The sequence below is a fragment of the Streptomyces sp. NPDC047002 genome (assembly GCF_040704505.1).
In the GTDB taxonomy this organism is placed as follows: domain Bacteria; phylum Actinomycetota; class Actinomycetes; order Streptomycetales; family Streptomycetaceae; genus Streptomyces.
In genome coordinates this window covers 1-56,367 of sequence record NZ_JBEYWC010000026.1, presented here as the reverse complement: position 1 = coordinate 56,367, position 56,367 = coordinate 1, and the positions used below count along the sequence as shown (strand labels likewise).

Genomic DNA, 56,367 nt, shown 5'->3' with positions numbered 1-56,367 from the left:
GCTGAACCTGCGCGGGCTGTTCACGACGGACGCCGCAGGGCGGTACTGGTTCCGCAGCGTCGTGCCGCGCCACTACCCCGTACCGCAGGACGGGCCGGTCGCCGGGCTGCTGCGCGCCACGGGCCGCCATCCGTACCGCCCCGCGCACATCCATTTCATCGGCGGGGCAGCGGGCCACCGGCCCGTGACGACGCACCTGTTCGTCGAGGGCAGCCCGTACCTCGAATCGGACGCCGTGTTCGGGGTGAAGCGCGAGCTGGTCACGCCGGTGCGCGAGGTGGACGACGCGGAGCGGGCGGCCGGCTTCGGCGTCGCGGCGCCGTTCCCGCTGATCGAGTTCGACCTGGTGCTCGCGCCCGAGGGGGCCTCGGAGCGAAGCTGAGCCGCGGCTGACCGGCCCCGCGGCCTCCCGCCGGGGGCCGGTCAGCGGGTGCGGGGGCGTGGCCACCTCCCTTGTGAGAGCGCTCTCAGGAACGCAGAATGGTCGCCATGCCGCACTCGTCCACCCCCGGCTCCCCGCTCGGACCCGCCGCCGCGCCCGCACCCGACGGCGCCTTCGTGCGCCCCTACCGGCCGGGGGACCGCGACGCGCTGTACGACGTCTGCGTGCGGACGGGGCACGAGGGCGGGGACTCGCGGCACCTGTACGCGGACCCGGAGCTGCTGCCCTCGATCTTCGCCGCGCCCTACGCGGAACTCGAACCCGGCCTCGCCTTCGTCCTGGACGACGGGACGGGCCGTGCCGTCGGCTATGTGCTGGGCGCTGCCGACACCGTGGCCTTCGCGCGGGACTTCAGGGAGCGCTGGCTCCCCCGGGTCGCGCACCGCTACCCGCGCCCGGCAGCCGCGCCCGCCACGCCCGCAGACGAGATGGCGGAGCTGCTGCACACACCCGAGCGGATGGTGCTGCCCGAGCTGGCCGGCCACCCCGCGCACCTGCACATCGACATCCTCCCCGGGTGGCAGCGCAGGGGGCACGGGCGGGCGCTGCTGCACGCGCTCCTCGGCGCGCTGCGCGCCCGGGGCGTGGCACGCGTCCACCTGGCGATGGTCACGGCCAACACGGCGGCGCGCGCCTTCTACGACCGGCTCGGCTTCACCGTCCTCGCGGTGCCCGACCCCGGCCCGCTGACCTATCTGGGCCGCTCCACCCGGGTGGCGGAGCCCGCGGCGGCGGCCGGGCCTTGCGGGACAGCCGGTGCGGGCGGAGCCGAGGACGCGCAGGCGCCGCCGCGGACCGCCGTCCCGGGCGAGCTGCTCGGGCTGTCCGGCTGGCAGTGGCTCAACCAGCCCCCGGACTCGGCCCCTTCGGGCGGCGGGCTGACCGTCACGACGGACCGCGACACCGACTTCTGGGTGCGCACGCACTACGGCTTCGTCCGGGACACCGGGCACGCCCTGCTGCGGCCCGTGCCGGGCGCCTTCCGGCTGCGCGTCACCTTCGCCGGCGGCTACCGCGACCAGTACGACCAGGCGGGGCTGCTGCTGCGGGCCGGTGCGGCGGAGTGGATCAAGGCCGGGGTCGAGTTCGTGGACGGCCGCCGGCAGATCAGCGCCGTCGTCACCCGGGGCGTCTCCGACTGGAGCGTGGCGCCGCTGGAAGGCCCGGTGGCCGGGCCGGTGGCCGTGGAACTGGCGCGGGACGGCGACACCGTGGCCGTGCGGTACGGCACCGGCGGCGCGGAGCCGGGGACGCTGCTGCGGCTCGCGTACTTCCCGCCGGACGCGGCGGCCGAGGCCGGTCCGATGTGCGCGTCGCCCGACGGCGCGGGGTTCACCACGCGCTTCTCCGGCCTGCGGCTCACCGAGGGGCCCGAGGCGGCCGGGGGCTGAGAGCGCCCCGCCCCGCCTCGGGGCCCCCATCGCCCCGCACGCCCAGGGCTCCCGGCCGCCGCGCTCAGTTCCGGCTCACGCGGACCACCGCGCTGCGCGTCGTGCCGCTCACCGTCACCGACACCCGGACGGTGCCCGGCCGGTGGGCCGCCGTCAGGGTGCCCGTGGCCGGGTCGAGGCGGGCCGGTCCCGTGACCTGCCAGTCCGCACTGACGGGGAACGCCACCGGCACGTCCCTGCCGTCCTGGGTGAGGACGGCGCGCACCGTGGCCGTGCCGCCCGCGGGGACGGCGGCGGGCGCCGAGAGGGTGAGGGCGTCGGTGTGCGGGCGGGTCTGCACGGAGATCCAGTCGGGGCCGCCGCGCCAGGGCGCCCGCCGCGCCGCGGCCTGTGCCGCGTGCGACACGGTGTCGACGCCGACCAGCGACCAGCCGGTGAATCCGCCCCGGTCGGCGGGGGCCGCGGGGGCCTTGCCGGTGTTCCCGTTGATCAGGTAGGGGACGCCGTCGACATGGGAGGCGTCGAAGACACCGACGTGCCCGCCGATGAACACCGCGCCCTTGCCCGTGCGCTGCTGGAAGTCCGCGAGCCACCGTTCGAGCAGGGCCGCCTCCTTGCGGTCGCTCAACTGGCTGCCCTGCTGCGGGGTGGGGTCGCGCGGCGGCACGTGCTCGATCACCGCGACGGACCGTACGCGGTCGTCGCCCGCGGCGGCGCCCAGCTGGGCGCGGAGCTGCTCGACCTGGTCGAGGCCGCCGCCGCGCAGGGTCAGGCTTGAGGTGTCGAGGGTGAGGAAGCGGGTGCCCCGGTGGTCGAAGACCCGGTGGGCCGGACCGAACTCGGCCGTGAAGTCGGCGAGGGAACCGCCCATCACCTCGTGGTTGCCCGGTACGTAGAACCAGGGGACGGCGCCGCCGAGCTCCTGGTCGAGCACCTGGTGGGCGAAGGCGAGGTCGGCGGGCGACCCCTCGTCCACGAAGTCGCCGTCGACCACCACGAAGTCCGGCCGCGCCGCCCTGATCTGGTGCAGGGTGCGCCTGGCCTGCGCGACGATCACGCTGTCCGGCGCCGCGGCGACGAACTGCGCGTCGGACAGCACGGCGAACCGCCAGGTCCTGCCGCTCGTGTCGGCGGCCGTGCTGATCAGCGGGTCGGGCGCGGCGGCCGCCGCGGGGAGGTCGACGGCGGGTGGCACCTGGGCCGCGAGGTCGTCGATCTCGATCCGGCCGGTGTACGCCTTGGTGGCGTCCGTCTCCGCGAGGTAGAAGCGGTACACGCTCACCGGTGTCGCCACGCCGGGCGGCACCGTGAAGGCCACCTGTCTCCAGCCGGTCCACGTGACGAAGGGCCCGCGCAGCAGCTGGTCCGTGCCCGTCGCGTCCTTGAGGTGCAGGGTGGGCCAGGCGCCGTGCCCGTCGCCCTTGATCCACAGGGTGAAGGACTGCGGCTGCCCCGGCACCGGGACGGGCGCGGGCGGCGCCGCGTAGGCGGCGCGGGTGGCCGTGGAGCGGGTGAAGTCGTAGCTGAGGGCGAGGGCGGTCCCGGTGCGGCCGTCGGGCGCGGCGGCGACCGACCCCGCGGCCCGCGCCCGGCTGAACGTCCAGGAGGCGGCGTCGTCGAAGGAGGCGACCTGCCGCTGTTCGAGCCCGACGGTGACGGCGAGCACGGTCCGCACGCCCGCGGCGGTTGCGGTGATGCGTCCCGCGCCCCCGCCGGAGCGTGCGCGCACGGTGAAGGAGCCCGTGCCGTCGTCGGCGACGGAGAACAGCGCGTGGTCGTAGTCGAGGCGGACGTCGCGCGGCTCGACGGGCGCACTGTCGCCGTGCGCGTCGAGGCCGACGAGTCCGAACGCGCCGGTGGCCGCGGCGTCGGCGAGGCCGATCCGGGGCGTGGTGGGGCGCAGGGTGGCGAGCCGGTCGAGGACGTGGAGAGTGGTCTCGCCGTGCGCTGCGCCGCGTGCGGCCCGTACGCGCACGGTGCCGCCTGAGCGCGCGGTGAACAGGCCGTGCCGGTCGACGCCGCCGACCGCGGGCCGCGAGGTGTGCCAGGCGGGTGTGCCGGCGGCGGGGCCGTACGTCTCGTCGTAGCCGGCGGCGGTCAGTCGGCGGGTGAGGCCGGGGAAGACCCGGTCGGGGTGGCCGCCGGCGACGGGGTCGGCGGTGGGCGCGTCCTCGGCGGGCGTGCGGGTGGCGACCCGGAAGCCCCTGAGCCGTCCGCTGCCGTCGGGGGCGGTCAGCGCGAGGCCGTTGGCGACGGCGCGCTCGCTGCCGTCCGACGGGGTGTTGTCGACGTGCAGGGCGTCGCTGCCGGGGTCGCGGGAGACGAGGGTGGTGGAGCCGCCGCCGTCGAGGTTGAGGGCGCTGTACGAGCCGGCCTTCTTCATCATGGCGCCGAGTTCGGTGAGGGTGACGCCCGCGCTGTCGGCCTGGCGCCCGTCGACGGTGAGGACCTGCATGCGGCTGCCGTCGCGGGAGAAGCCGACCGCGGTGCGCGGGGCCGCCGTGTTGTTGCCCTCGCCGTCGTGGTTCTGCGGGACGCCGTCGACGACGAGGGGTTCGCGGCCCGAGACCGCGGTGCGGGGCACGGAACCCCCCGCGGTGCGGGGCCGGTAGGTGAGGGAGACGGGGTCGCCGGGGCGCAGCGCGGCGAGCGCGGTGGCACCCGCCTCGCGGCCGACGAGTTCTGTGGTGCCCTCGGGGATGGGCCCGCTGCCCGGCGTGCCGCTGACGGAGACGACCCGGCCGCCGCGCACGGCCGCCTCGGCGAGCGGTCCCGTGGAGGCGTCGACGGTGAGCGCGCGGTCCGCGCTGCCCCAGGCGGGCGTGTAGACGCCGATGGAGTCGGCGGGCACGTCGGCGGCGTTGTAGGCGGCGAGCGGCCGCTTCCCCGCGGGGAGGGTGAGGGTGCCGTCGAAGTACAGCCGGCGGATGCGTCCCGCGCCGTCCGCGCCGAAGGCGAGGGCCGGTGAGGAGCCCGCGCTCGCGGACTGCACGACGGAGCCGCCGCTGACGCCCTCGCCCTCGGGGGCGCCGGTCTCGTCGATGTCGAAGAAGTCCGCGTTGATCGCGGCGACGGTGCGGCGGCCAGGACCCGCGTCGTGCCTGGCCGCCATGTCCGACACGGTGTCACGTCCCGTGACGGTGCCGGAGGAGAGGTAGTCGGCGCGTGCGCCGGTGCCGTCGAGGTCGACGTCGAGGGCGGAGACCCGCAGCCACTTGTCGGCTTCGAGCCGGTCGTACGAGGTGAGTTCGACGCCGGGCGCGACCGGGTGGGACTCGGAGCCGGTGAGGATGCCTGCCCCTGCGGCGCCGGGTCCCGCGCGGCCGGGGGCGAGCGCGCTCGCGGGCGGCGGCGCGACGGGTCTGAGCGCCTCGGCGGTGCTGCGGGGGCGCGGATCGTCCCCGGTGCCGGCGAGCGCGGGTGCGGCCGTGCCCGCGGCGAGCGCGGCCACGGCGGCGAAGACGACGGCACACCGGCCTGCGGTTCGTGGTCCCACGCGTCCTCCTGCGAGTGGCGCCCCGCCTCCGGTCGGGCGGGGTCGCACGCCAGCATTGCCGTGCACACGCCAATGAACCAGACATCAGGGGGAACATCGGGAAGAACAGGCCGTGACGCGTTCCGACCGTACCGGCCGACGCCCGGCGGGCAGGTGACGACGCGTCACCGCGCGGGGCCTCCGCCCGTCGTCAGCGGGCGGCCGGGTGCGGCAGGTCGTCGCGGTGCAGCAGGAGCACGGCCATGTCGTCGCCGCCGTGGACGTCGTCGGCCTTGTCGAGCAGCCGGGCGGCGAGCGCGTCGATGTCCTCAGGGTCCTCGACACCTTCGGGCCCCTCGGCGACGGTGTCGGCGAGCAGGCGCATCCGGGTGCCCAGGTCGGTGCCCGGCACCTCCACCAGGCCGTCCGTGCACAGCAGCAGCGTCTCGCCGGGGCCGAGCAGCGCCCGGGTCACCGGGTAGTCGATCGCTCCCGAGCCCGCGAACTCGGCGGAGAGGCCGAGCGGCAGCCCGCCTGCCGACGGGATCCACTGGCAGGTCCCGTCGCGCCGCCGCACGAGGACGTCGAGGTGTCCTGCACGGACGATGCGCAGCAGGCCCGTGGCGAGGTCGGCCTGCACATAGGTGCAGGTGGCGAACCTGTCGGTGTCGAGTTCGCGCAGGAACACGGACGTCCTCGCCAGCGCGGTGGCCGGCGGATGTCCCTCCGCCACGTACGCGGAGAGCACCATGCGCACCTGGCCCATCACGACGGCCGCGTCGGTGTCGTGGCCCTGTACGTCGCCGATGGCGAGGCCCACGCCGCCGTCGGCCAGCGGGATCACGTCGTACCAGTCGCCGCCGACGCTCCTGCCGAGCCGCGCCGAGCGGTAGCGCACGGCGACGGCGGCGCCGGGCACGGCGGGGACGACCCGCGGCAGCATCGCCTGCTGGAGGTTCTCCGCGAGGTCGTGCTCCTGGCCGTGCAGGAGGGCGCCCTGGAGGCTCTGCGCGATACCGCTCGCCAGGGTGAGCAGGAGGTTGCGCTCGCCCTCGTGGAAGGAGTGCGGCTCGGGGAAGAGGACCCCCAGCACACCGAGGAGCCGGCCCTCGGCGATCAGCGGCAGATAGGCGCCCGCGCCCAGCGGGAACGGCTCGATCTGCGGCCACATCGTCGGATAGCCGGTGCGGTACTCCTTCGGGGAGCGGACGAACAGGGACCTGCGGGCCGCGACGACCCGCGCCATGGGCAGCGGCTCGTCGAGCCGCGGACGCTCCAGGATCGGCAGGTCCACACCGATCTCGGGATGGGCGAGCACGTGCAGCCTGCCCCCCTCGACCACGCCGAGGATCATGCCGAGTGCGCCGAGGCCGCCCAGCACCTCGGGGTCGTTGAGCGCGGCGGTGACGTCGTCGAGGGACACGGCCTGCGCCATCAGGAAGCTGAGCCGCTCGACGAGCCCGCTGCGGCCCGCGCTCTCGCCCGCGGCGGTGCCCGCGCTGTCCGCCTCGCGCACCACGCCGACGAGCCGGTCGGGGCGGCCCCTGCTGTCGTAGCGTATCTGCGCCTGCGCGTGCAGGGTCCGCAGGACGCCGTCGTGCCCGCGGGCGCGGTAGTACGCGCCGAAGCCGTCGACGCCCTGCCGGAGCACCAGCCGGGCCCTGGCGCGCAGCCGCGCGGCCTCCTCGGGCGGGATCATGCCGGTCGCCGTGGTCGCCCTGCCGTCGTACGCGTCGGGGCTGAGGCCGAGGACGGCGAGCGCCGCGGGGTCGAGGTCGAGCCGTCCGGCGCGCAGGTCCCAGTCGAAACTGCCCATGCGGCCCGGCACGTGCGCCTGGGTCGGACGGGCGGTCGCGCTGTGCGCCCCGGGCGGGAGACCGCCGGGCGCTCCCCCATCGGCCATGCAGCCACCATCTCACCATCCGGGCCCGCGCACTTCCCGGCGCCCGCCCCCGCGGGGCGCGTCCTGGCGCCGCGCCGCACCCGCTGCGCGCCGGAGGGCGGTCCCGGCGGTCAGGGCCCGGTGATGCGGTCCACGTCGCCGAGGGCGAGCGCCGGCGCGGAGAGCCGTTCCGGGCCCCGGCGCAGGCCGGCGGCGACGAAGTCGAGGTGACGCTCCCACGCGGCGGGCGCGATGTCGCCCGCCGTCTCGATGACGCCGCGCAGCGCCCAGACGACGGTGGCCACGTCGGAGACGGTGACCCGCGGGTCCACCGCCCCCGCCGCGCCGGCGCGCTCCAGGACGGCGGCGGTGAGGCCGCGCAGGTGGCCGACCTGCTCGGGGGCCGCGAGCTCGCCCCAGGCGAGGGGCAGGTAGCCGCGTGCCGCGGCGATGCGGTGGCCGACCGTGCGCAGCAGCCGGTCGAGGCCCTCTGCGGGCGGCAGCCGCAGCGCCTCCTCGGCGAGGGCGACGAGTTCCGCGTAGAAGCCTGCGACCAGCTCCGCGAGGAGAGCCTCCTTCGTGGGGAAACGGCGGTACAGCGTCGCGGGCGCGACGCCGGCGCGGCGCGCGATGTCCTCCATCGGCACGGCGCGCCCCCGCTCCGCGAAGGCGGCGGCCGCCGCCTCGACGATCCGCGCGCGGTTGTCGGCCGCGTCGCGCCGCAGTCCCTTGCCCATCGCCCCTGCCCCTCGTCCGGTGAGCCAGGACCCTACTCGCGCCCGCCCTCGGGGAAGTCGGCCGACCTGCTCACCTCGGCCCAGGCGCGGGTCTCTGCGGCACGTTCTGCGTCCGCGCGCTCGGCGAGCGCGACCGCGCCGGCGCCGAGCAGCAGCCGGGTGGGCGGCTGCGGATGGCGTACGACGTCGAGGATGACGCGCGCCGCGCGCCTCGGGTCGCCGGGCTCGGCGCCCCCGGTCCGCTCCCGCAGGCGGTGCATGGCGCCGACGCTCTCCTCGTAGTCGCCGCCGACGGCGTCCCGCCGCATGGAGGAGCCCTGCCAGTCGGTGCGGAAGGCGCCGGGCTCCACGATGAGGACCCGCACGCCGAACGGGGCGACCTCGTTCTTCAGCACCTCGGAGAAGCCCTCGACGGCGAACTTGGCGCTCTGGTACGCGCTCAGGCCCGGCGAGCCGCCGACCCGGCCGCCGACCGAGGAGAACTGCACGAAGATGCCGGAGCGCCGGGCCCTGAGCACCGGCAGGGCGGCGCGCGTCACATGGAACACGCCGAACAGGTTGGCCTCGAACTGGGCGCGGAAGTCCGCCTCGTCGATCTCCTCGACGGGCGCCGAGTTCGCGTAGCCGGCGTTGTTGACGACGACGTCGAGGCGGCCGAAGGCGTCGACCGCGGTCTTGACCGCGGCGCGCGCGGCCGCCGCGTCGGTCACATCGAGGGCGACCGCGCGGACGCGGTCGCCGTAGGTGCGCGCCAGGCCGTCGAGGTCCTCGGGGCGGCGCGCCGTGGCGACGACGCGGTCGCCCGCCTCCAGCGCAGCGACGGCCAGCTCCCGGCCGAAGCCACGCGAGCTGCCGGTGATGAGCCACGTCTGTGTCATGTCCGTACTTTCTCTCCGCGGTGTGCGCGGCGCCTGGCTGTCCGGCGCCGCGCCGGTCCGCCCCCGGGGCCGGTCTCCCGGCCGCCGCGGGGCCACTGCCGAGTTAAATGAAAGTAAGGCTCTCACTTATTCCCGCGCGGCTCGCCCTCCCCCTGCACCGGGTCGATCCTGGCGGTCCTGACGTGCTCGTAGGCCAGGGTCGTCTGGACGTCGGCGACCTCGCGGCGCTCGGTCAGCCGGTCGATGACGAAGGCGTAGACGCCGTTCACGTCGGGCACCGCGACGTGCAGCAGGAAGTCGTGGCTGCCCGAGGTCACGAAGAGGCCGATGACCTCGGGCAACCGCGCCGCCCAGTTGCGGAAGCCCTCGATGGCAGGCCGGGCGGGCGGCCGGATGCGCACCGAGATGAGCGCCTGCACGGGGCGGCCGACGGCGTCCAGGTCCACGGCCGCGTGGTACCCGGTGATCGCGCCGCGCTCGCGCAGCAGCCTGACGCGCTCGAGCGAGGTGGACGGCGAGACGCCCGTCTTGGCGGCGAGATCGCGGTTGGTCTGCCGGGCGTCCTCCTGCAATGCGCGCAGCAGCGCACGGTCGACCGCATCAAATTTCATCGGATCTCCCTCTCGGCGTACGAGATGCGGCACCTGGCACAGGGCCGGAACGTGCGCTCAGCGTAGACCCGCACCTGGGCCCGCCAGGGGGCCCGCCCGCCGCTCAAGGCCCGGGGGACGAACACGTACAGAACGCCCGAACGATCCGCGGGTTCCACGGGGGTGCACCCATTCGATACACATTCGGCAACCATCTGCGGTGCATCCGTTACCCGCAGTGAGTTGCGGCGTTGAAGGTGCGTGAGGCCGCACATCGTGCGGCTGTGCAACAAACGTTCAAGGAGATTCTCGATGTCGCGTATCACGAAGGCCACCGCCGTTCTGGCCGGCGCCGGTGCCGTTCTGGCCGCCGGTGCCGGTATGGCCTCCGCCGACGCCGGCGCGGGTGCTGCCGCGGTCGGTTCGCCGGGTGTCCTGTCCGGCAACATCCTCCAGGTCCCGGTGCACGTCCCGGTCAACCTCTGCGGCAACACCATCGACGTGGTGGGCCTGCTGAACCCGACCTTCGGCAACACCTGCGCCAACGTCGACGGCCACCAGGACCACGGCCACGACGACGGTGGCTACGGCGGCGGCTACGGCGGCTGACACCCCGCGCGGGTCGTCACCGGCCCGCACCCCGGGTGGGCGTCCGGCGGGCGCCCACCCGTTTTCCCCCTCGTGGACGATGCCTCCCGCGCAGTGCGCGGGAGGCATCGTCTGTGTCGCGGCTCGTCAGGCGTAGCGATAGGTCCCCGCGTGGCTGAGCATCGCCGACGGCTTGACGTTCCACGGCGGCATCGGCTCGTCCAGGCTGATCACCCGTCCCGCCTGCTCGTCGCTCGCAGGCAGCTTCCGCGCCGGCAGGTACCCGGACTTGGGGTGGCGCGCCTGCCAGCGGTCCCAGACCAGGTCCACGAAGGCGTGGTGCAGCCAGAACACCGGGTCGTTCGGCGAGGCGGCGCCCAGCATCTCGCCGCCCACCCAGCGGTGGACCCGGTTGTGGTTGCGCCACGGCTGGTCGACAGTCGGCTTCACCCAGCCCTCGACGCCGTTGCGGAACCCCGTGGCCGAGGTCGAGTTCCACGGCGCCACGTCGTAGACGCTCTCGCTCATGGCGCGCTCCAGCTCCTGCTTCGAGGGCAGGGCGATGGGGTCGCGCCCGGGGCGGCCGAGGTTGCGGGTGAGGAAGGGGTCGTCGGTGACGTTGCCGCGGATGGTCCAGTCGCCCGCCGAGTAGGCGAAGGGCCCCGTCATCACCTGCTGGTCGCGCTCCCGGCCCGTGCCGCCGAGGAAGTCGTCACGCCACAGGGCGGCCGCCGGGGTGTTGTCGACCGTCCAGTCCCAGTAGGGCACCGACACCTTCGGGTCGATGGACTGGAGCGCCTGCTCGAACTCCAGCAGGAACCTGCGGTGCCAGGGGAAGAAGGTCGGGGCCATGTGGCCTGAGCGCAGCCCCGTCTCGCCGTCCGGCGTGTAGAACTCGACATGGGTACGGACGAAGCCGTCGTAGTCGCCGCGCCGCTTCAGTTCGAGCACGGCGGAGACGAAGGCCCGCTTCTCCGCGGCCGTGAGGTCGCGCTGGTTCTTCCTCGTGTACATGCGGTGGCTGTCCTCCCGGAGGGTCAGGCGTGGTGGAGCATCGGGTCGTCGAGCGCGAGCTGCGCCCCGCGCAGGTCGTCGACGGCGGCGCGCGCCGCCGCCGTGAGCGTGGGGAACGACTCGTAGTGGTTGACGGCGGTCATATAGCTGCCGTCGGCCCGCCGCATCACCGGCAGCGGCCTGCCGTCGATCAGCACGTCGTGCGTCGGCGTGGCCAGGTACGCGCCCGAGGGCAGCGCCGCAGCCTCGACCGGCGCCTCCTTGGGCGCGTGCCGCACCTGGATGTGCCGGCCCCGGTACGTCTCCTCCGTGACCCGGCCGGGCGACGCCTGCGCCGCGGGGCCGGGGGCCGGTGCGGCGTACGCGCCGGGGTCCGGGGTGCGTCCGGCCCGCGCCAGGGGGGCGAGGGCGGCGGCCGTGCCGCCCGCCATGCCGAGGCCGAACACGGTGCGCAGCAGGGTGCGCCGGGTCCGTCCGCCGTGCTGTGCCGCGTCCTCCATGCAGTCCTCCGCTCGTCGGTGTACGGGACACCGATACGGCGTCCCGCATCCCCAACGAGAGCGCGGGGCAACGGTTGCTGCGGCAGTGGTGTGACGGTCCGCATGGCGGTGCAGGGTGCGGGGCGCCCGACGCGCCGTCAGGCGGTGCGGCGCGGCCGCAGGGTCGAGGCCCGTACGACCAGTTCGGGCTCCAGCACGATCCTGCGGTGTCGGTGGGCTCCCGCGCGCTCGCCCGTCTCCTCGATCAGCAGGCCGGCGGCGAGCTCCCCCATCCGGCGTGCGGGCTGGCGCACCGAGGTGAGCGGCACGGCGGCAGCGGCGGCGAACTCCATGTCGTCGTAGCCGACGAGCGCCACGTCCTGCGGGACGCGCACGCCCGCCTCGTACAGCGCCTGGAGCACGCCGAGTGCGAGGAGGTCGTTCGCGCAGAACACGGCGGTGGGCAGCGGCAGGGCGCCGAGGAGGCGTGCGCCCGCGTCGCGGCCTGAGGCGACGTCGAGGCGCGCGGTGCCTATGCGGCGCAGCGCCGACGGCGGCAGGCCGCCCTCGGCGAGCGCGGCGAGGGCGCCCTCGTACCGCTCCTGGCACTGCGTCAGGTGCAGGGGGCCGCTGACGTAGGCGAGGGAGCGGTGGCCGCCGAGGAGCAGGTGGCGCACGGCGAGAGCGCCGCCTGCCAGGTCGTCGACGGAGACCGAGCAGCCCTCCCCGCTCGGCACCACGCGGTCGACGCACACGTACGGGATGCCGTGGTGGCGCAGGATGCCGAGGGCGGTGCCGGTGCGGTCGGCGGGGGTGACGAGGACGCCGCGCACCCGCTGCTCCGAGAAGATCGTCAGATAGGCGCCCTCCTCCTCGGCGCTCTCCGCGCTGTCGGACACCATGACGCCGAGCCCTGCGGCCCGCGCGGAGCGCTCGGCCCCCGCGGCGACGGCGACGAAGAAGGGGTTGGCCATGTCGAGGACGAGCAGTCCGAGCATGCGGCTGCTGCCCGCGCGCAGCTGGCGCGCCGACTCGCTGCGGACGTAGCCGAGGCGGTCGATGGCGGCGAGGACCCGGCGGCGGATGCCGTCCGTGACGGAGTCGGGGCGGTTGATGACGTTGGACACGGTGCCGACCGACACGCCGGCCGCGTCCGCGACGTCCTTGATCCCCGCCGGCCGGGCCCGGTCCATCAGGCGCCGACCTCCACCAGGTCCAGTCCCGTGAGGTCGGCGAGCGCGCGCAGGTCGGGCAGGAGGCTGCCGGTGGCGAGGGCCCAGTGGTGGCCGACGCCGCTCGCGCTCCACGCGTCGGTCCACTCCCCCGGGTCGCGGCCGAAGTCGACCCGCGACGTGGTGTTGCCGATCCGCAGCAGCGGCCCGCCGACGACCTCGCCCTCGGCCGCGATCAGCCGGTACCGGCCGTCACGGCGCTGGCCGAGCCCGACGAGGGTGACGGGTCCGTGCCGCACGTCGAACTCGACGGACACGCCCCAGCCGCGCTTGCCGTGGTAGACGCCGAGCCCCCGCAGCAGCGGCTTGCGCTCGCTGATGGCGAGGTGGCCTGGGCCGTCGTGGCCCATCTCGACGACGCCGGCGGTGAAGTCCAGGGCCTGGAGCTCGGTGAAGGAGCCGCCGGCGCCGAGCCGGTCGGCGATCAGCATCGCGAGGGACGTGCGCAGCTCGTACTCGCCGCAGGCGGGCACGCCGCGCGCGGTGAGCAGGGAGGCGCCGAGGATCATGCCGGCGCCGAGCCGCTCGTGCGTCTCGCCTTCGAGGCCGCGGTGGTAGTACGCGAGGGAGTCGAGGTCGAAGTCGGCGACGAGCCCGTCGAGGCCGACGGCGACCCGGGCGGCCCAGCGCAGGTCGTCGTCGACGACCGAGTCGGCGAGGTCGAAGACGTCCCGCGCCTCGGCGAGCTTGGCGTCGGTCTCCGCGTCGGAGACCTTCTCCACCCGGACCCTGAGGTCGTCGAACTCCAGGACCTCCAGGTGGCCGCCGAGGTTCCCTGTGACCATGGTGAGGTCCGTCGACACGTCGTACATGCCGGGGTACAGATGGCCCATCAGGCCGTGCCGGCCGTGGCGCAGCACGGAGCGCACGCCCGCCGCCCTGATCCAGCGGCCGATGCGGTCCCAGGCGCGCTCGTCCTCCAGGTGCCCGGAGACGGAGCGGAAGGGGACGCCGACCCGCTCGAAGGCGTTGGCCATCTCCGGCAGCGGGCAGGCCCCGCAGTAGGCGAGCCACTGCCCGGTGTCGAAGGCGGCATGGTCCATCGACGCGGTGGGCTGGAGGTTGATCAGCAGGACGGGCGCGCCGCTGCGCTGCGCGACCGGCACCAGCATGCTCGCGGTCATGTACGTCGTCAGGAAGCCGACGATGAGGTCGCAGTCGGCGGCCCGCAGCTTCTCCGCCGCGGCCGCGCCCTCCTGCGCGTCGGAGACGAACCCGGCGTCCACGACCTCGGCGTCGAAGGCGCCCATGCGCTCGCTGACGCGCGCGGCGGACCTCCGCAGCTGGGGCAACAGGTCGGGGAACTGCGGCCAGTAGGCGCCGAGGCCTCCGGCGACGAGCCCGACGCGGGGCGTACGTGCGACGGCTGGGGTACGGGCGTTCATGGCGGCTCCATCGGTGGGGGCGGGCAGGTGGGGGCGGCGTGTCGCGACGGGACGGCATGCGACACGCCGCGGTCCCGCGGCCGGTGCGGCGGGCCCCGGCGGGCGGGAGCGCCGCCTGGTCCTGTCCGCCGGGCGGTTTGTCCCCGCGGGGAGGGCGCGTCATTGTGCCAGCCGGCCCCGCCCCGGCCCCGGAGCGTCCTGGGCCGGGTCCCGGCGTGGCGCACGCGGTCACCCGTCCCCGCGCCGGGCCTGCGGGCCGCAGCGGCCGCGCCGCCCGGCCGCCGTCCGCTCAGAAGTGGAACTGGTCGATGTTGGACTTGGTGAAGACGGTGGGCGCGCCGAGGACGACCTCGCCGTCCTTGCCGACGGTGTACTTGCCGAGCTTGCCCGCGGTGAAGGTGTCGCCCTGCGCTCCGGTGATCTGGCCCGAGGCGAGCGCGGCGGCCGCGTACGAGCCGAGGTAACCGAGGTTCTCCGGATTCCAGAGGGAGAACTCGGCGACCGTGCCGTCCTTGACGTACTTGCGCATCTGGTCGGGCGTGCCGAGACCGCCGAGGACGACCTTGCCCTTGTACGAGGAGTCGTCGAGGTAGCGTGCGGCGGCGGCGATGCCGACGGTGGTGGGCGAGATGATGCCCTTGAGGTCGGGGTAGGCCTGGAGCAGGCCCTGTGTCTGCTGGAAGGACTTCTGGTCGTCGTCGTCCCCGTAGGCGACCTTGACCAGCCGCATGTCCTTGTACTTGGGGTCCTTCAGCTCCTGCTTCATGTAGTCGATCCAGGTGTTCTGGTTGGTGGCGTTCTGGGTCGCGGAGAGGATCGCGATCTTGCCCTTGTAGCCGATCTGCTTGCCCATGTGCTGGACGAGGCTGCGTCCGATGTCCTCGGAGCTCGCCTGGTTGATGAAGACCTGCCGGCAGTCCTTGGCGGTGTCGGAGTCGTACGAGACGACCTTGATGCCCTGCTTCATGGCCTGCTTCAGGGGGCCGCAGACCGCGTTGGGGTCGTTGGCGGCGATCAGGATCGCGCTCTGCCGCTGCTGGATCAGCGTGTTGATGTAGGAGACCTGGGAGGAGGCGCTGGCGTCGGAGGGCCCGACCTCCTTCGCTGTGCCCTGGAAGCCCTTGGCCGCCGCGATGCCCGCGTCGTCGACGATCTTCTCGTACGGATTGTTGATCTGCTTCGGCAGGAACGCCAGCTTGAGGTCCTTCTTGAGCGGGGCGTCCGGGTCGGCCTTGGCGGAACTCGCCGCGGCCCCCGCCGAGTCGCTCTGGGCGTCGCTCTTGGTCGTGCCCGAGCAGGCGGCGAGCGAGACGGCCAGGGCGCAGACGGCGGCGGCTGCGGCGGAGCGTCCGCGGGCAGTGGTACGGATCGTCATGGGTCGTGGCCTTTCGGAAGGGTCGCTCGGGAGGGCGGGGCGCGCGGGACCGGCCGGGCGGCCGGCCCCGGGTGGCGGGGCGGTGCGGCAGGCCCGTCAGGTGGCGGCGGCGCGCGGGGCGGCGGCGCGTCGCTGCCGCCGCTCGATGACGGCGCCGATGACGCGCGGGGTGAGGACGGAGGCGACGAGGAGCAGGCCGGTGACGACGGTCTGCACCTCGTTGGGCACGTCGTTGAGGGTGAGCAGGTTGCGCAGCACACCGACGAGGAGGATGCCGGCGACGGCGCCGGCGAGGGTGCCCTTGCCGCCGTCGAAGTCGATGCCGCCGAGCAGGATGGCGCTGATGACGAGGAGTTCGTATCCGGTGCCGTTGTCGGCGCGCGCGCTGCCGTAGCGCAGGGTGAAGACGATGCCGGCGAAGGCGGAGAGCAGGCCGGTGAGGACGAACAGCAGCAGCTTGTAGCGCTTGACGCGGATGCCGGCGAAGAAGGCGGCCTCCTCCTGGGCCCCGATCGCGAACAGGGCACGGCCGAAGGACGTGGTGTGCAGCACGAAGGCCGTGACGGCGGCGAGCACCACGAAAAGCACCACCGGGTAGGTCAGGAAGGTGCCGGGCACGGTCGTGGTGTTGGCGGTCCAGTCGGCGTACTTCTGCGGGAAGTCGGTGACGGCGTCGCTGCCGAGCACCACGGAGGCGAGCCCGCGGTAGAGGGCGAGGGTGCCGATGGTGACGGCGAGCGAGGGCAGTCCGACCCGGGTGACGAGCCATCCGTTGAGCAGGCCGCCGAGCACGCCGACGACGAGGACGAGCGGCACGATGGCCTCGAAGGCCCAGCCCGCGTTCCACAGCGCCCCGGCCAGCGCGCTGCTGAAGCCGAGCATGGAGCCCACGGACAGGTCGATCTCGCCCGCGACCACCAGCAGCGTCATCGGCAGCGCGATCAGCGCGACCTCGGAGATGTCGTTGAAGGCGAAGGCGAGGTTGCCGCCGCCGGTGAAGCCACTCGTGGTGCCGAGGCCGACGAGGAAGACGGCGATCAGCAGCACGACGACGGCCGTGTCCCAGCGCAGGCCGAGCGCGCGCAGCCGGGCCGCCGCGGCGGGCCGGGGCTCCGTCGCCGGTGCCGCGCCGGTCGCGGGGCTGCGGGTGTCAGGCCCCATGGCGGGCGCTCCTCTTCCTCAGTGCTGCGGTCATCCGCAGGTTGACGACGCGGTCGACGCTGATGGCGGCGAGGAGCAGGGCGCCGGTGATGGCGCCCTGCCAGAACGAGCTGACCCTCAGCACCACGAGGGCGCTGCCGATGGTGGTCACCAGTAGGGCGCCGAGCGCCGCGCCCCAGGCGGTGCCGGTGCCACCGGTGATGGCGACCCCGCCGACGACGACGGCGCTGACGACGGTCAGCTCGTAGCCGTGCGCGTTGTCGGCGACGACGGTGCCGAACCTGGCGAGCCACAGCGCTCCGGCGAAGCCGGCGACGGCGCCGGAGAACAGGTAGGCGCCCAGGACCCTGCGGCGCATCGGGATGCCGGCGAGGCGCGCCGCCTGGGGGTTGGAGCCGATCGCGTACAGCTCGCGCCCTGCGCGGTAGCCGCGCAGGAAGTACGTGGTGAGCGCGAGCAGCACGACGGCGATCAGCGGCAGGTAGGGGACGCCGAGCACGCTTCCGCTGCCGAGGCGCAGCAGCGGGCCCGGCACCTGGGCGGCGTTGATCTGGTCGCCGTGCGCCCACCAGTAGTCGAGGCCCTGGATGACGTAGAGCATGCCGAGGGTCACCACGAGCGCGGGGACGCGGCCGAAGCTGACGAGGCATCCGCTGACGAGCCCGCAGGCGAGCCCGATGAGGACGCCGAGCAGCAGGGTGACCAGCACGCCGTGGTGGCTGTCCGCGGTGAACTTGCCGCAGGCGAAGGCGGCAAGGCCGGTGACGGACCCGACGGACAGGTCGATGTTGCGGGTGATGACGACCACCGACTGGCCGATCGCGAGCAGCACCAGGATGGACGCGTTGAGCAGCAGGTCCTTGACACCCTGGCTGTCGAGGAAACGCGGGTTGGCGATCCAGGTGCCGAGGATCAGCAGGACGAGGGCGCCGGCGATGCTGATCTCGCGGGCCCGGAAGACGGTGTCGACGAGGGAGCGCGCGGAGCGTGGCGCCTCGGCAGTCGCCGCGGGCTCGTCGGTCAGGGTCGTCATGCCGCCGCCCTCTCGCGCCCGGTCGCCGCGGCCATCACGGACTCCTCGGTGGCCCGGGCGCGGGGTATCTCGGCCGCCACGCGGCCCTCGTGCATGACGAGGATCCGGTCGGCCATGCCGATCACCTCCGGCAGGTCGGAGGAGATCATCAGGACGGCGAGGCCGTCAGCGGCGAGCGAGGACAGCAGGCGGTGCACCTCGGCCTTGGTGCCGACGTCGATGCCGCGGGTCGGTTCGTCGACGATGAGGACGGCGGGCTCGGTGGCGAGCCACTTGGCGAGGACGACCTTCTGCTGGTTGCCGCCCGACAGGACGCCGACGGGGTCGCCGAGCCGGTTGTACTTGAGCTGGAGCCGTACGGCCCAGTCGGCGGCGCGGCCGTGTTCGAGGACGCGGCGCACGAGCCCTGCCCGGCCGAGCGCGCCGAGCCCGGTGAGGCCGATGTTGCGTTCGATGGACATCTCCATCACCAGGCCGCGCTGCCTGCGGTCCTCGGGGACGAGGGCGAGCCCCGCTGCCATGGCGGCGGTCGGCGAGCCCTTCGGCAGGACGCGGCCCGCCACCTCGACCTCGCCCGCGTCCGCGCGGTCCACGCCGAAGACGGCCTGCGCGACCTCGCTGCGGCCCGCGCCGACGAGTCCCGCGAGCGCGACGATCTCGCCGCGCCGCACCTCGAAGGAGACGTCGTGGAAGACGCCCTCCCTGGTCAGCCTGCGGACCGTCAGGGCCTTCTCGCCGAGCTCCGCGCGCTGCTTGGGGTAGAGCTCGCCGAGGTCCCTGCCGACCATGCGGCGCACCAGGTCGTCCTCGGTGAGCCCGTCGAGCGGCTCGGAGGATATGAGCCGGCCGTCGCGCAGGGTGGTGACGCGCGAGCAGAGCCTGAAGATCTCCTCGATGCGGTGGGAGATGAACAGGACGGCGGCGCCCTCGGCTTCGAGGGCCCGTACGACGGCGAAGAGGCGGGCGGTCTCGCTGCCGGTGAGCGCGGCGGTCGGCTCGTCCATGACGAGCACGCGTGCGTCGAAGGAGAGCGCCTTGGCGATCTCCACGATCTGCTGGTCGGCGATGGACAGGCCACGCGCGGGGCGTTCGGGGTCGAGCGGCACGCCGAGCCGTTTCAGCAGCGCCTCGGTGGTGGCGCGCACGGCGGCGCGGTCGATCCTGCCGAGTGCGCGGCGCGGCTGGCGGCCCATGAAGATGTTCTCGGCGACGGAGAGGTCGGGAAAGAGCGTCGGCTCCTGGTAGATGACGGCGATTCCGGCGTCGCGGGCGGCCGCGGGGCCGCCGAAGGTGACGGGCCGTCCGTCGAGCAGCACCTGCCCGGTGTCCGGCCGGTGCACGCCGGCGAGCGTCTTGATCAGGGTGGACTTGCCCGCGCCGTTCTCCCCGGCGAGCGCGTGCACCTCACCGGGGAACAGCTGGAGGGACACGCCCTCCAGGGCCCGCACCGCGCCGAAGGACTTGCTCACGTCCCTCAGTGCGAGAACGGGGGCTCCGCCCGTGTCGTGCTGGTTCATCGAAGGCTCCTCGGCGTGGCCGGACTCCTGGCCATGAAAGGTTTCAAAGAAGATGCCAGGGAAGCTAGACGCCGCCGCCCGACGGCGTCAACGGGTGTGCCCGACATTTTCCGGCGCGCGCTCAGGGGATGCCTGCGGAGCATGCTGCTCCGGGCGGGAACCGCCGGGAGCAGCGGAAGTCTTGACTGCCCGTGGGGCGTCCTTTACGTTGAACGCCGAATGAAACGATTCAGCCTCACGTGTCCGATGGGGCTGCGTTGCCGCACCGGCCCGCGCGGCGGGTCCCCACCACGGGAGCTCCGAGAGATGACAGGTCAGTCCGCTGTGTCCGCGGCCAAGGCCGCGCTGAAGTCGCAGGCGATCGAGTTGCCCTCGTGGGCGTTCGGCAACTCCGGCACGCGCTTCAAGGTGTTCGCCCAGCCCGGGGTGCCCCGCTCGCCGCAGGAGAAGCTGGCGGACGCGGCGCGGGTGCACGCGCACACCGGGGTGGCCCCGACGGTGGCCCTGCACATCCCGTGGGACCGGGTCGACGACTACTCCGTGCTGGCCGCCCACGCGGGCGACCTCGGGCTGCGGCTCGGCGCCGTCAATTCGAACGTCTTCCAGGACGACGACTACAAGCTCGGCTCCGTGACCCATCCGGACCCCGCGGTGCGCCGCAAGGCGCTCGGGCACCTGCTGCAGTGCGTCGACATCATGGACGCGACGGGTTCGCGGGACCTGAAGCTGTGGTTCTCCGACGGCACCAACTACCCGGGACAGGACGACATCGCGGCCCGTCAGGGCCGGCTCGCCGAGGCGCTGTCCGCGGTCTACGAGCGGCTCGGCGAGGGGCAGCGGATGCTGCTCGAGTACAAGCTGTTCGAGCCGGCGTTCTACACCACCGACGTGCCGGACTGGGGCACGGCGTACGCGCACTGCCTCAGGCTCGGCCCGAAGGCGCAGGTGGTGGTGGACACCGGCCATCACGCGCCGGGCACGAACATCGAGTTCATCGTGGCGATGCTGCTGCGGGAGGGGAAGCTCGGTGGCTTCGACTTCAACTCACGCTTCTACGCGGACGACGACCTGATGGTGGGGGCAGCCGACCCGTTCCAGCTGTTCCGGATCATGTACGAGGTGGTGCACGGCGGGGGCCTCGCCTCGGACATCGCGTTCATGCTCGACCAGTGCCACAACATCGAGGAGAAGATCCCCGCGATCATCCGCTCGGTGATGAACGTGCAGGAGGCCACCGCCAAGGCGCTGCTCGTCGACGGCGAGGCGCTGGCGGCGGCACAGCGCGCGGGCGACGTGCTCGGCGCCAACGCCGTGCTGATGGACGCCTACAACACCGACGTGCGCCCGCTGGTGGCCGAGGTGCGCGACGAGCTCGGCGCGGACGCCGATCCGCTCGCCGCCTACCGGGCGTCCGGCTACGGCCAGAAGATCGTCGCCGACCGGGTGGGCGGTACGCAGGCGGGCTGGGGCGCCTGACGCCTCCCGCGGCACGGGGCGGGTGCGCCTGCTGCGGGGGCTGCGCGACGCGGAGGGCGCGGCCCTTCCGCGGGGCAGCTCCTCGGGGATTCCGCGGTATGCGGCAGGCGCGCTGCCCGGGGTCTCGCGGCACGCGGAAGGCGCGGCGCACGGGTTCGCGCGGCATGCGGAGGACGCGGTGCCGGGATCTCTCGGGCGGCGGATGCGGCAGGCGGGCGGGCCTCCGGTGGGTCGGTGCGCGCCGTCCCCTCCGGCGTGTCGCGCATATGATGGTGGGCCCGGGTCCGGAGTCCGGACCCCGGTCCGCGGACGGCACGGGGTGGCGGCGGGACGGGGCGAGCGAGGGCGGACGGCGTGGCGCAGACGGTGGGCATCAAGGACGTGGCCCGGCTCGCCGGCGTCTCGGTCGGCACCGTGTCCAACGTGCTCAACCGGCCCGACAAGGTCGCGGAGAGCACCCGGGTGCGGGTGCGCGCGGTGATCGACGAGCTCGGCTTCGTGCGCAGCGAGACCGCGCGGCAGCTGCGGGTCGGCACGAGCAGGATCCTGGCCATACTCGTGCTCGACATGGCGAACCCGTTCTTCGTGGCCATGGCCAAGGGCGCCGAGCGCGCGGCCCGCGAGGCGGGGCTCGGGGTGATGCTCTGCAACAGCGCGGGCAGCGCGGCCGAGGAGGCGGAGTACCTCTCCCTCTTCGCCGAGCAGCGGGTCCGGGGCGTCCTGGTCTCCCCCGCCGATCCGACGGGCCGCAACATACGGGACTTCGCGCGCCGCCGTATCCCGTACGTGCACGTGGACCGGGCGGTGCCGCGGGCCGAGGGGTGCTCGGTCTCGGTGGACGACGTGGCGGGAGGGACCCTCGCGGTACGCCATCTGCTGGCGGCGGGGCACCGCTCGGTGACCTACGTCAGCGGCCCGATGCAGCTCGCGCAGTGCCGCGACCGGCGCACGGGCGCGCTGCGTGCGCTGCGCGAGGCCGGGCTGCCCGACGACGCGCTGCGGCAGGTCGAGGCCCGGCGCCTCGACGTGGCGTCGGGGATCGACGCGGGGGCCAGGCTGCTCGGGCTGCCCGAGCGGCCGACCGCCGTGTTCTGCGCGAACGACCTGCTGGCGCTCGGCGTCCTCCAGGCCATGTACGGTGCGGGCGTCGACGTGCCGGGCGACGTCTCGATCGTCGGCTACGACGACATCGAGTTCGCAGCGGCGGCCGTCGTGCCGCTCACCTCGGTGCGCCAGCCCGCGGAGCGCATGGGCCGTACGGCCGCGGAGATGCTGATGGAGGAGACGGGCCAGGGGGCCGAGGACCACGCACACCGCGCGGTGGTCCTCCAGCCCGAACTCGTCGTCCGCAGCTCGACCCGCCGCCTGCGCTGAGACGCACCGCCGTCCACGGGGTCACGGGGTCACGGGACGATCGAGTCGATGTAGCCGCCGTCGACGCGGACCGCGGCGCCCGTGGTCGCGGAGGCGAGCGGCGAGCTGAGGTAGACGACCATGTGGGCGATCTCCTCGGGCTCGATCAGCCGCTGGAGGAGGGACTGCGGCCGGTGTTCGCGCATGAAGGCCCGCTGCGCCTCCTCCCAGGGCAGGTCGGCGTCGACCAGCTGGTAGACGAAGTCCTCGACCCCGCCGGTGTGCGTCGGCCCGGCCAGTACGGAGTTCACCGTGACGCCCGTGCCCGCGGCCGCCTTGGCGAACCCGCGCGCCACGGCGAGCAGCGAGGTCTTGGAGACGCCGTAGTGGATCATCTCGGCGGGAATGGCCACGGCGGAGTCGCTCGCGATGTACTGCACCCGCCCGAACCCGCGCTCCTTCATCCCTGGCAGATAGGCGCGGGTGAGCCGGACGCCGGAGAGCACGTTGGTCTCGAAGTAGCGGCGCCACTCGTCGTCGCTGATCTCCAGGGCGGGCTGCGCGCCGAAGACACCGAGGTTGTTGCAGAGGATGTCGGTGCGCGGCAGCGCGTCCAGCACGGCGCGGGTGCCGTCCTCGGTCGCCACGTCGCCCGGCACCCCGACGAAGTCCCCGCCCGGTGTGCCGTCGCGCAGCTGGTCGAGCGCCTTGTCGACGGACTCCTCGGTGCGGCCGTTGACGGCCACCCGGGCGCCCGCCCTGGCGAGGCCGGTGGCGATGGCGGCCCCGATGCCCCGGGTGGAGCCGGTCACGAGGGCGGTCTTTCCCGCGAGGTCGATACGCAAGGTCCCGTTCCTTCCGACTGAGTTCGTCAGGCGTGTCCGCGCGGTCGTGCGGTCGGGGCCCATTGTGGGCCCCTAGGGCGCGCTCCGCGGCCCCGCGACCCGGCCGGTGTGTCGCCCGGGCGGGTGCCCGCACCGCGGGTGCACGAACCGCCCGCAGCGCGGGCCCGCCCGCCGTCCGCGCCCTCACCGTGTCCCCGCCTCACCCCGCTCCACACCCGGCGGACTCCGCGGCCGTGCCCCGGACGTCGTCGAGGTGGTCCTCGACCCAGGTACGCACGGAGCCGAGCGGCACCGCGACGCTCTCGCCCAGCACGGTGAGCGCGTACTCCACGTGGAGCGGCACCGCCGGGTAGACCGTGCGGTCCACGAAGCCGAAGTCCTCGAGCCGCCGAAGGGTGTTCGTCAGCACCTTCGGGCTCACGCCCTGGAGCCTCTTCTGGAGGGCCCCGAAGCGCTGCGGCCCGTCTTCGAGGGCGCCGATGGCGAGCGCGGCCCACTTGTTGGCGAGGAGCGTCAGGACGTCCCGGCACGGGCAAAGGGCCGCGTAGACGTCGTGGTCCGCGTGGCTTCCCGTCGTACAGGCGACTGCCATGGTCTCGTCCTCTCGTGCGCGGAGGCGCCCGCAGCGGCACCTACTTCCCATCAGATAGTAGCCACCGTTGCGGGATACCAGTACCCCGGAGATAGCGTCGAGGTCGCGGTCGAGCGGGCGGACTCCTTGGCCCGCCCCTCCGGTCCGCCTGTCCGTTCCATCCGTTGGTGCTTTCCGGGAGAAACCGTCATGAGCAGCGAAGAAACCATGCGCGCCGTCGTCCAGGACGCCCTCGGCGGCCCCGAGGTCCTCCGCCAGGGCCGGGTGGCGAGGCCCGACCCTCTGCCCACGGAGGTCCAGGTCGAGGTGCACGCGGCCGGGGTGAACCCCGTCGACTGGAAGTCGCGGGCCGGCGGCGGCATCGCCGGTCTGCTCGGTGAACCGCCGTTCGTCCTGGGCTGGGACGTCTCGGGCGTCGTCAGCGAGGTCGGCTTCGGCGTGCACACCCTGAAGGTCGGCGACGAGGTCTACGGCATGCCGTGGTTCCCCCGCCCGGCCGGTGCGTACGCCGAGTACGTGACGGCGCCCTCCCGGCACTTCGCCCTCAAGCCGCGGAGCATCGACCACGACCGGGCGGCCGCCGTGCCGCTGGCCGCGCTCACCGCGTGGCAGGTCCTCGTCGACACGGCACACGTCGAGAAGGGCCGGCGCGTCCTCGTCCACGCCGCCGCCGGCGGCGTCGGGCACTTCGCCGTGCAGATCGCCAAACATCTGGGCGCGCACGTCATCGGCACGGCGAGCGCCGCCAAGCACGACTGGCTCCGCTCGCTCGGCGCCGACGAGGTGGTCGACTACACCTCGGTGCGTTTCGAGGACGTCGTCAGCGACGTGGACGTCGTGGTCGACCTCGTCGGCGACGAGACCGACGCGACGAGCACCCGGTCGCTTGTCACCCTGCGCAGGGGCGGCATCCTCGTGGCGGTGCCGTCCGGCGCTTCGCCCGACCTCGCCGAGCGCGCTGCGGCGCGCGGGGTGCGCGCGAGCGCCTTCCTCGTCGAGCCTGACGGCCCCGCGCTGGCCAGGATCGCCGAGCTGATCGACCTGGGCGCGATCCGGGTCGAGGTCGCGGACGTCCTGCCGCTGGACAGCGCAGCCGAGGCCCACCGACGGGGCGAGCAGGGCAGGACCCGCGGCAAGACCGTCCTGCACGTCAGGGACTGAACCAGCCGCTTCAGGTCATGCTCCGCCTTCAGGTCACGCTCCGCGCACCGGTGCCGCCACCGGCCGCGGACCGGACCTGCCGCCCTCGGGGTGTGTGCCACCGCGGGGCGGGCGCCCGTGGTCCGTCCCCGCGCGTGCCGGTCGGCGGCCCGGACGGCCCCTGACGGACTCGCCCCGCCCTTTCCCGACGGCGGTGCGCCTGCGCGCCGTCCCCGCGGCCGGGCCCGGCCGCGCACTGCCCTCGGCACCCGCGCGCGCGGGTTCCTGACCGGGCAGCGGCGGTGCCCCGGCGTCGGAGGGCGAGCCGGTCGTCACGTCGGCGACCCCGCCGTCACGCCCCGCCGTCGCGTGCGCGACGGCGGGGCCTCCGCGCGGGGCCCGGCCGCCCCCGGTCGCGGGCGGGACCGCCGCGGAGACCGGCGCCTCGGGCTCCAGCACCCTCGCCAGTCTCACCAGCGCCTGGGCGCGTGTCCCGTACCAGAGGACCTCCTCCGGGTCCCGGGCCGTGGTCACGGCCTCCTGCACCTCGCGCGCCCGCTCCGTCTGCGGCCCCCCACCGGCCATGCGCGGGCGCAGGGCCAGCAGCCTGGATCTCTCCGCCCCGTCCGGAAGCAGCCGCTCCAACTCCCCGTCCGCGAGGACGGCCGCGGCCGCGGCCGCGCGCTCCCAGACCCCCGTCGACCGCCGCAGCAGGGTGGCCGTCCTGCGCGCACGCCAGCCGGGCGGGCGGCGGTCCTCGCTCTCCGCGCCCAGGCGCAGCGGGAGCGGCAGCCGCCCCCTGAGCAGGAGCGGCTCCGCCGCCGCGAACGCGAGCAGTTCCTCCACGAGATACAGCCACACGACCGCCCGATAGCGGTTCAGACAGAAGCGCACCGGCACCAGCGCGCCCGCCCGCGCCAGCCGCAGGAACCGGCCGGGGCTGATGCCCATCAGCTCCGCGCCCCGCGCCGTGTCCACCGTCCGCACGCGCTCGCGCAGGGCGCCGGGGAAGCCCTCGGCCGCCCGGAGCCTGCCGATCTCGCTCCGCTCGACCCTGCGGGCGCCGAGCGGCCCCCGGGCCACCGCCCTTACGTGCCCGAGGTCCACGGCGAGCTCGAACTCACCGCGCCTCAGCCCCAGTTCCCGAGCGGCGCGGTCCGCGCCGAGCGGTCCCGCACCGTCAGCGCCGCCATCCCGCGTACGCGGTCCGCGCTCCGTCATATCCGCACTCCCCCGTGACAGGCGGCCCGCTGCGGCCACCGCGACTACGCTCGGTGGTCACCGTAGCCGGATCCCGCGACTCTCCGCGACGCCTGTGGACAACTCCCTGTGGACAACCCGCCGAGGGGGCGGCGGAGGGGCCACGGGCGAGGGAGCCGACGGGCCGTCACCTGCCGTCACCTGCCATCAAGGGAGGTACCGCGCTCGCGGGCAGAGACACCGAGGTGTTCGCCGACCTGGTTCACCAGCAGCGTCATCTCGTACGCGATCTGCCCGACGTCCGCCTCCGCCGTGCTGAGCACGCACAGGCAGCTGCCGTCCCCCGCCGCGGTGACGAACAGCAGCGCCTCGTCGAACTCGACCATGGTCTGCCGCGCCTCGCCGGCTCTGAAGTGGCGCCCGGAGCCGCGCGCGAGGCTCTGCAGGCCGGAGGAGACCGCGGCCAGATGCTCGGCGTCCTCTCGCAGCAGGCCCGAGCTCGCCCCTGTCACCAGACCGTCGTTGGAGAGCACCAGCGCGTGCCGTATGTGGTCGACCCGCTCCGTCAGATCGTCGAGCAGCCAGTCGAGTCCCTTGTCCGCCGCCATTCCCGCCCCTTCGTGTCCCGCCGCTCGGAGTGTGCCGCCGACCGTGCTCGTAAGCGTGGCGCACCCTCCACCCCTGGGCAAGGAGTGCCCCGCCACCGGGGAGTCGCACCCACAGGGAGGGCGCGGCGGCCGATGATGGCGGGCATGAGCGATCGAATGAACGAGGACGAGTGGCGGGCCTTCCTCTCCGAGGGCACGCGCACCGGGAAGCTGGCGACCGTCGGGGCGGACGGCGCCCCGGACCTGGCGCCCATCTGGTTCCTGGTGGACGGCGACGACCTGGTGTTCAACACGGGGAAAGAGACCGTGAAGGGCCGCAATCTGCTGCGCGAGGAACGGGCGGCCCTCTGCGTGGACGACGAGCGCCCGCCCTTCGCCTTCGTGCTGGTGCGGGGCCCGGTGGCGATCAGCGAGGACCCGGACGACCTGCTGTCCGTCGCGACCAGGGTCGCCGGGCGGTACATGGGCGCCGAACAGGCGAAGGCGTTCGGTGAGCGCAACGCGGTGCCGGGCGAACTCGTCGTGCGGCTGCGCCTCGACAAGGTCACGGCGTACGCCGCGGTGGCCGACTGAGCGCCGGGGGCGGGCGCCGACGCGCCCGCCCCCGCACCCGCGCCGAGCCCCCGGTGGCCGCTCACACGGCAAGTCACCATCGGCAGTCAGCGGTCAGTCGTCAGCAGACACCGTCAGCGGCCGAACGCCAGCGCCTCCACCGGGCCCGAGAGCGCCGCCTTGACCCTCCTGCTCACGTCGTCGGCAAGGACTTCGCTCTCCCCGTCCTCCAGGGCGTCCGCCACCGCGGCAGCCACCGCCGCCGGGTCGCTTTTCGGCACGTCGAGATCCCTGACCATGTCCGTGTCGATGTAGCCGAGGTGCACGCCCACCACCTGGGTGCCCGCCGGGGCGAGTTCGAGCCGCAGCGAGTTCGTCAGGGACCAGAACGCCGCCTTGGACGCGCTGTAGGCGCCGTGGCCTGGGAGCCACGACAGCACGGAGTGGATGTCCACGAGGGCCCCGCCGCCGTTGCGCGCAAGCACCGGCGCGAACGCCTGCGCCACGCGCAGCGCGCCGAACACGTTGACCTCGAAGAGGGCCCTGACGTCGGCCAGATCCGCGGCGACGACCTGCCCGCTGCCCGGCGCGCCCGCGTTGTTCACGACGATCGCCACGTCGCCCGCCGCCTGCGCGACCGCCGCCACCGAGTCGGGGTCGGAGACCTCCAGGGCCAGCGGGACGATCCGCGGGTCCTCCTCGGGTGCCGGCTTGCGCGCCGTCACGTACACCTTTGCCGCGCCGCGCTCGAGCAGCTCCCGGGCGAGCGCCCTGCCGAGTCCCCGCTGCCCTCCGGTGACCAGGGCCACCGACTTGTCGATCGTGGTCATGCCGCTCTCCCCATCTCTGCCCGGCCAATGCCGCGACATAAGTGAAAACGATTTGATTATGTCCCCCTGGCGTCAGGATGCTCGCTGCGATCGACAGAGTCAAGTACAGTTGGGTTATGTCTTGGATGGCGACGGAGCGGTACAGCGTGCGGCAGGCGCCGGGGAGCTTCGCCCTGGTGCAGGACCTCGTCAACACGAAGGAGATCCGGCCGTACGCCCCCGACCTGCTGGCGACCGCGGAGAGCGCGTCCGCCTGGCTCGCGGGGGCCGTGCGCGCCTGGGCCGAGACCAGCGCCACCGCAGTCCCGGACGGCGCCGACCTGCTGACCGAGCGGGAGGTGCCGAGGCTGCGGGCGCTGCGCAAGACCGTGGGCGCGCTGCTGCCCGCGGGCACGGGGCCGCGCCCTCCCGCCCCCGGCATCCCCACCACCTCGGTGCGGCTCGCCCCGGCGCCGGACGGAGGGGTGGCGGTCGTGCCCGTGGGCAGCGGCGCGGCGTGGGCCGAGTCCGCGGTCTGGGCCGAGGTCATGCGCGCGCAGTTCGAAGGGGTGTGGCCGCGGCTCAAGCTCTGCAGGAACGAGGTGTGCGGCTCCGCCTTCTACGACGCGTCCCGCAACAACAGCGGCGTCTGGCACTCCGTGCGCACCTGCGGCAACGCGGCGAACCTGCGGGCCTCGCGGGCCCGCAGGCGCGGGCAGCACCCCGAGGGCGATGCCGGGCCGGCCCCGGAGCCGCAAGGGGAGTGAACCCCTGCCGCAGCGGCCCCTCGCCGGCGCCGGGAGCATCATGGGCGCATGACACGCGATCTCGCGCAGGTACGGGAGTTCTTCGGTGAGCGGGCGGCCGGCTGGGAGGCGAAGTTCCCCGACGACGGCCCGGCGTACGCAGCCGCCGTGGACGCCCTCGGCCTGCGCCCCGGCGACCGGGTCCTCGACGCGGGGTGCGGCACGGGCCGGGCCCTGCCGCCGCTGCGCGCGGCCGTGGGCCCCGGCGGCACCGTGCTCGGCGCCGACGTCACGCCCGAGATGCTGGCGCAGGCGGCGCGGCTCGGCAGGCGGTCGAGCGGCGCGCTGCTCCACGCGGACGTCGCGGCGCTCCCGCTGCGCGCGGGGGCGCTCGACGCGGTCTTCGCCGCAGGCCTGGTCGCGCATCTGCCCGAACCGGAGCGGAACCTGCGGGAACTCGCCCGGGTGGTGCGGCCCGGCGGGGTGCTCGCCCTCTTCCACCCGGTGGGCAGGGCCGCCCTCGCGGCCCGGCAGGGACGCAGGCTCACGCCGGACGACCTGCGGGCCGAGCCCCGGCTCCGGCCGCTGCTCGCGCGCTCCGGGTGGCGGCTCACCTCGTACGCGGACGGGGACGACCGGTTCCTCGCGCTCGCGGCGCGCGAGGCGGCCGGTGTGGCTGCGAACGGCCGGGAGCGGGACGGCGCGGACGCGCCGGGCCGGCCGTAGGGACGCACCCGGACACGCGCGGGAACGGCCCTGGAACCGTCACGGCACCTGCACCGCAGCCCCCTCGACGTCCGGGTTACCGACTGGTTAGGGTCTCCGGCAGCCGACAGGACGGGAGTTGCGGGTGGCCACGACGGAGAAGCCGGCCGACGAGGACGCGCTGTACGTCCTGACGGCGGCACTGCTGACACCTGCCCAGTTCCCCTCGGTGCTCGGCGACGACTTCCCCCAGGCGTGCGCGGCCCTCGGGCTGCCGTGCGACGAGCGCGGGTACGGGCTGGTGCTGGGCCAGGACGGCGCGGGGGCCCGCTGGACCGTCGTCGTGGACGACGCTTCGGTGGTCGCCGTGGCGATCGCCGCATGGGACTGCGGCATGGAGCACGACCTCTCGCCCCGGGAGGAGACCGTGATCGCGGCCCTGCCTGGCTGGCCGCTGGCCCTGACGGTCTCGGCCCCCGGCCTGCCGGAGCCGCACGACCCGGCGGGGCCCGCCGAGCCGCTCTCACCCCCGGACACCGGCGGCTGGGGCCCCGCGCAGCGCCGGCTCGGCGCCGACGAGATCGCGGCCCAGTGGCCGGTCTGGCGCGCGGCGTTCGACTCGGCCGAGCCGGTCGCGGGGGCCGGGCCCGCACCTCAGCCTGAGGAAGAGACCGGCGCGCGGAGCCCCGGGTCGCACCCTGGAGTAGAGGTCGAGACTTCCACCGGAGAGCCGTCGGGCGCACCGGCACGGGACGGCGGCACGTCCGCGGCTGCCCCGGCGGTGACGCATCCCGCCGTGCGGCGGGTCCTCAAGAGCCTGCACGGCTATGTCGAGCAGCCGCCGCCCGTCGGCAGGGTGCGCTCCAGCTTCGCCCCCGAGGGGGCGCGCACGCTGCGCGCCGACGGACCCGGCTGGTCGTTCGTCGCACGCACCGACGACATGGCCTTCGTCCTGCTCGACGACGAGCCTGGCACCGTGCTGCCCGTGGGGCGCGGCGCCGCGCTGCCCGGCCTGCTCAGCGCGCTCGACTCCGCCGCCGTGCGCCCCGTGTGAGAGATCCGCGTGCGGTGACAGATCCGCACGGGGTGACAGATCCGCACGTGCGACGGGCCCGCACGCAGACGGCGCCGCCCGCCGTGGACAGGCGGACGGTGCCGTGTGCCGGGCCGAAGGCCCGGACGGTCATCGGGAGCGGCGGGAGTCAGCGGCCGAGCTCGCGCCTGCCGATCCTCCGCAGCCGCTTGCGCTGCGACGAGTCCAGCGCCAGGTATGCCACGGCGGGCACCCCCACCATGACGATCAGCGCGATCCAGAAGCTGGTCATGATCCACAGAACGAGGCCGACGGCCACTCCCCCGACAGCGATCTTTGCCCTTCTCGACATCTACGACGCCTCCTCTGCGGCTGTCGCCGCTCACTGCCTGATACAACGCATGGACGCGCGCATCAGTTCCACTGTGCGTCCGCCCTCAGCGGTTCGCCGACCTCGTGCAGGTGCCCGAGCGCCTGCCGGTAGGAGTCGACGAGGCCCGTCTCCGTGTACGGGATCCCGAGCGAGCCGCAGTACGCGCGCACCAGCGGCTGGGCGAGGCGCAGGTGCGGGCGCGGCATGCTCGGGAAGAGGTGGTGCTCGATCTGGTAGTTCAGCCCGCCGAGAAACCAGTCGGTCAGGACGCCGCCGCGGATGTTCCGCGAGGTCAGGACCTGCTTGCGCAGATGCCCCAGCGTCTCGTAGACCTCGGGTTCCGGCATCTGCATGCCCTTGTGGTTGGGCGCGAAGGACATCCCGAGGTGCAGCCCGAGCAGCATCTGGTGGATCAGCAGGAAGACCAGCGCCTGCGGCAGCGACAGCGTCGTGACCAGCAGGGAGACGTACGCGGCGACATGGACGAGCAGCAGCGCGGCCTCCCGTGTCCTGCGCGCGGGCGGCACGGGGCCGCCGCCGCGGGAGAAGACGGCGCGGAAGCCGTGGATCTTCAGGGCGATGCCCTCCAGCGTCGTGAGGGGGAAGAACAGCCACGCCTGGTGCCGGGTGAGCCACCCGGCGAAGCCGGAGCGGCCCGCCGCGTGGTCCCGGGTGAAGACGATCACGTCGGGGGCGACGTCCGGGTCCTTGTCGACGTGGTTGGGGTTGGCGTGGTGCTTGTTGTGCTTGTCGTTCCACCACTCCTGGCTCATGCCGAGCAGCAGGTTCGCGTGCACCAGCTGGATCAGCCGGCCCCTGGACCTGTCCGCGGTGATCTGGGCGTGCCCCGCGTCGTGCCCGATGAACGCCATGCGCGCGGTGACGACGGCGAACGGCGGCGCGAGCAGCAGCGCCCACCACGAGGGGCCGAGTGCGGCGAGCCCGTAGACGATCGCGCCGAGCGCCATCAGGCCCACGGTGACGGTGCGCGCGTACCAGCCGGTTCTGCGCTCCAGCAGCCCCTGCTCCCTGACCTGCCGCAGCAGCGGCGCGAACTCACTGCCCGTAGTCGTACGGGGTGCCGCGGCGGACACGGGCGGGGACGCGGCGGCGGGGGCGACTGCTTGGGACATGAGAGGACTCCGGTCTGTGGGCGGGCGGACTCCTCCGCACCGGACGGATGGCGGGCGCGATGACCGCGCTGACCTGAGAAAACCTAGGATCCGGGGGCGCCGGGGGGCCATGGCGGCACCACCCGGCCGCGCGACGGCCCGCCCCCGTGCCGAGGGTGGGGCTGGCCGCACCCCGTCCCGGGGCCTGGCCACACCCTGTGACCGTCCGACCGGCGGGTCGGGGGCGCGCGCCCCCCGCCGGACGCCTTCCGCACGGCGGGGCGGTGCTCGTACGGTGGGCCGGCGCCGCGCACGCGGCGCGCCACCCCGAGACGGGAGCAGCACACCCATGAGCGACCCGCGGATCCTGACCGTACGGCCCGAGCAGGGGGACTACGCCTGGACGTTCGGCGGCAGCGCGCCGGTGGCGCGGATCACGCCCGGCACCGTCCTCGACCTGTTCACCGAGGACTGCTTCGCGGGCCGGGTACGCTCGGTCGACCACCTGGTCTCCGAGGTGTGCGCGTTCCCGTTCCTCAACCCGCAGACGGGCCCTTTCCACATCGAGGGGGCGGAGCCGGGCGACACCGTGGCGGTGCACTTCGTGTCGATCGAGCCGGCGCGCGACTGGGCCGTGTCGACGACGGTCCCCCTGTTCGGGGCGCTGACGTCGACGCCGACGACGGCGACGCTCCAGGCTCCGCTGCCCGAGGTCGTGTGGATGTGGCAGCTGGACCGGGAGCGCGGGACCTGCCGGTTCGACGCGCGGGACAGCGCCTTCGCGGTCGACCTGCCGATGGACCCGATGCACGGCACCGTCGGCGTCGCGCCCGCCAACCTGGAGGTGCGCTCGGCGCTGGTACCCGACGCCCACGGCGGCAACATGGACACGCCGGAGATGCGGGCCGGAGTGACCTGCTATCTCGGGGTGAACGTCGAGGGGGCGCTGCTCAGCCTCGGCGACGGGCACGCGCGCCAGGGCGAGGGTGAGACGTGCGGGGTCGCGGTGGAGTGCGCGATGAACACGGTCGTCGTGGTGGAGCTGCTCAAGGGCGTCGCGACGCCGTGGCCGCGCATCGAGTCGGACACGCACATCATGTCGACGGGTTCCGCGAAGCCGCTTGAGGACGCGTTCCGGGTCTCGCAGCTCGACCTGGTGCGGTGGCTGGCCAGGGACTACGGGCTGTCCGAGCTGGACGCGTACCAGCTGGTCTCGCAGGCCGGGGAGGCGCCCGTCGCCAACGTCTGCGACACCAACTACACGTGCGTGGCGAAGATCCGCAAGAAGTGGCTGCCCTCCGGCGACCCGCACCGCGGGCTCCACCGCCACCTGCGGGAGACGGCGGCGCTCCTGCCCGGGCGCTGAGGCGCCCGGCAGGACCCCGGCGGTGCACGGCGCTTGCCGCGCTCCCCCGGCGGCGCGACGATGGCCGGTGTCCGGTGGATCGGGGCCCCGGGAGGCCGTGTTGACCGAGTCATGGGTGGCGCTCGGCGCCGGGGCCGACCCGGCGGAGCGGCGCAGGAAACTGGGCACGGCGTACGAGTCGTTCGCCGCGGCGGGACGGGTGGAGCGGCCGGTGCGGCCAGTGGTCGCGGCGTCCTGGCTGCGCTCGGCGCGCGCCCGGGTCAGCCCCGAGGGCACCCCGCCCGTCGAGCTGTCCGACGAGGCGCTCGCCGCCTGCCGCGACGCGCACCCGCTGGCCCGGGCGATGCCGTTGATCCGGGAGCTGACCGGCGCATACGCCACCGACGGTGAGCATCTGGTGGCGGTCTGCGACGCGCGCGGCAGGCTGCTGTGGGTGGAGGGCCACGCCGGGGTCAGGAGGCGGGCCGACGCGATGAACTTCGTGCCGGGCGCCGACTGGGCGGAGGCGGTCGCGGGCACCAACGCGCCGGGTACCGCGATCGCCGAGGACCGGCCGGTCCAGGTCTTCGCCGCCGAGCACTTCAGGCGCCGGGTGCACCGCTGGACCTGTGCGGCCGCGCCGGTGCACGACCCGGAGACGGGCCGTCTGCTGGGCGCGGTCGACATCACCGGCGGCGACCGTCTCGCGCACCCGCACAGCCTGGCCTTCGTCGGCGCGGTCGCCAGGGCGGCGCAGGCGCACCTGGCGCTCCTCGCGCCCGCCGCGCCCGCCGGGGCGGCCCGGCTCACGGCGCTCGGCAGGAACGAGGCACTGCTGGCCGTGAGCGGCCGCAGGACGGTGCTCAGCCGCCGCCACAGCGAGATCCTCACCGTACTGGCCGCGCGGCCTGAGGGCGTGTCGGGCGACGAGCTGCTGGTGGAGCTGTACGAGGACGAGTCGGTCACGCCCGTCACGCTGCGCGCCGAGCTCTCCAGGCTGCGCGCGGTCCTCGGGCCCGAGCTGCTGCGCTCGCGGCCGTACCGCCCGGCCGTCCGGGTCGACACGGACTTCGCCGCCGTCGAGCGGCTGCTGGCGTCCGGAGCGGTGACGGCGGCGGCGAACGCGTACGCGGGCCCGCTGCTGCCCGCCTCGCAGGCGCCGGCCGTGGCGCGCCTGCGGCGGCGGCTGGCCGGCCAGCTGCGCGCGGCGCTCGTCGCACGGGCCGATCCGCTGCTGCTCGCCGACTGGGTGCACAGCCCGTGGGGCGAGGACGACCTCGCGGCGTGGCGTGCGCTCGCCGCCGCGCTGCCGGGCGAGCGGCGCGCCCCTGCGCTCGCCCGCCTGCGGGAGCTGGACCGCGCCCAGCGGGGCTGACCCGCGGGCCCGGCCGTCCGGCGGGCGATGCGGACGGCCCCGGGCTGCGGATGCGGCGGGCCCTCCTTACGGTCGTGTCATGGCGGGCCGGCGGGCGCGCGCCGCGGGCCGAAGGACACGGTCGGGACATGTCAGGTGTGCCGGACGATCATCCGGGTAGGGACCACGACCCAACGGGAGGAGCGTGCATGCCTGAGCTGTTCATCGGGGGCAAGTGGACGTCGGCGGTCGAGGGCAGACTCCGGGAGATCCGGTGCCCCGCCGACGGCACCCTCGTCGCGACGGTCGACGAGGCAGGACCCCGGGACGTGGACGCCGCGATCGGCGCCGCGCGTGAGGCCTTCGACAGCGGTCCCTGGCCGCGCGCGGCGGCGGCCGAGCGCGGCCGGCTGCTGCTGCGGGTCGCAGGACTGCTGGAGCGCGACAAGGCCGCGCTCGCGCGTGCCGAGTCCCTGGACACGGGGAAACGGTTCGTCGAGAGCGAGTTCGACATGGACGACATCGCGAACTGCTTCCGGTACTTCGGCAACCTGGTGGCGGCGGGCGGCACCGACCGCCTGGTGGACACCGGGAACCCGGCCGTGGACAGCCGCGTCGTCCACGAGCCGGTGGGCGTGTGCGCGCTCATCACCCCCTGGAACTACCCGCTGCTGCAGACCGCGTGGAAGGTGGCGCCGGCGATCGGCGCGGGCAACACGTTCGTGCTGAAGCCCAGCGAGCTGACCCCGCACACCGCGATCCACCTGATGCGGCTGCTGACCGAGGCGGGGCTGCCCGACGGGGTGGCGAACCTGGTGCTCGGCCCGGGCGCCGAAGCCGGTGCGCCGCTGACCGAGGACCCGCGGGTCGACCTGGTCTCCTTCACGGGCGGACTCGTCACCGGCCGCCGCATCATGGCGGCGGCGGCCCCCACGGTGAAGAAGGTCGCGCTCGAACTCGGCGGCAAGAACCCCAACATCGTGTTCGCCGACGCCGACTACGAGACCGCCGTGGACTACGCGCTGACCGCGGTGTTCCTCCACTCGGGCCAGGTGTGCTCGGCGGGCGCGCGCCTGCTGGTGGAGGACGGCCTGCACGACCGCTTCGTGGACGACGTGGTGGAGCGCGCCAGGGCCATCCCGCTGGGCGGCCCGTTCGACGAGCACGCCAGGACGGGGCCGCTGATCTCGGCCGCGCACCGCGAGAAGGTCGAGCGGTACGTGGCGGCGGGCCTCGCGGAGGGCGCGGTGCTGCGCTGCGGCGGAAAGCGCCCGGACGGCGCGGAGTTCGCCGACGGTTTCTACTACCTGCCCACGGTGCTCGACGACTGCGCCGCCGGCATGTCGGTGGTGCGGGACGAGTCCTTCGGGCCCGTGCTGACCGTGGAACGCTTCCACACCGAGGACGAGGCCGTGGCCCTCGCCAACGACACCGTCTACGGGCTCGCGGGCGCCGTGTGGTCGCAGGACGTCGGCAAGGCGCACCGGGTGGCGTCGCGGCTGCGCGCGGGCACCGTGTGGATCAACGACTTCCAGCCCTATGTCCCCCAGGCCGAGTGGGGCGGCTACAAGCAGTCCGGCTTCGGTCGCGAACTCGGCCCCGCCGGTCTCGCCGAGTACCAGGAGGCCAAGCACGTGTGGCGCAATCTGCAGCCGGCTCCGCTGAGGTGGTTCGAGTGAGCGCTGCCGCTCCCGAGCGGGACGACCGCGACGACGACGCGTCGCTGTCGGACTTCGGCTACAAGCCCCAACTGAAGCGCACGCTGGGCAACTTCCACACGTTCGCCGCGGGCATCAGCTACATCTCGATCCTCACCGGCACCTTCCAGCTGTTCTATTTCGGTGTGGGCTTCGGCGGGCCCGCCTACTGGTGGTCCTGGCCGATGGTGTTCGTCGGCCAGCTGATGGTGGCGCTGTGCTTCTGCGAGCTGGCCGCCCGCTATCCGGTCGCCGGGTCGATCTACAACTGGTCGAAGAAGCTGGGCGGTCCGCACCTGGGCTGGCTCGGCGGCTGGATGATGGTGGCGGCCACGATGGTGTCGCTCTCGGCCGTCGCCCTGGCCTACCAGCAGACGCTGCCGCAGATCTCGTCGGTGTTCTGGGTGATCGGCGACGGCAGCCACCCCGCGGACGCGGCGAAGAACGCGGTGTTCCTCGGCTCGTGCCTGATCGTCTTCACCACCCTGGTCAACGCGTTCGGGGTGAAGCTGATGGCGCGCATCAACTCGGCAGGCGTCCTTATCGAGTTGATCGCCGCCGTGGTGCTGATCGTCCTGCTGGCCGTGCACATCACGCGCGGGCCCGCCACGATCACCCAGACCCACGGCCTCGGCCAGGGCCAGTCGATGGGCTACTTCGGCGCGTTCCTCACCGCGTCGCTCGCGTCCGCGTATGTGATGTACGGGTTCGACACGGCGTCCTCGCTCGGCGAGGAGTCGCGCAACCCGAGCCGCAACGCGCCGCGGGCCATCCTGCGCGCGCTGATCGCCTCGTTCGTCATCGGCGGCCTGATCCTGCTGTTCGCGCTGCTCGCGGTGCCGGACCTGAACTCCTCCAGACTCTCCACGGACGGACTGCAGTTCGTGGTCCTCTCGACGCTCGGCTCGTCGGTCGGACAGGCCGTGCTGTGGTGCGTCTTCATCGCCATCACCGTCTGCGAGCTTGCGGTGCACACGGCGGGCATCCGGCTCGCCTTCGCGATGGCGCGCGACAACGGGCTGCCGGCGTCGTCCGCTGTGGCCAAGGTCAGCCCGCGGTTCCAGACGCCGATCGTGCCCGCGGTGGTCATCGGTCTTGTCGCCATCGGGATCCTCGTCCTCAACATCGACCAGCCGCAGATCTTCTCCGTGGTCACCAGCATCGCGATCATCATGATCTACCTGGCCTACCTGTCGGTGACGGCACCGATGCTGTGGCAGCGGCTGCGCGGGCGGTGGCAGCCGGCCGAAGGCAAGTTCTCGCTCGGCAGGTTCGGCCTGCCGGTGAACATCGTCGCGGTCCTGTGGGGCGGCGCCATGGCGGTCAACCTCGCCTGGCCGCGCGCCAGCGTCTACAACGCGACCACCCCGCACCACTGGTACCTCCAGTGGGGCGCGTTCCTGTACATCGGGGTGATCGCCGTCGCCGGATTCGCGTACTACTGGTTCCGCAAACGGGGCCGCATCGACGTGATCGAGGGCAGCAGGGCCGTCGCCGCCGAGGCCGAGCCCGGCCCGGGACCCGAGCCCGCCGCCCCCTGACGCCGCGCGTGCGGTCCGCTCCCGGCGGGCGGGCCGTACCCGTCGCGGGGCCGCGCCCCGCACCTTCCCCCACGTACCCTCACCCCTGGAGCAGTGATGCCCGCTCAGTCCGCCGACCCGGCCGCCGACGCCTCCGTGCCCGTCTACGACTACCTGGTGGTCGGCGGCGGCACGGCGGGTGCCGTTGTGGCCGCCCGGCTCAGCGAGGACCCCGATGTGACCGTGTGCGTCGTGGAGGCCGGGCCGTCGGACGTCGGGGACGACAACATCCTCAAGCTCGACCGGTGGATGGCCCTGCTGGAGTCCGGCTACGACTGGGACTACCCCGTCGAACCGCAGGAGTCGGGCAACAGCTTCATGCGCCACGCGCGCGCCAAGGTGCTCGGCGGATGCTCCTCGCACAACTCGTGCATCGCCTTCTGGGCGCCCGCCGAGGACCTGGACGAGTGGGGCGCGCTGGGGTGTTCCGGCTGGAGCGCGGCGGACTGCTTCCCGCTGTACCGGCGCCTGGAGACCAACGACGCGCCGGGCGACCACCACGGCCGCTCGGGCCCCGTCACCATCCGCACGGTGCCGCCCGCCGACCCCTGCGGCAGGGCCCTGCTCGCGGCCTGCGCGGACGCGGGCATCCCCACCACTCCGTTCAACACCGGAGCCACGGTGACGCACGGCGCGAACTGGTTCCAGATCAACGCGCGGGAGGACGGCACCCGTTCCTCGGCCTCCGTCTCCTATCTCCACCCCATCCTCGGCAAGCGGCCCAATCTGGAGATCCGCACAGGACTCCAGGCGACCCGGCTGCTGTTCGACGGCGGGCGCTGCACAGGCGCCGAGTTCCTGCTGCCCGACACCGTGCACCGCGGCCGGGTGCTGGCCCGCCGGGAGGTCGTCGTGTCGTGCGGCGCCATCGACGCGCCGAAGCTGCTGATGCTCTCCGGCATCGGCCCCGCCGAGCACCTGCGGGAGTCGGGCGTGGAGGTACGGGTCGACTCGCCCGGCGTCGGCTCGCACCTCCAGGACCACCCGGAGGGCGTGATCATGTGGGAGGCCAAGCGCCCCATGGTGACCTCGTCCACCCAGTGGTGGGAGATCGGCATCTTCACCGGCACCGAGGAGGGCCTCGACCGGCCCGACCTGATGTTCCACTACGGTTCGGTGCCGTTCGACCTCAACACGTACCGGCGCGGCTACCCGACCACCGACAACGCCTTCTGCCTGACGCCGAACGTGACGAGGGCGCGCTCGACGGGCACGGTCCGGCTGCGCACCCGGGACTTCAGGGACAAGCCGAAGGTCGACCCGCGCTACTTCACCCACGAGCACGACGTCCGGGTGATGACGCACGGACTGCGGCTCGCGCGCACCATCGCCGCGCAGGCGCCGCTCGCCGAGTGGACGGGCGCGGAACTGGCCCCGGGGCCCGAGGCGCAGAGCGACGAGGAACTCTTCGCCTACATCAAGGAGACCCACAACACCGTGTACCACCCGGCGGGCACGGTGCGGATGGGCGACCCGTCGGACCCCGACTCGCCGCTCGACCCGCAGCTGCGGGTGAAGGGCGTCAGCGGCCTGCGCGTGGCGGACGCCTCGGTGATGCCGTTCCTGCCCGCTGTGAACCCGTGCATCACCACCATGATGATCGGCGAGAAGTGCGCCGACATGATCAAGTCGGACCGGGCCGCGGCGCATTGACGCGCACGCCGCTCCGCTCAGCTCGCAACCCGGTTGCAACGTAGCTGTCCCTAGCCTCGGTTCCGTGCCGCCCGACGGCGGACGGCACGGACACCGGGAGGTCTCCGCGATGACCCGCTACGCCAACCCAGGCAGCGAAGGCGCTGTCGTCTCCTACCAGCCCCGCTACGACCACTGGATCGGCGGGGAGTACGTACCGCCCGCGCGCGGCGGCTACTTCGAAAACCCGAGTCCGGTCAACGGGCAGCCCTTCACGGAGGTCGCGCGCGGCACCGCGGACGACGTGGAGCGGGCGCTGGACGCGGCGCACGGGGCCGCACCCGGCTGGGCGGCGACGTCGGCGGCCGACCGTGCGCTCGCGCTGCACCGGATCGCGGACCGGATGGAGGCCCACCTGGAGGAGCTGGCGGTCGCCGAGAGCTGGGAGAACGGCAAGCCCGTCCGGGAGACGCTGGCCGCCGACATCCCGCTGGCGATCGATCACTTCAGGTACTTCGCGGGCGCGCTGCGCACCCAGGAGGGGTCGGTGAGCGAGCTGGACGGCGACACGGTCGCCTACCACTTCCACGAGCCGCTCGGCGTGGTGGCGCAGATCATCCCGTGGAACTTCCCGCTCCTGATGGCGACATGGAAGCTGGCTCCGGCGCTCGCCGCGGGCAACGCGGTCGTCCTCAAACCGGCCGAGCAGACGCCCGCCTCGATCCATCTGTGGATGAGCCTGGTGGCCGACCTGCTGCCGCCCGGCGTCCTCAACATCGTCAACGGCTTCGGTGTGGAGGCGGGCAAGCCGCTCGCTTCGAGCCCGCGGATCGCGAAGGTCGCCTTCACCGGGGAGACCACGACCGGGCGGCTGATCATGCAGTACGCGTCGGAGAACATCAAACCGGTCACGCTGGAGCTCGGCGGCAAGAGCCCCAACCTCTTCTTCGACGACGTGTCGGCGGCGGACGACGACTTCCGCGACAAGGCGCTCGAAGGCTTCACGCTGTTCGCCCTCAACCAGGGCGAGGTGTGCACCTGCCCGTCGCGCGCGCTGATCCAGCGCGGCCACTACGGCGAGTTCCTTGAGGCAGGCGTGGCCCGCACCGAGCAGATCGTCCCGGGGCACCCGCTCGACACGGAGACGATGATCGGCGCGCAGGCGTCCAACGACCAGCTCCAGAAGATTCTCTCGTATCTCGACATCGGCCGCCAGGAGGGCGCGAAGGTGCTCACGGGCGGTGAACGGGCCGAGTTCGGCGGGGACATGGCGGGAGGCTACTACGTCCAGCCGACCGTCTTCGAGGGCGACAACCGCATGCGGATCTTCCAGGAGGAGATCTTCGGCCCGGTCCTCGCGGTCACGCAGTTCGCCGACTTCGACGACGCGATCAAGACCGCCAACGACACCCTGTACGGCCTCGGCGCGGGCGTGTGGACCCGCGACGGCGCCACCGCCTACCGCGCGGGCCGCGCCATCCAGGCGGGCCGCGTCTGGACCAACTGCTACCACCTCTACCCCGCGCACGCGGCCTTCGGCGGCTACAAGCAGTCGGGCATCGGGCGCGAGAACCACCGCATGATGCTGGAGCACTACCAGCAGACGAAGAACCTGCTGGTGTCCTACTCGCCCAAGAAGCTGGGCCTGTTCTAGCCCGCGCCCGCGGCGCCGCGTCCGGCACGCGGCGCCGGGAAGGCTCCTGGAGCGGCGGCCGGGCGCCGGGCGCCTACCGCCGCGCGGGCGGTGCCTCAGAACATGCCGCCGTCGACCTGGAGCGTGCGGCCCGTCATATAAGCCGCGTCCTGCGAGGCGAGGAACGCGTAGGCGGCGGCGATCTCGTCGGGTTCGGCGAGCCGCCGCAGCGCGATGGCGGTGTCGAGCCACCGGGCCGTGTCCTGGGTCCCGGCGAGCCCGGGGTGCACATAGTGGGCGGCGTTCTCCGCGGCCATGTCCGTCGCGGTGCCGCCAGGGGCGATGGCATTGACGGCGATGCCCTTCCGGCCGAGTTCGGCGGAGAGGTTGAGCGCCATCGCCTCGACAGCCGCCTTGCTCGCCGCGTACAGGGTGTGGTGGAAGACGGACTTGGACGCGCTCACCGAGGAGGTCAGCACGATCCGGCCGCCCTCCCGCATGCGGGGGACGGCGTGCTGGACCGCGGAGAGCTGGCCGCGCGTGTTGACGGCGAAGACCCGGTCGAAGTCCTCGGGTGTGATGGTCTCCAGCGCGCCGAAGTGCTCGATGCCCGCGCAGGAGGCGAGGACGTCGAGTCGGCCGAACTCCGCCTCGGCGCGCTCGAACAGCGCCCCGGTCTGCTCGTGGTCGGCCACGTCGGCCCGCACCGCCACCGCCCGGCCGCCGGCCGAGGCCAGTTCGTCGACGAGCGCGCGGGCCGCCTGCTCGCTGCCCCGGTAGCCGATCACCACCGACGCGCCCTCGGCCGCCAGGCGCCGGGCGACGGCCGCGCCTATTCCGCGGCTGCCGCCGGTGACGACCGCCGTCCTGCCTTCGAAACGTGTCTCGCGCACGAGGTTCTCCACTCCGCGGGGCCCGGGGACCTGGACAGGGACGCCCGGCGGGCGGTGCCGGCCGGCGCCCCCGGTGGGCGTGTGCACCCATCGTAGGCCAAGTGCAGTAAATCCTTCACTTAGTCCGGGGAAATCTCCCGTACGCTCGGCCGTGCCCGGGAGCGAAGCCGTCGGGCCGCGAGAACGGCCGGAAACCGCAGGGCCGGAGGAGACGCGCCGGAAGAGACGGAACCAGAGGCGGGAAAGGGCGGACCAGGAGTGAGTGCACACGGGGCGGGGGCGGACGGGCGGGCACCGCTGCGCGCCGACGCCGCCCGCAACCGCGCGCAGATCCTGGAGGCCGCCAGGGACGCCTTCCGCGAGCGGGGCACCGCCGTCCCCATGGACGAGATCGCGCGCCGCGCCGGGGTGAACATCGCCACGCTCTACCGGCGCTTCCCCGACCGCGACGCCCTGGTCGCGCAGGTGCTGATCGACGGATTCACCCAGGTGCTCACGGCGGCGCGCGACGCGCGCGAGCGGGCGCCGCAGGACGCGCTCGGCGCCCTTGAGGACTTCCTCCTGCGGGCGGTCGAGGCACGGGACGAACTCGTGCTCCCGCTGATCGGCGGCCCTTCCACGGACTCGCCCGAAGCGCTCGAACTGCAGCGGGAGATCGCGCCCGCGCTCGCCGTCGTCCTCGACCACGCACGCGCCCAGGGCACCGTCAGGGCGGACGTCACCCCCGTCGACCTGATCACGGCGGCCGTCCTCGCCTGCCGGCCGCTGCCCCTCCTGCCCGCGGACCAGGCGGCCGCGCTCGCCGCCCGGCACGTGCGCGTCTTCCTCGACGGGCTGCGCCCCCACGGCACCAGGACGCTGCCGCAGGGCCCGACGCCCGAACAGCTCAGCGCCCACCTGCGGCTCTGAGCCGCGGCCGCCCGCCCCGCCCCCGGCGGCCTGCGGTCAGGTCAGGCCGACAGGTCAGGGGACGCGCGCCACGGCCGCGTAGATCGTGCTGTCCTCCTGCTCCGGGACGTCCGCGCCGCGGTACCAGCGGGGTGCGACGACCAGCCCGGGTTCGACGAGGTCGAGCCCTTCGAAGAAACGGGCCACGCCCTCGCGGGTGCGGAAGGCGAGCTCGATGCCCGCCTCCGCGTACTGCGCGGTGATGCGGGCGGCGCGCCCGGGCCGCAGGTCCGAGGAGGCGTTCGACAGGGCCAGATGGCTGCCCGAGGGCAGCGCGTCGACCAGGGTGCGCACGATGCCGTACGCCTCCTCGCCGGGGACGAAGTGCATCAGGGCGATGAGGGAGAGCGCGATCGGCCGGTCGAAGTCCAGGCTGCGGCGGGCGTGTTCGACGATGTATGCGGGGTCGCGCACGTCCGCCTCGACATAGTCGGTCGTACCCTCGGGGGTGCTGACGAGCAGCGCCTCCGCGTGCCGCAGCACGATGGGGTCGTTGTCGGTGTAGACGATCCGGGCCGAGGGCCTGATCCGCTGGACGACCTGGTGGAGGTTGGGCTCCGTGGGGATGCCCGTGCCGATGTCCAGGAACTGGTCCGTGCCGGACTCCGCGAGCCAGGAGACGGCCCGGATCATGAAGGCGCGGTTCTGCCGGGCCGAGTCCCGTCCGTCGACGGGAAGTTCCCTGCCGACGCGCCGGTCCACCTCGTAGTTGTCCTTGCCGCCGAGCAGCCAGTCGTAGACCCGCGCGGGATGCGGCCTGCTCGTGTCCACCTGGCGCTTGGGGCCGTACGTCATGATCATCCTCCGCCTTGTCGCTGCGCACAGGCTAGTCCCCCGGCGCGAGGCGCAGGCGGCGGGGCGCGAGCGTCCGCGGAGGTCCGAAGTGCCGGGCTCCGGTTCAGTGGTGGATGGGCTGCGGGGTGGTCTCGGTGAGGCGCCGGCCCGTGCCGCCCCACTGGAGCGCGATGATCTCGGCCATGATGGCGACGGCGGTCTCCTCGGGGGTACGGGCCCCGAGGTCGAGGCCGATCGGCGAGGCGAGGCGGCGCAGCGCGCTCTCGTCGACGCCGGCCTCGCGCAGTCGCGCCAGCCGGTCCTCGTGGGTGCGGCGGCTGCCCATGGCGCCGATGTAGCAGGCGGGTGTGCGCAGAGCGAGTTCGAGCAGCGGCACGTCGAACTTGGGGTCGTGGGTGAGCACGCAGATGACGGTGCTCTCGTCCACGGTGGTGCTCTCCAGATACGTGTGGGGCCAGGACACCACCAGTTCGTCGGCGTCGGGGAAGCGCTTGTGCGTGGCGAAGACGGGCCGCGCGTCGCAGACCGTGACGTGGTAGCCGAGGAACTTGCCGATCCTGGCGACCGCGCCGGCGAAGTCGATCGCGCCGAAGACCAGCAGCCGCGGCGGCGGTGCGAAGGAGTGCACGAACACGGAGACGTCCTCGTCCAACTGCTCCCCGTGCGGGCCCATCCGGACGACGGCGCTCTCGCCCCGCGCCAGCAGGCCGCGCGCACGCTCGGCCACGGCGGTGTCGAGGCGTCCTTCGCCGAGGGTGCCGGCCATGCCGTCCGGGGTGACGACCAGGTCGCGCTCGCGGGGCGGCTCGCCCGAGATCACGGAGGCGACGGCGACAGGGCGGGAGGCGCGGACCGCGTCGAGGACCTGCGGCAGGTGCGGATGGTGCGTGCCGCCCGCCGGCCGCACAAAGATGTCGATGATCCCGCCGCAGGTCAGCCCGACCTCGAAGGCGTCGTCGTCGCTGATGCCGTAGGTCGTCAGCGCGGGCGTACCGGTCTCGATGACCTCTTTGGCCAGCTCGTAGACGGCGCCCTCGACGCAGCCGCCCGAGACGCTGCCGACCACGTCACCTTCGGCGGACACCGCCATCGACGCGCCGGGCCTGCGCGGGGCCGACTTCCACGTCCCGACGACGGTGGCCAGCGCGAAGGGGGTGTCCGCCGCCTGCCAGGAAGCGATGCCGTTCGCGATGTCCCACACGCGTGCTCCTCTCCCGTCCCGGTGGGGGCGGCGCCGCGCGCGGCGGCGTCCGCTCCTTCCGGGCAGCGGCCATGGCGGCCTCCCGGGCCGCTCCACGCTGTGAGCATGCAAACCGCCGCAGCCGAAGGTCAACCGCGGCTTAAGCGTTCCCTTAACTCCCGAGCACGGCGGCAAGGTGGCAGGTCAGAGCGGTACAGGCGAGTTAAGCAGTCTCTTAACTCGCTGTTGACTTTGAACCGCGCAGAGGAGCCCAATGTGCCCACGACCCATCACCCAGGGAGTCACGCATGCAGGTTCCCGCACCGTTCGAGTACCAGCGCGTCAGCAGTGTCGACCAGGCGGTCGGGCTGCTGGAGAGGCTGGGCGACACCGCCCGCCTGGTGGCAGGCGGGCACAGCCTGCTGCCCATGATGAAGCTGCGCCTGGCCAATTTCGAGTATTTGATCGACATCAATGATCTGCACGAGGAGCTCGGCTACATCGTGGTGGAGCCCGAGCAGATCCGCATCGGCGCGCTCACCCGCCACCGCGAGCTGCTGGAGTCCGAGGAGCTGGCCGCGGCCTTCCCGATCTTCCGGGACGCGGAGCGCGTCATCGCCGACCCCGTGGTGCGCAACCGCGGGACGCTCGGCGGTTCGCTGTGCCAGGCCGATCCCTCCGAGGACCTGTCGGCCGTGTGCACCACCCTCGACGCCTCGTGCGTCATCCGCGGGCAGGACGGCGAGCGCGTCGTCTCCATGACCGACTTCCACCGCGGCCCCTACGAGACGGCGGTCGGGGACGCGGAGATGCTGACGGAGGTGCGCTTCCCCATCAGGCCCGGCGGTTCGAGCGCCTACGAGAAGGTGGAGCGGCGCGCGGGCGACTGGGCGGTCGTCTCCGCGGGCGCGGCCATCTGGCTGGAGGACGGGCTGGTCGCGGACGCCCGGGTGGGCCTCGCCGCGGTCGGCCCGAACACCGCGGGCATCCCCGGCATCGCCGAGGAGCTGCGCGGCCGCCCGCCGTCGGAGGAGCTGTACAGGCGGGCGGGCGAGATCGCCGCCGAGGCCGCGGACCCGGTCACCGACCGCAGGGGCAGCGCCGACTACAAGCGCCATCTGGCACGGGAGCTGACCGCGCGGGTGCTGCGCACGTCGGTCGAGAGGATCGGCGCCGCGACGGCGCCCGTCAACGGACAGGGAGTGTGATCATGCAGGTCACCATGACCGTCAACGGCGAAGAGGTCACCCGGGACATCGAGGGGCGGCTGCTGCTCGTCCATTTCCTGCGCGACCACCTCGCCCTGACCGGCACCCACTGGGGGTGCGACACCAGCAACTGCGGCACCTGTACCGTGTGGCTGGACGGCGAGCCCGTCAAGTCCTGCACGGTGCTGGCCGCGATGGCCGGCGGACACGACGTGCGCACGGTCGAGGGACTCGAACAGGACGGCGAACTCGACCCCGTGCAGCGCGGGTTCATGGAGTGCCACGGGCTCCAGTGCGGGTTCTGCACGCCCGGCATGATGATGACGGCGCGTGCCCTGCTCGACCGCACTCCGCACCCGTCGGAGCAGGAGATCCGCGAGGCGATCTCCGGTCAGATCTGCCGGTGCACCGGGTACGCCACCATCGTGCGCTCGGTGCAGTGGGCCGCCGCCGAGGAGGCGGGCACCCGAAGGAGCGTCACGTCGGACGAGGCGGGCGCGGCACCCGCCGGGGAGCCGGCGACCACATCAGCGGCCGCGTCGGGGAGCGCGTCATGACGACCGTCACGCAGCACAGCACCGTCACCGATTTCGAGGACAACGACCGCAAGCCGGTCGGCCACGGCCGGATGCTCCGCAAGGAGGACCCCCGCTTCGTACGCGGCAAGGGGCGCTACGTCGACGACGTGCAGCTGCCCGGCATGCTGCACCTGGCGATCCTGCGCTCGCCGATGGCGCACGCGCGGATCGTCTCCGTCGACACCACCCTGGCCGAGGCGCACCCGAAGGTGAAGCTCGTCGTGACCGGCGCGATGCTGGCGGAGAAGAACCTGGCGTGGATGCCGACGCTCTCCAACGACGTGCAGGCCGTACTCGCCACCGACAAGGTGCGCTTCCAGGGCCAGGAGGTCGCGTTCGTCGTCGCGGAGGACCGCTACGCGGCGCGCGACGCGCTGGAGCTGATCGACGTCGAGTACGAGCCGCTCGACCCGGTGGTCGACGTGCGCACGGCGCTCTCCCCCGACGCACCGCTGATCCGGGACGACATCGAGGGCAAGAGCGACAACCACTGCTTCGACTGGGAGACCGGCGACGCCGACGCCACCGACGCGGTGTTCGCCACGGCGGACGTGGTCGTCAGCGAGGACATCGTCTATCCGCGGGTGCACCCCGCGCCGATGGAGACCTGCGGCGCGGTGGCCGACTACGACGCGGTCGACGGCCGGCTCACGCTGTGGTCCACCACCCAGGCACCGCACGCGCACCGCACCCTGTACGCGATCGTGGCGGGGCTGCCCGAGCACAAGATCCGGGTGATCTCGCCCGACATCGGCGGCGGCTTCGGCAACAAGGTGCCGATCTACCCGGGCTACGTGTGCGCGATCGTCGGCTCGCTGCTGCTCGGCAAGCCGGTGAAGTGGATGGAGGACCGCTCGGAGAACCTGACGAGCACCGGTTTCGCGCGCGACTACGTGATGCGCGGGGAGATCGCCGCCACGTCCGAGGGACGCATCCTCGCGATCCGCACCCATGTGCTCGCCGACCACGGCGCGTTCAACGGGACGGCGGCGCCGGTGAAGTACCCGGCCGGCTTCTTCGGGGTGTTCACCGGCAGCTACGACATCGAGGCCGCGCACTGCAAGATGACGGCCGTCTACACCAACAAGGCGCCGGGCGGCGTGGCGTACGCCTGCTCGTTCCGTATCACCGAGGCGGTGTACCTGGTCGAGCGGATGGTCAACGTCCTCGCCTACGACCTGGACATGGACCCGGTGGCCCTCAGGATGAAGAACTTCATCCGGCCCGAGCAGTTCCCGTACAAGACCAAGACCGGCTGGGTGTACGACTCGGGCGACTACGCGCCGACCATGAACCTCGCGACCGAGCTGGTCGGCTACGACCAGCTGCGGGCCGAGCAGGCCGAGAAGCGCGCACGCGGCGAACTCATGGGCATCGGCGTCGCGTTCTTCACCGAGGCGGTGGGCGCCGGTCCGCGCAAGGACATGGACATCCTCGGGCTCGGCATGGCCGACGGCTGCGAGCTGCGGGTCCACCCCACGGGCAAGGCCGTCGTGCGGCTGTCCGTGCAGTCGCAGGGGCAGGGGCACGAGACGACGTTCGCGCAGATCGTCGCCGAGGAGCTGGGCATCCCGCCCGAGGACATCGACGTGGTGCACGGCGACACCGACCAGACGCCGTTCGGGCTCGGTACGTACGGCAGCCGCTCGACGCCGGTCTCCGGCGCGGCCGCCGCCCTGGTCGCCAGGAAGGTCAGGGACAAGGCGAAGATCATCGCCTCCGGCATGCTGGAGGTCTCCGTCGCCGACCTCGAATGGGCGAAGGGCTCCTTCCATGTCACGGGCGACCCGACGGCGTCCGTCACCATCCAGGACATCGCGATGCGGGCGCACGGCGCGGCGGACCTGCCCGAGGGCATCGAGGGCGGGCTAGAGGCGCAGATCTGCTACAACCCGGAGAACCTGACGTATCCGCACGGCGCGTACATCTGCGTCGTCGACATCGACCCGGGGACGGCCGTGGTGAAGGTCCGCAGGTTCGTCGCCGTGGACGACTGCGGCACGCGCATCAACCCGATGATCATCGAGGGCCAGGTGCACGGCGGGCTCACCGACGGCGTCGGGATGGCGCTGATGGAGATGATCTCGTTCGACGAGGACGGGAACTGCCTGGGCGGTTCGCTGATGGACTACCTGATCCCCACGGCGCTCGAAGTGCCCGACTGGGAGACCGGGTTCACCGTCACACCGTCCCCGCACCACCCCATCGGGGCGAAGGGCGTGGGCGAGTCTGCGACGGTCGGCTCGCCACCCGCCGTGGTCAACGCGGTGGTCGACGCGCTCAAGCCGTTCCAGGTGCGGCACGCCGATATGCCGCTGACCCCGTCCCGGGTGTGGGAGGCCATGAACGGGCAGGCCACCCCGCCGATCTGACGGGCCGTGCGGTCGGGTCGGATCCGGTGAAGGCGTCGAGGAGAGTGTGGAGCGTGGGGACCTTGAGGAGGTGGCCGCGGTGATGTCGACGTCCGTGACACCCGTGTCGAGGACGGTGAGCGAGCGGGTGCTCGACCTGGCGGCGCGCCGCGTGCCGTTCGTGCACGCGACGGTGGTGCGGGCCCAGGTCCCCACCTCGGCGCACCCGGGCGACGAGGCCATCGTGTACGAGGACGGCACCATCGACGGCTTCGTCGGCGGGGTGTGCGCCGAGGGCTCCGTGCGTACGGCGGCCCTCGGCGCGCTGAGCGACGGGGGGCCGCTGCTGCTGCGGGTGCTGCCCGAGGGCGAGACGGCCTTCCCCGAGTCGCCCGGGGCCCGTGTGGTGGTCAACCCCTGCCTGTCAGGAGGGGCGTTGGAGATCTTTCTCAGGCCGGTGCTGCCGCCGCCGCTGATCGAGGTCGTCGGGCACACCCCGGTGGCGGACGCGGTGGTGGCGCTCGCCGGGGTGCTCGGCTACGCGACGGCGCGCTCGCTGCCCGCCGCGGTCTCGGAGAACACCGCGGCGGTCGTCGTGGCGGGACACGGCAGGGACGAGGAGGAGTCGATCAGAGCCGCGCTGGACGCGGGCGTGCCCCATGTCGCCCTGGTGGCGAGCCACCGCAGGGGCGCGGCGGTCCTTGAGGAGCTGGATCTCGACGAGGCGGAGCGGGCGCGGGTCGCCACCCCCGCGGGCCTCGACATCGGGGCGAGGACGGCGCCGGAGATCGCGCTGTCGATCCTGGCCGGGGTCGTGGCGTCGGTGCGCTCAGGTGCCGCGGGCCCGGGGGCGCCCACCGCGGCGGGCGCCGCGTCCAACGGCGGGCAAAGCGCGCAGGGCCCGGCCGGGGGCGCGACCGAGCCGACGGCCGAGGCGCGGCCCCGCCAGACGGAGGACCCGGTGTGCGGGATGACGGTGACCGTGATGCCGGACACTCCGCACCTGGCCGTCGACGGCACCGACGTCTGGTTCTGCTCGCCCCACTGCAGGAAGCACTATGCGGAAGGACTGGTGGACTAGGCGTGTTCGTCACCGGGATCCTCCTCGCCGCGGGCAGCTCGCGGCGGCTCGGGCAGCCCAAGCAGCTGCTGCCGCTGGGCGGGGCCACCCTGCTGGACGCGGCGCTCGCCACCGCGCGCGCGTGCGGCTTCGACCAGCTCCTCCTCCCCCTCGGCGGCTCGGCGGACGCCGTACGGGACAGGGTCGACACCTCGGGCGCCGACCAGTTCGACGTGGAGCGGCACGGCGACGGGTGCGGCGCGTCCGTCACCGCCGCGATGGGCCGGGTCGACCCGCGCGCCGACGGCGTCGTGCTGCTGCTCGGCGACCAGCCGGGGGTGCGGCCGGCGGACGTGGCGGGGCTGCTCGGCGCCGTCGCAGGCCGGCCCGCGGGCTTGTGCCGTTACCGCGACGGGCCCGGCCATCCGCTCTGGTTCGGCCGTGAGCTGTTCGGGGACCTGGCCGCACTGCACGGCGACAAGGCCGTGTGGAGACTGCTGGATTCAGGACGCTTCCCTGTGGTCCTGCACCCGGTGGACAGGACCGTGCCGCGGGACGTGGACACCTGGGACGACTACCGGGCCCTCGTCGCGGAGGTGGGCCGGTGAGTCCGCTGTTCCGCGACGCGGGCGAGGTGCGCAAGCGGCTCGACGCCGTAGGCCACCTGGTGGACGAGGGCACGGCCACCGCGTTCTTCCTCGCCACCGCGCTGCACCGGCCGCTCCTCGTCGAGGGCGAGCCGGGTGTCGGCAAGACGAGCTCCGCCACCTCGCTCGCCATGGCGCTCGACACCCCGCTGATCCGCCTCCAGTGCTACGAGGGCCTGACGGCCGCGGAGGCGCTTTACGAGTGGAACTACCAGCGCCAGCTGCTCGCGATCCGCCTCACCGAGGCGCGCCAGGAGCGGCTGAGCGACGCCGACCTGTTCACGGAGGAGTACCTGCAGGACCGGCCGCTGCTGCGGGCGGTACGCCACCGCGGCCCGGTGCCGCCGGTGCTCCTGATCGACGAGATCGACCGGGCCGACGACGAGTTCGAGGCGCTGCTCCTCGAATTCCTCGGCGAGAACTCCATCACCGTCCCCGAACTGGGGACGTTCACCGCTGCCGTGCCGCCGGTGGTGGTCCTGACGTCCAACCGCAGCAGGGAGCTCCACGACGCGTTGCGCCGCCGCTGCCTGTACCACTGGATCGACTTCCCGAGCCCCGAGCGGGCGACGGAGATCCTGCGCCGCGCGGTGCCGGGAGCGGGCGAGCCGCTGATCGCCTCGGCCGCCGCGTTCATCGGCCGGGTGCGCACGCTCGACCTCGACAAGGCGCCCGGCATGGCCGAGACCATCGACTGGGTGTCGGCGCTCACGGCGCTCCAGGTGACCCGGCTGGTGCGGGCCGATGTGGTGCGCACGCTCAGCACCATCGCGAAGAGCCCCGACGACCACGTCACGATCACCGAGGCGCTGGACGATCTCGGCTGTCCGGGCCAGGCCGGCCGCGACGAGCCGCACAGAGAGGAAGCGACGAAGCAATGAAGATCGAGAACGCGTTCGCGGTCAGTGTCCCCGTCGACCGGGCCTGGGAGGCCCTGACGGACCTGGAGGGGCTCGCCCCGTGCATGCCGGGGGCCCAGCTCACCGGCGTGGAGGGCGATGTCTACAAGGGCAAGGTGAAGGTCAAGGTAGGCCCGGTGATCAGCCAGTTCGCCGGCACGGCCCACTTCGTCGAGAAGGACGAGGCCGCGCACCACGCGGTCGTCAGCGCGAAGGGCAAGGACTCGCGGGGCGCGGGCAACGCGTCGGCGACGATCGACCTCCAGCTGACCCCCGAGGGCGACAGCACGGCCGTGGCGGTGCTCACCGACCTCAACATCACCGGCAAGCTGGCCCAGTTCGGCAGCGGGATGATCAAGGAGATCTCGGAGAAGCTGCTCGGCCAGTTCGTACGCAACCTGGAGGAGCGCCTGCACGCGCCCGCCGCCGAGGCCCCCGGCTCCGGCGCTTCGGACACCCCGGCGTCCGGGGACGGCGGGGGCGCCGCGGCTGCCGGCGCCGCCGCGTCACCGGCGGGCGGCGGCTCCGGCGCCCCGGCCCCTGCGGCCCAGACGTCCGCCGCACCGGCCCGCGAGCAGACCCCGGCCCGTACGGGAGCCCCGTCCACCGCGGCGGACCCGGGGCGGCTCTCCGCGCCGTCGCAGAGCTGGTCGCCCCCGCGGGACCAGGAGGTCCCGCACGTCAACGGGGCGGCGGCACCGGCGCGTCCGGCGCAGGACGCGCCCGCGGGCGAGCCCGGGCACACCGCTCCGCAGCGGGAGCCCGCCACGCCCGCCACGGCGCCCGCGGCCGCGGCGGACGCGGGGTCCGGGGCTGCTGCGTCGCGCAGCTTCGACCAGGGCGACGAGCCGGAGGCCCTGGACCTGATGGGCCTCGCGGGCAGCTCCGTGTACAAGCGCCTCATCCCGGTGGGCATCGCGGGAGCCGTGGTCGTGGGTGTGATCATCTACTTCGTCGTCCGGTGATCGGACAGGCCCCCTCCCTGCTGCCCGCGGTCGACCGGGCCGCCTTCGCCATGGCGCTGGCGGGCCGGCTGCGGGCACGCGGGGTGCGGGTCGGGCTCACGGCGGCCGGCGACCTGGTGCGCGCCCTCGGGGCCGTGCCCGAGCTCACCCGTACGACGCTCTACTGGACGGCGCGGGTGTGCCTGATCCGCGACCACGACGGTCTCGCGGAGTTCGACGACGTCTTCGAGGCGGTGTTCGGCGATGCCATGCTCTCCCTCGACCCGCACGCGCGGCGCGACGGCCTGGGCGCGGCGGGCGGCGGGCAGGACGACACCTACGCCTCGGTGCCCGGCGGCGAGCGGGAGGAGCAGGAGGGCGCGGGGCTGCCGTGGCTGACGCTGCCGCCCTCGGTGACCGCGGCCGACGCGGCGGACGACCAGGCCGTGGCGGTGCCCGAGCGGCTGCCCACGGCCGTCGCGGGACTCCTCGACACGCCCTTCGAGCAGCTGGGACCGGCCGAGGCCGCGCTGCTCGGGCGGTGGCTCGAGGCGGCGCTGCGCACCTGGCCCACGCGGCGTTCGCGGCGCTTCTCCGCGCGGCGCGGCGGCCCGCGGGTGCTGCTGCGCCCCACGGTGGCCCGCGCGCGGCGCACGGGCTGGGAGCCGGTGCGGCTGGTGCGCGCGGGGCCCGTGGCCAAGCCGCGCCGTGTGGTGATGGTGTGCGATGTGAGCCGCTCGATGCAGCCGCAGGCGGTGGCGTACCTCCACCTGATGCGGGCGTTGACGCTCGCGGCGGACGCCGAGGTCTTCGCGTTCGCCACGTCGCTGACCCGGCTGACCACGGTGCTCGCGCACCGGTCGGCCGAGGCGGCGGTGGCGGAGGCGTCGGCGAAGGTCGAGGACCGCTTCGGCGGTACGCGCATCGCGACGTGCCTGCGCTCGCTGCTCGCCTCGCACCACGGCGGCCTGCTGCGCGGCGCCGTGGTGATCATCGCTTCGGACGGGTGGGACGGGGATGCGCCTGAGCTGCTCGCGGGGGCGATGGCGCGGGTGCGCAGGCGCGCCCACCAGGTGGTGTGGCTGAATCCGCGGGTGTCGGCGCCCGGTTTCGTGCCGCGCACCACGACCATGGCCGCGGCGCTGCCGTACTGCGACGCGCTGCTGCCCGCCGACACGTTCGCCTCGCTGCGCACGGTGTTCGACGAGGTGTGCGGACGGGCGTGCGCGCCGGCGCGCGGGGATCGGCGCGCGGCGTGACCTGGCACGCCGGGCGGCCGTACCCTCAGGGACCGCCGCGTCGCGATCTGTAGCCGTCCCGGGCGCCGTTGGGATAGTTTGGGGCCGGGACGATCTTTCGGTGGAGGCAGCGTGACCCCGGCGCAACTGCGGGCTTTCCTTGCGACCGTGCGCGGCGGATCGGTGAAGGCCGCAGCGGCGGATCTGGACGTCTCGGAGGCCGCCGTCTCGATGCATGTCGCACATCTGCGCAAGGAGCTGGGTGACCGGTTGTTCGCGCGCACGGCGAGCGGCCTCGCCTTCACCCCGGGGGGTCTGCGGCTCGCCAGCAGGGCCGCCGAGATGCTGGGCCTGCAGAACCAGACGATCCTCGAGGTCAGCCAGGCGGGCGGCGGGCGCAGGCTGCTGCGGGTCGCCGCTTCGAGCCTGTTCGCGGAGTACGCGGCGCCCGGCCTCCTCGAACTGTTCGCGAGCCGCGCGGACGACCTGGACGTCGAGTTGAGCGTGCAGAATCCGCAGGACTTCGCGCGGCTGCTGTCCTCGCGTGCGGTGGACGTGGCCATGGGGCCGCCGCCCGCCACGGTCGACTCGTCGCTGACCTGCACGGCGTTCCTCAACTACCAGGTGTTCGCGGTCGTCGCGCCGGATCATCCGTTCGCGGGCCGCCGGCTCGGGACGGCCGAGCTGCGCGCCCAGAACTGGCTGCTCGGCCCTTCGGCGGTGGGCAGGCTCGGCATGGTGCCTGCGATCCTGCGCCGGATCGGCGTGCCGGAGGAGCAGCAGCGGATCTTCCAGAGCCACACGGCGGCGGTCGAAGAGGCCAAGCATGGCGGGGGGATCGCCCTCGGTGTGGCGTTCGCGGTGTCGAAGGACCTTGCCGACGGATCCCTCAAACAGGTGACGGGTCCCTCGCTGCCCGCGCGGGGCTCGTGGAACCTGCTGGCCCTCGCGGAGCGCGACGCGCCGCCCGCGGCGGCGGAGCTGGCCCGCTTCGTCACCACGCCGCGCGCCACGCAGGCGATGCTGCGGGGCGCGGGCGTGACCGCGGGGCGCTTCCGCCCCGCCATCCATGTGACGCTCTGGAGCTGACAGTGCGCCCGGCCGGCGGGCACCGGTGTCAGGCGGTGCCCGCGCGGTCGGCCCGTGCGCCCGTCGTGGTGCGGCGTGCGTACGCGTCGATCAGGGCGTGGACGGCGTCCGGCTGCTCGACCTGGGGCAGGTGGCCCGCCTCGGGCACGGCGGCGAACTCGGCTTCCGCGAACCCCGCGGCGTACGCCCTGCCGTAGGCGGGGGTGGCGACGCGGTCGCTCTCTCCCCACACCACCAGCGCGGGCACCCGGACTTCGCGCAGCCGCGGCAGCAGCAGCGGGTCGTGCATGACGGGCGCGACGGCCCGCATGGTGGCCATGTTCGCCTGCTGCGCGGCGCGTTGCTCGGGGCTCGCCTTCGCGGGGTCGAAGGGGGCGCGGCGCGGGTCGTGCCAGGCGCGCGCGGCGAACTCGCGCGGGTCGAGGCCGTCCACGTCGAGGACGGGCTCGCCCTCGACGTGGATGCCGACGCCGTCGATCAGGACGAGGCCGGTGAGGGCTCCCCCGGTGTCGCGCAGCGCCATCTCGGTGGCGATCCAGCCGCCGAGCGAGGAGCCCACGACGAGCACGTCGCGCAGCCGGCGGTCGGCGACGAGGCGCAGATAGGCGTCGGCGAGGTCGGTCACGCCGGCTATCCGCGCGGGGCGCGGGGTGCCGTTCCAGCCGGGGTGCACGGGTGCCAGGACGTGTCCGGTGTGCGCCAGGTGGTGCGCGAGGCCCGCGACGGTGAGGGGCCCCCCGCCGCCGTGCAGCAGGAGCACGGGCCGTCCCTCGCCCGCTTCCGCGAGGGAGAGGTCGAGGTCGTCGTAGAGCGTGTGTGTGCCGGGAGTCGTCATGCGGAGCACAGTAACTAAGCTTATTGATATAAGCAAGTTTAGTCATAGGCTAGGCTGGGGCCATGCCCGGCGAACTACAGATCCTCGGCAGAGCCGTCAAACAGGTCCAGTACCGGCAGCACCGTGCGCTCGACACCGCGCTCGCGGGGGTCGGCACGACGCTCGCGCAGTGGGACGCCCTGCGCGCGGTCGGCCGCTCGCCCGGGGCGTCGGGGCGTGCGCTCGCCGCCGCCACGTTCCAGAGCGAGCAGGCGTTCGGGACGCTCGCGGGGCGACTGGCCGCGCAGGGCCTGATCGAGCGCAGGGCGGGCCGCGGCCGCGCGCTCGGGCACCACCTCACCCCGGCGGGTGAGCGGGTCCTCGCGGCGGGCCACGGCGTCGCCGACGAGGTGCTCGCCGAGTGCTTCGCCCCGCTGGCGGCCGCCGAGCGCACGGCACTGCTCGCGCTTCTCGGCCGCCTGACCCCGGACGCCCCCGGCGACCGGGGCGCACGGGGCGGCTCCGGCGCGAGCGGGTAGGGGCCCGGGAGTGTCCGCGCAGCCGCGTCGCGGGGCGAGCAGGACGCGGCTGCACGGACCCGACTGACGGCGCAGGGGCGGCTGCGGGGACACTCCTGGGGAGTGTCTTCAAAAGAGCGTCGTCCGCCCGGAGGGCGGGGTCGGGGTGGTCCGGTGCGTGCGATCGCAAGGCGGAGGAGTGAGTCGACGCGGAGCGTCGGCGATCGACGACAACGCCGCG

The 56,367-nt window shown here is 73.8% G+C and carries 51 protein-coding genes and 1 pseudogene (1 of these 52 only partly in view); 28 read left to right on the top strand and 24 right to left on the bottom strand.

What is annotated here, in order from left to right; all coding sequences use genetic code 11:
* From AB0910_RS22675 to AB0910_RS22665, 3 genes and pseudogenes are all read left to right on the top strand, one after another.
* Positions 1-382, top strand: partial view of a dioxygenase gene (locus AB0910_RS22675; protein ID WP_366746439.1) — the 3' portion only. It extends 575 nt beyond the left edge of the window; only the last 382 of its 957 coding nucleotides appear in the window; its start codon lies off the left edge, out of view; its stop codon occupies positions 380-382.
* Positions 383-558: 176 nt separating this feature from the next.
* Positions 559-1,152, top strand: a pseudogene (locus AB0910_RS22670) (GNAT family N-acetyltransferase); the annotation flags it as partial.
* Between the two features lie 3 nt (positions 1,153-1,155).
* Positions 1,156-1,833 carry a DUF1349 domain-containing protein gene (locus AB0910_RS22665; protein ID WP_366746478.1) on the top strand — a complete coding sequence of 226 codons (678 nt, stop codon included), beginning with the start codon at positions 1,156-1,158 and terminating at the stop codon, positions 1,831-1,833.
* 64 nt (positions 1,834-1,897) lie between these two features.
* Here the strand turns inward: AB0910_RS22665 and AB0910_RS22660 are convergent, their stop codons facing one another.
* The 5 genes from AB0910_RS22660 to AB0910_RS22640 all read right to left on the bottom strand — a co-directional run bounded on the left by AB0910_RS22660 (position 1,898) and on the right by AB0910_RS22640 (position 9,416).
* Complete coding sequence (locus AB0910_RS22660; RefSeq protein WP_366746438.1) at positions 1,898-5,329, bottom strand: phosphodiester glycosidase family protein; 3,432 nt, start codon at positions 5,327-5,329, stop codon at positions 1,898-1,900.
* Positions 5,330-5,519: 190 nt separating this feature from the next.
* Entirely contained in the window at positions 5,520-7,211 is a 1,692-nt protein-coding gene (locus AB0910_RS22655) for a SpoIIE family protein phosphatase (protein WP_366746437.1), read from the bottom strand.
* Positions 7,212-7,321: 110 nt separating this feature from the next.
* Positions 7,322-7,927: a helix-turn-helix domain-containing protein gene (locus tag AB0910_RS22650; protein WP_366746436.1), complete on the bottom strand. Its 606-nt coding sequence runs from the start codon at positions 7,925-7,927 to the stop codon at positions 7,322-7,324.
* A gap of 32 nt (positions 7,928-7,959) precedes the next feature.
* On the bottom strand, positions 7,960-8,805 hold the full coding sequence (locus tag AB0910_RS22645; protein WP_366746435.1) for an oxidoreductase: 846 nt from the start codon (positions 8,803-8,805) through the stop codon (positions 7,960-7,962).
* 122 nt (positions 8,806-8,927) lie between these two features.
* Complete coding sequence (locus tag AB0910_RS22640; RefSeq protein WP_366746434.1) at positions 8,928-9,416, bottom strand: Lrp/AsnC family transcriptional regulator; 489 nt, start codon at positions 9,414-9,416, stop codon at positions 8,928-8,930.
* Between the two features lie 291 nt (positions 9,417-9,707).
* Here AB0910_RS22640 and AB0910_RS22635 point away from each other — a divergent pair, with 291 nt between their 5' ends.
* Positions 9,708-10,004: a chaplin gene (locus AB0910_RS22635; protein ID WP_366746433.1), complete on the top strand. Its 297-nt coding sequence runs from the start codon at positions 9,708-9,710 to the stop codon at positions 10,002-10,004.
* A gap of 126 nt (positions 10,005-10,130) precedes the next feature.
* Here the strand turns inward: AB0910_RS22635 and AB0910_RS22630 are convergent, their stop codons facing one another.
* The 8 genes from AB0910_RS22630 to AB0910_RS22595 all read right to left on the bottom strand — a co-directional run bounded on the left by AB0910_RS22630 (position 10,131) and on the right by AB0910_RS22595 (position 19,179).
* Entirely contained in the window at positions 10,131-10,997 is an 867-nt protein-coding gene (locus AB0910_RS22630) for a tyrosinase family protein (protein WP_366746432.1), read from the bottom strand.
* A gap of 23 nt (positions 10,998-11,020) precedes the next feature.
* Positions 11,021-11,497, bottom strand: a complete 477-nt coding sequence (locus tag AB0910_RS22625; protein ID WP_366746431.1) for a tyrosinase family oxidase copper chaperone — start codon at positions 11,495-11,497, stop codon at positions 11,021-11,023.
* A gap of 137 nt (positions 11,498-11,634) precedes the next feature.
* Positions 11,635-12,669, bottom strand: a complete 1,035-nt coding sequence (locus AB0910_RS22620) for a LacI family DNA-binding transcriptional regulator (protein ID WP_366746430.1) — start codon at positions 12,667-12,669, stop codon at positions 11,635-11,637.
* Positions 12,669-14,093, bottom strand: coding sequence for an L-fucose/L-arabinose isomerase family protein (locus AB0910_RS22615; RefSeq protein WP_366746429.1), 1,425 nt, complete (start codon positions 14,091-14,093; stop codon positions 12,669-12,671). The genes AB0910_RS22620 and AB0910_RS22615 overlap by 1 nt, the downstream gene beginning before the upstream one ends.
* 289 nt (positions 14,094-14,382) lie before the next feature.
* A complete protein-coding gene (gene rhaS / locus AB0910_RS22610; RefSeq protein ID WP_366746428.1) occupies positions 14,383-15,468 on the bottom strand; it encodes a rhamnose ABC transporter substrate-binding protein in 1,086 nt (361 codons plus the stop codon).
* Positions 15,469-15,564: 96 nt separating this feature from the next.
* The gene (locus tag AB0910_RS22605; protein ID WP_366746427.1) at positions 15,565-16,629 is read right to left on the bottom strand and encodes an ABC transporter permease; all 1,065 of its coding nucleotides are present in this window, start codon (positions 16,627-16,629) and stop codon (positions 15,565-15,567) included.
* Positions 16,619-17,662 (bottom strand): ABC transporter permease, encoded by a 1,044-nt coding sequence (locus AB0910_RS22600; protein WP_366746426.1) that lies wholly within the window; start codon positions 17,660-17,662, stop codon positions 16,619-16,621. The genes AB0910_RS22605 and AB0910_RS22600 overlap by 11 nt, the downstream gene beginning before the upstream one ends.
* The gene (locus AB0910_RS22595; protein WP_366746425.1) at positions 17,659-19,179 is read right to left on the bottom strand and encodes a sugar ABC transporter ATP-binding protein; all 1,521 of its coding nucleotides are present in this window, start codon (positions 19,177-19,179) and stop codon (positions 17,659-17,661) included. The genes AB0910_RS22600 and AB0910_RS22595 overlap by 4 nt, the downstream gene beginning before the upstream one ends.
* A gap of 306 nt (positions 19,180-19,485) precedes the next feature.
* Here AB0910_RS22595 and rhaI point away from each other — a divergent pair, with 306 nt between their 5' ends.
* Both rhaI and AB0910_RS22585 read left to right on the top strand, forming a co-directional pair.
* Positions 19,486-20,655: an L-rhamnose isomerase gene (rhaI, locus tag AB0910_RS22590; protein ID WP_366746424.1), complete on the top strand. Its 1,170-nt coding sequence runs from the start codon at positions 19,486-19,488 to the stop codon at positions 20,653-20,655.
* A 354-nt stretch (positions 20,656-21,009) separates the two neighbouring features.
* The gene (locus tag AB0910_RS22585; RefSeq protein WP_366746423.1) at positions 21,010-22,029 is read left to right on the top strand and encodes a LacI family DNA-binding transcriptional regulator; all 1,020 of its coding nucleotides are present in this window, start codon (positions 21,010-21,012) and stop codon (positions 22,027-22,029) included.
* Between the two features lie 29 nt (positions 22,030-22,058).
* Here AB0910_RS22585 and AB0910_RS22580 read toward each other — a convergent pair whose 3' ends face one another.
* Positions 22,059-22,853, bottom strand: a complete 795-nt coding sequence (locus tag AB0910_RS22580) for an SDR family oxidoreductase (RefSeq protein ID WP_366746422.1) — start codon at positions 22,851-22,853, stop codon at positions 22,059-22,061.
* A gap of 199 nt (positions 22,854-23,052) precedes the next feature.
* Positions 23,053-23,445: a helix-turn-helix domain-containing protein gene (locus AB0910_RS22575; RefSeq protein WP_366746421.1), complete on the bottom strand. Its 393-nt coding sequence runs from the start codon at positions 23,443-23,445 to the stop codon at positions 23,053-23,055.
* 189 nt (positions 23,446-23,634) lie between these two features.
* Between AB0910_RS22575 and AB0910_RS22570 the strand changes: the two genes are divergently transcribed.
* Entirely contained in the window at positions 23,635-24,606 is a 972-nt protein-coding gene (locus AB0910_RS22570) for an NADP-dependent oxidoreductase (RefSeq protein ID WP_366746420.1), read from the top strand.
* 33 nt (positions 24,607-24,639) lie between these two features.
* On the opposite strand, the gene AB0910_RS22565 is transcribed toward AB0910_RS22570, so the two are convergent.
* Entirely contained in the window at positions 24,640-25,806 is a 1,167-nt protein-coding gene (locus AB0910_RS22565) for a DUF6397 family protein (protein WP_366746419.1), read from the bottom strand.
* 176 nt (positions 25,807-25,982) lie between these two features.
* Complete coding sequence (locus tag AB0910_RS22560; RefSeq protein ID WP_366746418.1) at positions 25,983-26,393, bottom strand: roadblock/LC7 domain-containing protein; 411 nt, start codon at positions 26,391-26,393, stop codon at positions 25,983-25,985.
* Positions 26,394-26,537: 144 nt separating this feature from the next.
* Here AB0910_RS22560 and AB0910_RS22555 point away from each other — a divergent pair, with 144 nt between their 5' ends.
* Positions 26,538-26,966, top strand: a complete 429-nt coding sequence (locus AB0910_RS22555; protein ID WP_366746417.1) for a PPOX class F420-dependent oxidoreductase — start codon at positions 26,538-26,540, stop codon at positions 26,964-26,966.
* Between the two features lie 113 nt (positions 26,967-27,079).
* On the opposite strand, the gene AB0910_RS22550 is transcribed toward AB0910_RS22555, so the two are convergent.
* Complete coding sequence (locus tag AB0910_RS22550) at positions 27,080-27,775, bottom strand: SDR family oxidoreductase (protein ID WP_366746416.1); 696 nt, start codon at positions 27,773-27,775, stop codon at positions 27,080-27,082.
* Between the two features lie 116 nt (positions 27,776-27,891).
* Between AB0910_RS22550 and AB0910_RS22545 the strand changes: the two genes are divergently transcribed.
* From AB0910_RS22545 to AB0910_RS22535, 3 genes are all read left to right on the top strand, one after another.
* Complete coding sequence (locus AB0910_RS22545) at positions 27,892-28,521, top strand: CGNR zinc finger domain-containing protein (RefSeq protein ID WP_366746415.1); 630 nt, start codon at positions 27,892-27,894, stop codon at positions 28,519-28,521.
* A 48-nt stretch (positions 28,522-28,569) separates the two neighbouring features.
* Positions 28,570-29,226 carry a class I SAM-dependent methyltransferase gene (locus AB0910_RS22540; protein ID WP_366746414.1) on the top strand — a complete coding sequence of 219 codons (657 nt, stop codon included), beginning with the start codon at positions 28,570-28,572 and terminating at the stop codon, positions 29,224-29,226.
* A gap of 124 nt (positions 29,227-29,350) precedes the next feature.
* Positions 29,351-30,259, top strand: a complete 909-nt coding sequence (locus AB0910_RS22535; protein WP_366746413.1) for a hypothetical protein — start codon at positions 29,351-29,353, stop codon at positions 30,257-30,259.
* Positions 30,260-30,407: 148 nt separating this feature from the next.
* Here AB0910_RS22535 and AB0910_RS22530 read toward each other — a convergent pair whose 3' ends face one another.
* Together AB0910_RS22530 and AB0910_RS22525 are read right to left on the bottom strand one after the other, a co-directional pair.
* The gene (locus tag AB0910_RS22530; RefSeq protein ID WP_366746412.1) at positions 30,408-30,590 is read right to left on the bottom strand and encodes a hypothetical protein; all 183 of its coding nucleotides are present in this window, start codon (positions 30,588-30,590) and stop codon (positions 30,408-30,410) included.
* Positions 30,591-30,652: 62 nt separating this feature from the next.
* Positions 30,653-31,744, bottom strand: coding sequence for an acyl-CoA desaturase (locus AB0910_RS22525; RefSeq protein WP_366746411.1), 1,092 nt, complete (start codon positions 31,742-31,744; stop codon positions 30,653-30,655).
* A 328-nt stretch (positions 31,745-32,072) separates the two neighbouring features.
* On the opposite strand from AB0910_RS22525, the gene AB0910_RS22520 reads away from it, so the two are divergent.
* From AB0910_RS22520 to AB0910_RS22495, 6 genes are all read left to right on the top strand, one after another.
* Positions 32,073-33,089, top strand: coding sequence for an acetamidase/formamidase family protein (locus tag AB0910_RS22520; protein ID WP_366746410.1), 1,017 nt, complete (start codon positions 32,073-32,075; stop codon positions 33,087-33,089).
* A gap of 100 nt (positions 33,090-33,189) precedes the next feature.
* Complete coding sequence (locus AB0910_RS22515) at positions 33,190-34,443, top strand: GAF domain-containing protein (protein WP_366746409.1); 1,254 nt, start codon at positions 33,190-33,192, stop codon at positions 34,441-34,443.
* A gap of 188 nt (positions 34,444-34,631) precedes the next feature.
* A complete protein-coding gene (locus AB0910_RS22510; RefSeq protein WP_366746408.1) occupies positions 34,632-36,101 on the top strand; it encodes an aldehyde dehydrogenase family protein in 1,470 nt (489 codons plus the stop codon).
* Positions 36,098-37,660, top strand: a complete 1,563-nt coding sequence (locus tag AB0910_RS22505; protein ID WP_366746407.1) for an amino acid permease — start codon at positions 36,098-36,100, stop codon at positions 37,658-37,660. The genes AB0910_RS22510 and AB0910_RS22505 overlap by 4 nt, the downstream gene beginning before the upstream one ends.
* A 96-nt stretch (positions 37,661-37,756) precedes the next feature.
* A complete protein-coding gene (locus tag AB0910_RS22500; RefSeq protein WP_366746406.1) occupies positions 37,757-39,352 on the top strand; it encodes a GMC oxidoreductase in 1,596 nt (531 codons plus the stop codon).
* A 109-nt stretch (positions 39,353-39,461) separates the two neighbouring features.
* Positions 39,462-40,985, top strand: a complete 1,524-nt coding sequence (locus AB0910_RS22495; protein WP_366746477.1) for an aldehyde dehydrogenase family protein — start codon at positions 39,462-39,464, stop codon at positions 40,983-40,985.
* A 95-nt stretch (positions 40,986-41,080) separates the two neighbouring features.
* Here the strand turns inward: AB0910_RS22495 and AB0910_RS22490 are convergent, their stop codons facing one another.
* On the bottom strand, positions 41,081-41,857 hold the full coding sequence (locus AB0910_RS22490) for a glucose 1-dehydrogenase (RefSeq protein WP_366746405.1): 777 nt from the start codon (positions 41,855-41,857) through the stop codon (positions 41,081-41,083).
* Between the two features lie 258 nt (positions 41,858-42,115).
* Here AB0910_RS22490 and AB0910_RS22485 point away from each other — a divergent pair, with 258 nt between their 5' ends.
* Positions 42,116-42,766, top strand: coding sequence for a helix-turn-helix domain-containing protein (locus AB0910_RS22485; protein WP_366746404.1), 651 nt, complete (start codon positions 42,116-42,118; stop codon positions 42,764-42,766).
* A 54-nt stretch (positions 42,767-42,820) separates the two neighbouring features.
* Here the strand turns inward: AB0910_RS22485 and AB0910_RS22480 are convergent, their stop codons facing one another.
* Entirely contained in the window at positions 42,821-43,600 is a 780-nt protein-coding gene (locus tag AB0910_RS22480; protein WP_366746403.1) for an SAM-dependent methyltransferase, read from the bottom strand.
* 103 nt (positions 43,601-43,703) lie between these two features.
* Positions 43,704-44,801, bottom strand: a complete 1,098-nt coding sequence (locus AB0910_RS22475) for an XdhC family protein (protein WP_366746402.1) — start codon at positions 44,799-44,801, stop codon at positions 43,704-43,706.
* A gap of 287 nt (positions 44,802-45,088) precedes the next feature.
* On the opposite strand from AB0910_RS22475, the gene AB0910_RS22470 reads away from it, so the two are divergent.
* From AB0910_RS22470 to AB0910_RS22430, 9 genes are all read left to right on the top strand, one after another.
* The gene (locus AB0910_RS22470; RefSeq protein WP_366746401.1) at positions 45,089-45,988 is read left to right on the top strand and encodes a xanthine dehydrogenase family protein subunit M; all 900 of its coding nucleotides are present in this window, start codon (positions 45,089-45,091) and stop codon (positions 45,986-45,988) included.
* Positions 45,989-45,990: 2 nt separating this feature from the next.
* Positions 45,991-46,545, top strand: coding sequence for a (2Fe-2S)-binding protein (locus AB0910_RS22465; RefSeq protein ID WP_366746400.1), 555 nt, complete (start codon positions 45,991-45,993; stop codon positions 46,543-46,545).
* The gene (locus AB0910_RS22460) at positions 46,542-48,938 is read left to right on the top strand and encodes an aerobic carbon-monoxide dehydrogenase large subunit (RefSeq protein WP_366746399.1); all 2,397 of its coding nucleotides are present in this window, start codon (positions 46,542-46,544) and stop codon (positions 48,936-48,938) included. Before AB0910_RS22465 ends, AB0910_RS22460 begins: the two co-directional genes overlap by 4 nt.
* Positions 48,939-48,984: 46 nt before the next feature.
* Entirely contained in the window at positions 48,985-49,998 is a 1,014-nt protein-coding gene (locus AB0910_RS22455; protein WP_366746398.1) for an XdhC family protein, read from the top strand.
* A 2-nt stretch (positions 49,999-50,000) separates the two neighbouring features.
* Positions 50,001-50,585: a nucleotidyltransferase family protein gene (locus AB0910_RS22450; RefSeq protein WP_366746397.1), complete on the top strand. Its 585-nt coding sequence runs from the start codon at positions 50,001-50,003 to the stop codon at positions 50,583-50,585.
* Positions 50,582-51,505: a MoxR family ATPase gene (locus AB0910_RS22445; protein WP_366746396.1), complete on the top strand. Its 924-nt coding sequence runs from the start codon at positions 50,582-50,584 to the stop codon at positions 51,503-51,505. The genes AB0910_RS22450 and AB0910_RS22445 overlap by 4 nt, the downstream gene beginning before the upstream one ends.
* A complete protein-coding gene (locus tag AB0910_RS22440) occupies positions 51,502-52,488 on the top strand; it encodes an SRPBCC domain-containing protein (RefSeq protein WP_366746395.1) in 987 nt (328 codons plus the stop codon). Before AB0910_RS22445 ends, AB0910_RS22440 begins: the two co-directional genes overlap by 4 nt.
* Positions 52,485-53,726, top strand: coding sequence for a VWA domain-containing protein (locus tag AB0910_RS22435; protein WP_366746394.1), 1,242 nt, complete (start codon positions 52,485-52,487; stop codon positions 53,724-53,726). The genes AB0910_RS22440 and AB0910_RS22435 overlap by 4 nt, the downstream gene beginning before the upstream one ends.
* 111 nt (positions 53,727-53,837) lie before the next feature.
* The gene (locus tag AB0910_RS22430; RefSeq protein WP_366746393.1) at positions 53,838-54,794 is read left to right on the top strand and encodes a LysR family transcriptional regulator; all 957 of its coding nucleotides are present in this window, start codon (positions 53,838-53,840) and stop codon (positions 54,792-54,794) included.
* 28 nt (positions 54,795-54,822) lie between these two features.
* Here the strand turns inward: AB0910_RS22430 and AB0910_RS22425 are convergent, their stop codons facing one another.
* Positions 54,823-55,629 carry an alpha/beta hydrolase gene (locus AB0910_RS22425; protein ID WP_366746392.1) on the bottom strand — a complete coding sequence of 269 codons (807 nt, stop codon included), beginning with the start codon at positions 55,627-55,629 and terminating at the stop codon, positions 54,823-54,825.
* A 62-nt stretch (positions 55,630-55,691) separates the two neighbouring features.
* On the opposite strand from AB0910_RS22425, the gene AB0910_RS22420 reads away from it, so the two are divergent.
* Positions 55,692-56,147 carry a MarR family winged helix-turn-helix transcriptional regulator gene (locus AB0910_RS22420; RefSeq protein WP_366746391.1) on the top strand — a complete coding sequence of 152 codons (456 nt, stop codon included), beginning with the start codon at positions 55,692-55,694 and terminating at the stop codon, positions 56,145-56,147.
* Positions 56,148-56,367 lie beyond the last annotated feature (220 nt).

Bases quoted from the DNA above. Each gene is read 5' to 3' on its own strand.
- AB0910_RS22655 (WP_366746437.1), bottom strand. From the start codon at position 7,211: ATGGCCGATGGGGGAGCGCCCGGCGGTCTCCCGCCCGGGGCGCACAGC.
- AB0910_RS22555 (WP_366746417.1), top strand. From the start codon at position 26,538: ATGAGCGATCGAATGAACGAGGACGAGTGGCGGGCCTTCCTCTCCGAG.
- AB0910_RS22460 (WP_366746399.1), top strand. From the start codon at position 46,542: ATGACGACCGTCACGCAGCACAGCACCGTCACCGATTTCGAGGACAAC.
- AB0910_RS22570 (WP_366746420.1), top strand. From the start codon at position 23,635: ATGAGCAGCGAAGAAACCATGCGCGCCGTCGTCCAGGACGCCCTCGGC.
- AB0910_RS22420 (WP_366746391.1), top strand. From the start codon at position 55,692: ATGCCCGGCGAACTACAGATCCTCGGCAGAGCCGTCAAACAGGTCCAG.
- AB0910_RS22615 (WP_366746429.1), bottom strand. From the start codon at position 14,093: ATGAACGCCCGTACCCCAGCCGTCGCACGTACGCCCCGCGTCGGGCTC.
- AB0910_RS22635 (WP_366746433.1), top strand. From the start codon at position 9,708: ATGTCGCGTATCACGAAGGCCACCGCCGTTCTGGCCGGCGCCGGTGCC.
- AB0910_RS22470 (WP_366746401.1), top strand. From the start codon at position 45,089: ATGCAGGTTCCCGCACCGTTCGAGTACCAGCGCGTCAGCAGTGTCGAC.
- AB0910_RS22595 (WP_366746425.1), bottom strand. From the start codon at position 19,179: ATGAACCAGCACGACACGGGCGGAGCCCCCGTTCTCGCACTGAGGGAC.
- rhaI (WP_366746424.1), top strand. From the start codon at position 19,486: ATGACAGGTCAGTCCGCTGTGTCCGCGGCCAAGGCCGCGCTGAAGTCG.
- AB0910_RS22480 (WP_366746403.1), bottom strand. From the start codon at position 43,600: ATGACGTACGGCCCCAAGCGCCAGGTGGACACGAGCAGGCCGCATCCC.
- AB0910_RS22440 (WP_366746395.1), top strand. From the start codon at position 51,502: ATGAAGATCGAGAACGCGTTCGCGGTCAGTGTCCCCGTCGACCGGGCC.
- AB0910_RS22565 (WP_366746419.1), bottom strand. From the start codon at position 25,806: ATGACGGAGCGCGGACCGCGTACGCGGGATGGCGGCGCTGACGGTGCG.
- AB0910_RS22500 (WP_366746406.1), top strand. From the start codon at position 37,757: ATGCCCGCTCAGTCCGCCGACCCGGCCGCCGACGCCTCCGTGCCCGTC.
- AB0910_RS22640 (WP_366746434.1), bottom strand. From the start codon at position 9,416: ATGAAATTTGATGCGGTCGACCGTGCGCTGCTGCGCGCATTGCAGGAG.
- AB0910_RS22495 (WP_366746477.1), top strand. From the start codon at position 39,462: ATGACCCGCTACGCCAACCCAGGCAGCGAAGGCGCTGTCGTCTCCTAC.
- AB0910_RS22620 (WP_366746430.1), bottom strand. From the start codon at position 12,669: ATGGACCGGGCCCGGCCGGCGGGGATCAAGGACGTCGCGGACGCGGCC.
- AB0910_RS22550 (WP_366746416.1), bottom strand. From the start codon at position 27,775: ATGACCACGATCGACAAGTCGGTGGCCCTGGTCACCGGAGGGCAGCGG.
- AB0910_RS22645 (WP_366746435.1), bottom strand. From the start codon at position 8,805: ATGACACAGACGTGGCTCATCACCGGCAGCTCGCGTGGCTTCGGCCGG.
- AB0910_RS22625 (WP_366746431.1), bottom strand. From the start codon at position 11,497: ATGGAGGACGCGGCACAGCACGGCGGACGGACCCGGCGCACCCTGCTG.
- AB0910_RS22630 (WP_366746432.1), bottom strand. From the start codon at position 10,997: ATGTACACGAGGAAGAACCAGCGCGACCTCACGGCCGCGGAGAAGCGG.
- AB0910_RS22525 (WP_366746411.1), bottom strand. From the start codon at position 31,744: ATGTCCCAAGCAGTCGCCCCCGCCGCCGCGTCCCCGCCCGTGTCCGCC.
- AB0910_RS22540 (WP_366746414.1), top strand. From the start codon at position 28,570: ATGACACGCGATCTCGCGCAGGTACGGGAGTTCTTCGGTGAGCGGGCG.
- AB0910_RS22605 (WP_366746427.1), bottom strand. From the start codon at position 16,629: ATGGGGCCTGACACCCGCAGCCCCGCGACCGGCGCGGCACCGGCGACG.
- AB0910_RS22530 (WP_366746412.1), bottom strand. From the start codon at position 30,590: ATGTCGAGAAGGGCAAAGATCGCTGTCGGGGGAGTGGCCGTCGGCCTC.
- AB0910_RS22545 (WP_366746415.1), top strand. From the start codon at position 27,892: ATGTCTTGGATGGCGACGGAGCGGTACAGCGTGCGGCAGGCGCCGGGG.
- AB0910_RS22600 (WP_366746426.1), bottom strand. From the start codon at position 17,662: ATGACGACCCTGACCGACGAGCCCGCGGCGACTGCCGAGGCGCCACGC.
- rhaS (WP_366746428.1), bottom strand. From the start codon at position 15,468: ATGACGATCCGTACCACTGCCCGCGGACGCTCCGCCGCAGCCGCCGCC.
- AB0910_RS22560 (WP_366746418.1), bottom strand. From the start codon at position 26,393: ATGGCGGCGGACAAGGGACTCGACTGGCTGCTCGACGATCTGACGGAG.
- AB0910_RS22510 (WP_366746408.1), top strand. From the start codon at position 34,632: ATGCCTGAGCTGTTCATCGGGGGCAAGTGGACGTCGGCGGTCGAGGGC.
- AB0910_RS22520 (WP_366746410.1), top strand. From the start codon at position 32,073: ATGAGCGACCCGCGGATCCTGACCGTACGGCCCGAGCAGGGGGACTAC.
- AB0910_RS22650 (WP_366746436.1), bottom strand. From the start codon at position 7,927: ATGGGCAAGGGACTGCGGCGCGACGCGGCCGACAACCGCGCGCGGATC.
- AB0910_RS22465 (WP_366746400.1), top strand. From the start codon at position 45,991: ATGCAGGTCACCATGACCGTCAACGGCGAAGAGGTCACCCGGGACATC.
- AB0910_RS22425 (WP_366746392.1), bottom strand. From the start codon at position 55,629: ATGACGACTCCCGGCACACACACGCTCTACGACGACCTCGACCTCTCC.
- AB0910_RS22575 (WP_366746421.1), bottom strand. From the start codon at position 23,445: ATGGCAGTCGCCTGTACGACGGGAAGCCACGCGGACCACGACGTCTAC.